This window comes from Burkholderia sp. PvR073 (assembly GCF_054055695.1).
Genome location: NZ_JBSRXO010000009.1, coordinates 282,054 through 328,017 on the forward strand (window position 1 = coordinate 282,054; position 45,964 = coordinate 328,017).

The window sequence follows — 45,964 nt, forward strand, 5'->3', positions numbered from 1 at the left end:
GCCATCGCGGTTTCGTCCAGCGGCGTCTTGCGCTCGAACTCGCCGTTTTGGCGGCCTGCCTGCAGCACGTCCTGCAGCAGTTTCTGCACGCGCGCTTCGTAGTCCTGCACCGACTGCCAGTTCCCGGTGGCGGCCGATGCGGCGATGTCGTAGAGCTTGCGGTCGCGGAAAAACAGCCGCAGGCTCGCTTCGGTAAAGACCTTGAACATCCGCCGCAGCTTTTCGGTGGGCAGTTCGGCCTCGGCGACGGCCGCGCGCACCTCGGTCTCGATCTCGTGCAGGCAGTTCGCGCAGATCATTTCGCCGATCGCCTGTTTCGACTCGAAGAACTTGTAGATATAGGCCTTCGAGAAGCCGATCGCCTTCGCGAGATCGGACACGGTCGTCTTTTCATAGCCGTACCGGCTGAAGTGCTCGGTGGCGGCAACGACGATCTGGTCCCGGACGTCGTGGTCGGCCGGCCCCCGCGCGGGGGCCGGGGAAGAAGCGGGTTTTTTCATGGGCTGCAGCCGACTGGATGGACAACGAGTGACTATTTGGTATTATAGTCACTATCGAATTCTTGCGAAAACCGTCATGCTACCCAAACCCGTCGTTGCTGCGGTTCTTGTTGCCGTTCTGTTGGCGGGTTGCGCCGTCGGTCCCGACTACGTGCGCCCGGACGTCGCGATGCCGCAGCGGTTCCTGGGCCAGGCCGCCGTCGACCAGCGGCACGCGGCCGCCGATGCCGACCTCGCGACGTGGTGGACGGGGTTCGGCGATCCGCAACTGACGCGCTACGTCACGCTGGCCCTGGCGCAGAACCTCGATCTCGCGCAGGCCGCGGCACGCGTCGCACAGGCGCGCGCAGGGCTGAGTGCGGCGAATGCCGCGCTGCTGCCTTCGGGCGAGGTGAGTGGTCAGGCGGCGCGCGTCTACCAGTCGGTCGAAACGCCGTTGGGGCGTGTGCTGAATTCGGCGCCGGGTTTCGACCGTCACGGCAGCGACTATGAGGCCGACTTCAACGCGAGCTGGGAGCTGGACGTGTTCGGCGGGTTGCGCCGCGGCCGCGAAGCGGCGCTCGCCGACTACCAGGCGTCGGAAGCCGGCGCGGTGGCGACGCGCCTTGCCGTCGCCGCGCAAACCGCGGACATCTACATCACGATTCGCGGGTTGCAGGGCCGGCTGAAGGTCGCGCGGCACCAGGTGCAGACCGAGCAGGATCTGCTGTCGACCCTCAATCTGCTGTATGGCAAGGGTCTCGCGGCGGAGCTTCAGGTCAGGCAGGCCGAAGGCGCGCTCGCGCAGGTTCGCGCCACGGTGCCGGTGCTCGAAGCGGCGCTCGACACGGCGATGAATGCGCTCGACGTGATGCTTGGTTCGCAGCCCGGCACGCATCGGGCGGAATTGCTCGACGGCGGCGACGTGCCGGTTGCGCCGCGGATCGCGGCGACGGGAACGCCCGGTGAACTGCTCAGGCGGCGGCCCGACCTGATCGTGGCCGAGCGGCGCGTGGCGGCGGCGAACGCGCGCATCGGTGTGGCCATCGCCGAGTATTACCCGAAGTTCTCGCTGAGCGGGTTGATCGGCAGCGCGACGACGATGGGCGCGGGCAACCTGTTTACCGGCGGCGCCAACCAGGCGGCGGGCGTGCTCGGCCTGCGCTGGCGCCTGTTCGACTTCGGCCGGATCAATGCGCAGATCGCGCAGGCTAAAGGGCAGGATGCCGAAATGCTGGCCGCGTATCGGCTCGCGGCGCTGCACGCGACCGAGGACGTCGAAAACGCGTTCTCGGCGCTCGTCAAGCGCGACGAGCAGGCAGCCGTTCTTGGCGGCGGCGTGGATTCGCTGGGTCGAGCGAGAGCCGCGTCGTTTGCGGCTTACCAGAAAGGCGTCGTCAGCCTGATCGAAGTGCTGCAGGCCGACGAAAGCCTGCTGCGCGCGTCCGACCAACGCGTGCAGGCGCAAACCGAATCCGCATGCGCGGCGGTTGCTGCGTTCAAGGCTCTGGGCGGCGGATGGCAGGCACCGGAATCGGAAGCGGTGGCGGTGCGGTAGCGACTTCGTCGGAATGCGGCCAATGCCCGTCATCGCCAAAAGGGCCGGCTGCGCGACCCGCGTCGAGGATAGCGTCGCGCACGTGGGCTGCACGCGATGAACGCGTCGCGCAATGCGCCGTTCCGGCAGCACCTGAATGCGCGATGCACCGAACGGCGCGATCTGACAGCGCGCGTCATCGAACAATGGCGCGAACGGGCGAACACGACGGCGTGACGGACCCATGACGTGAATCGCACGTCGATGTGAATCGCGGTCGGCGGATCGGTCCGGTCCGGCCGGCGACGGCTCACGGTGAGCGGCCCGCAAGCACGCCATTATCGATGAATCGCCGCCCGCAACCGCGTCACCTCCTGCTCCGACACCGGCGCGGCGCGATTCCCCCATGCACCGCGCACATAGCTGACCACGGCCGCGATTTCGCTGCTCGTCAGCGCGCCGCGCATCGCGGGCATCCGCTGCACGGGGCCGTTCGTGCCGGGCGCCGGCCGCGCGCCTTCGACGACGATCCGGATCGCGCTCGTCGGATCGGCCGCGAGCACGGCCGTATTGCCCGCGAGCGGCGGCCCGTGATCGCGCACGCCGGCGCCGTCCGCGCCGTGACAGCGCGCGCAGAACCCCGCATACATGCCGGCTCCCGGCGCCTGCTGACCACCTTCCGGCCGCGGCCCGGCGGCCGTCAGCCGCGGGACGCCGACGCCCAGCGGGTTCGTCGCGGCAGTCGGTTGCGCGGGCAACGATTTCAGGTACACGGCGATCGCGTGACGATCGTCGTCGCTGAGCAGCGCGGTGCTCTCTTCGACGACCGGCGCCATCGCGCCGAACACCGCGCCGCGCACCGCATGGCCGCTGCGCAGGAAGGCGGCGAGGTCGTCGATCGTCCAGCGGCCGAGGCCGTCCGCGTCCGCGCCGGTCAGGTTCGGCGCGAACCAGTGATCGTTGATGCCGCCGGTCAGGAACGCTGGGCTGTGCTCGTCGTAGCCGCGCTCGTTGTAGGCCGGGCCGCGCGGCGTGTGGCACGCGCCGCAGTGGCCGAGCCCCTGCACGAGATACGCGCCGCGATTCCATTGCGCCGATTGCGACGGTTGCGGCACGAACCGGTCGCGGTTCGCGAATGCGAGGCTCCATAGCCCGAGCGCCCAGCGCTGGTTGAACGGAAACGGCAGCCGCGTGAGCTTTGCCGCGTTCGCGGACGGTGCGACGCCGCGCATGAAATACGCATAGAGCGCGCGCACGTCGACGTCGGTCATGCGCGCGAACGACGGGTAGGGCATCGCCGGATACAGCCGGCTGCCGTCCGCGCGTACACCGCGCCGCAACGCGTCGTCGAACTGCCGCAGCGTGTAGTGGCCGATTCCGTGCGCCGGATCCGGCGTGATGTTCGGCGCATAGATCGGCCCGAACGGCGAATTCACCGGCTGGCCGCCCGCGTAGGGCGTGTGATCGGCCGCGTCGTGGCAGGCCGCGCAGTCGCCGGCAAGCGCGAGGTAGCGGCCGCGCGCGATCGTCGCGGCGTCGGCGTTCGCGGCGGCAGCGGCGACCATCGGGCGTCGGGCCGCCTTGGCGGATGCCGCATCCGATGGTGCGGCAGGCGTTGGGGCCGACGCCGCCGACGACGCCGCGGCAGGCGGCCCGGAAAGCCTGCGATCCTCCTTCACGCGAGCCGACATCGACGCACCGGCATCGGCCGCCGACGCACCAATGCGCACGAAACGCCAGCCCGACGCGGGTTCGGGGGCTTCTGCCGCCGACGCGGCGTCGGCCGTATCGCCGCCGGACACCGGATGGTCGTCCTGCTGCATGTCACATGCGGCGAGCGAGACGCACACGGCGAGTACGGCGCTGACAGCGCGCCCCGGAAAGCGGAACGAAGCGAACGAGATCAGCGCCATGGACTGCACGGCCCCACGAAAGCCGACACGATTCCCGTGAACACGAGACCGATCACGAACCCGAGCGCGGCGAGCATCCCGCAGCGCGCGAGGAATCGCGTGCTGTCGTCGCGCGTCGCGGCCTGAACATTGGCGTCGTGCCTGCGTTGCCATGTGCGCACGAGCCAGGTGGCGAACGCCGCCGCCAGCGCGAATGCGCACGCGGCGATCAGCGCGAGCCACGCGCCCACGTGCGCCCAGCGCGGCACGGCCTGCGCGACGCCGAGCGGATAGCACGCGGTCGACGCGAGCGTCTCGGACGCGAGCATCTGCGCGAACCACAGCGCGGGCGCACCGATCAGGCCGGCCGCGATCGCGAGCAGTGGAGTCCACGAGCGGCGCGCGTCGTTCATCCCGACCTCCTGAGCCAGTACGGCGACACGTACAGCGCGGTGAAGATGAACAGCCACACGATGTCGACGAAGTGCCAGTAGAGCCCGCCGACCGTCAGCGCGACGCGCCGCTCGCCGCTGAAGAAGCCGGCAGCCGTCCAGGCGGCGAGCAGCGCGAGGATCACGAGCCCGGCCACCACGTGCGCGAGGTGTAAGCCGGTGATCGTGAAGTACAGGCTGCCGTACAGGTGTACGGTCGGGCCGTACGGATGGTCGCGCCACTCGTGCAGCTGAACGAGCGCGAACGCGATGCCGAGCACCAACGCGACGGCGAGCGCGGCCACCGCGTGCGGCCGCTTGCCGGTCCGCACCGCGCGCTCGGCGAGCCACACGAACCCGCTGCTCGACAGCAGCACGACCGTGTTGCCGGCCGCGAGGCCGATCTTCGGCATCCCTTCGGGCGGCCACGGCGCGGACGATTGCGACTGCAGGTAGAAGTAGCAGAACAGCAGGTAGCCGAACAGTCCGGCCTCGGTCACGATCAGCGTGATGACGCCCCACCAGCCGCCTGCGCGTTCGCCGCAACTGCCGACCGGCAGCGGTTCGACGCATGCGGCCGGCGCGCCCGTCGGCACCGTGGCCGACGGCGGCTCATCCGGATGCGCGCCGGCCGCGGCCACCGGCGCCTGCGTGTCGTCGCGGGCCGGCAGGTGCGCGCGCTGCCCGAGCGTGCCGCGCGGCCACAGCCAGACGGCGGTCACGATCGCGCAACCGGCGACGGCCACGCAGACGAGCGTCGGCGAGCGCGCCAGCATCGCCGCGAACACCGCCGTGGCGAGCAGCGCCAGCACGAACGGCACGCAGCTGTCCTCCGGCATCTTCAGGATCGCGCTCGGCGTCGCCGCGAGCGGCGTGACCGCGAGCGCCTCGCGGCCGTCGGCGAGCCGGTAGCCGACCTGCGTGCTGGTGCGCTTCGGATCCTCGCGCGTTTCCCACAGCGGATGCCGCGACGCGACGAGCGGCAGCACCGCGAAGTTGTACACGGGCGTCGGCGACGCGACCGACCATTCGAGCCCGGCCGCGCCCCACGGATTCTCGCCGGCACGCGCACCGCGCCGCGCGCTGACGAGCGCGTTGACGACGAACATCACGATGCCGATGCCGAAGATGAACGAGCCGATCGTGGTCAGCAGGTTCGACGTGTCCCAGCCCATCCCGGGCGGATAGGTATAGATGCGGCGCGGCATCCCGAGCAGCCCGGCAACGTGCATCGGGAAGAAGCCGAGGTTGAAGCCGACCAGCACGACCCAGAACGTCAGGCGGCCGAAGCGCTCGTTCATCATCCGCCCGGTGAACTTCGGGAACCAGTACGTGACGCCGCCGAGCACCGGGAACACGTTGATGCCGAGCAGCACGTAATGCAGGTGCGCGACGACGAAATACGTGTCGGTCAACTGCCAGTCGAGGGGCACCGCGGCCGTCATCACGCCGGACACGCCGCCGATCACGAACATCAGCACGAAGCCCGCGAAATACAGGAACGGCGTGCGGAACACCGGGCGGCCGGTCCAGATCGTCGCGAGCCACGCGAACACCGCGACCGCGCTCGGGATCGAGATCAGCATGCTCGCCGCGCCGAAGAACGCGAGCGCGAGCGGCGCGATGCCGGTCGCGAACATGTGGTGGACCCACACCTCGAAGCCGATCAGCATCGTTGCGACCGTCGACACAGCGACCGCCTCGTACGCGACGAGCGGCCGCCGGCAGAAGGTCGGCAGCGCGTCCGACACGATGCCCATCGCTGGCAGCACGACCACGTACACCCACGGATGCGCGAACATCCAGAACAGGTGCTGCCACAGCAGCGGCCGGCCGCCGTTCGCGACGTCGAAGAAGTGCGTGCCGGCATTGCGGTCGAGCCACAGCAGCAGGAACGCGAGGCTCACCGACGGCACCGCGACGAGGTTCGCGACCGATGCGGTCAGCGTGCCCCATACGATGATCGGCAGCCGGTCGATCGACATCCCGTGCGCGCGCATGCGCAGCAGCGTGACGACGAAGTTCGCCGCGCCGCCGGTCGTCGAGATGCCGAGCAGGATCATCCCGAGCGCATAGATATCGATGTTCGCGCCGGCGCTGTAGTCGAGCGACGTGAGCGGCACGTAGTTGAACCAGCCGCCGTCGGGCACCGCGCCCAGCGGAAAGCTCGCATACAGGAACAGCCCGGCGAACAGGAACGCCCAGTACGAGAAGGCATTGAGCCGCGGGAACGCCATGTCGCGTGAGCCGAGCATCAGCGGCCACAGGTAGTTCGCGAAGCCGGACAGCACCGGCAGCGCGTACAGGAAGATCATCGTGACGCCGTGCATCGTGAACAGCGCGTCGTACTGAGCGGGCGTGAGAACCGTCGCGTTCGGCCGCGCGAGCTGGATGCGCATCACGAGCGCCTCGACGCCGCCGAGCAGCAGGAACGCGAAGGCGGTGACGATGTAGCGCAGCCCGATGCGCTTGTGATCGACCGTGCCGAGCCAGCCGCGCCAGCCGGGTTCCGATTCCCACAGCGCGGCGAGCGCGCGTTCGTGCGCGGAGCCCGGCGGCGCGTCGCCGAGGTCGGGCACGCGGCTGAGCGGGGTGGGCGTGTCGCGGGCAACGGCCATCGTCATCCTCCGTTCAGTGCAGCGTCGCGAGATAGGCGGCGAGATCGTCGGCGTCGCGCGGCGCGAGCGCGAACGACGGCATCAGCGTCTGCGGCTTGATCTGCTGCGCGTGCGCGATCCAGCGCAGCAGGTTGTCGGGCGTGTTGTCGAGCGCGCCGGCCGCGAGCAGCCGGCGCGACCCGAGATGCGACAGGTCGGGGCCCGCGTCGCCCGCCGCATCGGTGCCGCGCACCGCGTGGCAGCCCGCGCAGCGCGTGGCGAATACGTGCCGGCCGCGCTGCTCGGCGCCGGCCGCGGGGGCGCTCGCCGGCTGCCGCTGCGCGGCGAGCCACGCGCGAAACGCGTCGGGCGGCTCGGCCACGACCTCGAACGCCATGTGCGCGTGCTGCGCGCCGCAGTATTGCGAACACTGTCCGCGATAGACGCCGGGCCGGTCGGCTTGCAGCCATTGGTGGTTGGTCTGGCCGGGAATCGTCTGCGTTTTACCGGCCAGCTGCGGGACCCAGAATGCATGGATCACGTCCGCGCTTTTCAGTTCGATCGCGACGGGCTCGCCCACCGGGATGTGGATCTCGTTGGCGGTGACGAACGCGGCGCCGCCCGCGTCGTCCGGATAGCGGACGGCCCACCACCAGTCGTGCGCGGTCACGATGATCGTGAGCGCGGGCGGGCGCGGCGGTGCCGCGACCACGCCGAGTACGCGCAGCATGTACACGAGCGCGCCGAACAGCAGCACGATCGAGATCGCGGAGCCGACCGTCACGATCGCCAGCCCGCTGCGCTGGGCACCGCCTGCCGGCGCGCGGCGGCGAAATATCGCGATCAGCAGCAACACCGCGATCGCGATGCACACGAACGTGCACAGCGCGAGCAGCGCCCAGCCGAGCACGAACACCGGCCGTGCGGCCGGGCCCGCCGCATGCGCGACGTACGCGAGCGGCAGCGGTCCTGCGAGTCCGGCGGCGGCTTCACCGAATTCACCGGCCGCACGCGCGGCCGCCGGCGCGACGATGCTTGCGACGGAAGCGATGCACGCGATACGGCGCGCTTGGGCGAACGGCGTAACGAGCAACGCGACTCCTTGCCGGATTCGACGGCATGACGACAAACCGTTCGCGGCGGAGCAATTCCCGTGCGCGCTCCGCGCGTTTGGGCATGGTCCGGGGATTGCGTCGGCACAGTCCGGCGCGTTCCAGCCGGCTTGTAAATTTGGTGACCGTTCACCGTGCGTGCCGGAAACGCGAGGCCCGCACGGTGCGCGGCATGCCGCTTGCTACGCTGATCGTGTTCCGGCACGCAACACCGAGGCAGGCGTCGGCGTGCCGGCCACCCTGGAAAAGTGGGAGGAATCGACCGTGAAGACCGTCGCGATCACCGGTGCGAGCGCCGGCGTCGGCCGCGCGACCGCCCATGCCTTTGCGCGGCTCGGCGCGAACGTCGCGCTGCTGGCACGCGATCCGCGCGCGCTGGACGACACCGCATCCGAAGTGCGCGCGTTCACCGCCGAAGCGCGCCGCACCGGCGCCGAGGCGGGGCTCGGCGCGTCGCGCGCGCTTGCGTTCGCCGCGGTCGTCGCGGTGCTCGCGGCGGGTTTCGTCGCCGCGCGCAAGCTGGACCGGTGAGCGCGATGCGGATCGAGGACTACGCGCTGATCGGCGACGGCCGCAGTGCCGCGCTCGTCGCGCGCGACGGCAGCATCGACTGGCTGTGCTGGCCGGACTTCGACTCGCCGCCATGCTTCGCCGCGCTCGTCGGCACGCCCGACAACGGCCGTTTCCGCATTGCGCCGCGCGAGCCGGATGCACGCGCGACGCGCCGCTATCTGCCCGGCACCGCGATTCTCGAGACGACTTTCGAAACGTCGTCGGGTTGCATCGTGATCCTCGACTGGATGAGCTGGAATACGGCCGATCCGTGCCTGGTCCGCAGCGTGCGCGGCGAGCGCGGCACGGTCGAGTTCGACGTCGATCTCGGCGTGCGCTTCGACTACGGCCACGCGCTGCCGTGGTGTCGCCCGTTCGGCCGGCGCTGGCGAATGATGACGGGCGGCGATGCGATGTGGCTCGATACCGAGATGCAACTCGACGTGCAGGACGACCGGCTCGTCGGCACGCAGCGGATCACGGCGGGCGAGCGCGTGGATTTCGCCATCAGTTACGCGCGCTCATACGACCGGCCGCCGGCCGTGCCTGACGCCTACGCATCGGTGCGCGATACGCAGTCGTTCTGGCGCGGCTGGGTGAAGTGCAACACGGCCGAAGGCCCGTATCGCGACGCGGTCGAGCGCGCGCTGATCACGGTGAAGCTGCTGTCGAGCGTGCGCACCGGCGGCATCGTCGCGGCGCCGACCAGTTCGCTGCCCGAGCGTTTCGGCGGCCAGCGCAACTGGGATTACCGGTTCTGCTGGCTGCGCGACGCGAGTTTCACGCTCCGCGCGCTGGTGCGCTGCGGGTATCGCGAAGAGGCCGCGCGCTGGCGCGACTGGCTGGTGCGAGCGATCGCCGACCATCCGTCGCAATTGCAGGTGCTGTATGCGGCCGACGGCGGCCGGCGCGCGGCGGAATGGACTGCCGCGCATCTGGCCGGCTACGAAGGCGCGCAACCGGTGCGCTTCGGCAACGCGGCGGCCGAGCAGCTGCAGCTCGACGTGTACGGCGAGGTGCTGGGCGCGCTGTACCATGCGCGCCGGCACGGCTTGCCGCCCGACGACGACGCGTGGATGCTCGAGCGGCGGCTGATCGAGCATCTCGCGACGGTCTGGCGCGAACCCGACGAAGGGATCTGGGAAGTGCGCAGCGGCCGGCACCTGTTCACGTCGTCGAAGGTGATGATCTGGGCGGCGGTCGAAAGCGCGTACCGCTCGGCGCGCGCGTTCGGTTATCACGCGCCGCTCGACGTGTGGCGGCGCTGGGCCGATGCGATTCGCGCGGAAGTGCTCGCACGCGGTTATCACGAGAAACTCGGCCGCTTCGTCGAGCGCTACGACGGCGAAGGGCTCGACGTGAGCCTGCTGCTGATTCCGCTGACGGGCATGCTCGACGCGTCCGATCCCCGCGTGGCCGGCACGGTTGCCGCGATCGAGCGGGAATTGCTGGAGGACGGGCTGCCGTTCCGCTATCGGCCGCAGCCTTTCAACGACGGCTGCGAAGGCGACGAAGGCGTGTTCGTCGCGGCCGGTTTCTGGCTCGCGCAGGTCTACCGGATGCAGGGCCGCGACGACGACGCGCGCGCGCTGTTCGAGCGGCTGCTGGGCCTGCGCAACGACGTCGGGCTGCTGGCCGAGGAATACGACGTGAAGGCGCAGCGCATGTGCGGAAATTTCCCGTTCACGCTCGCGCAGGTCGGGTTGATCAACGTGGCGCTCGCGCTGCAGGGCGACGGAAGCGACGACGTCGATATCGGCTGACGCACTGACGCGCTGCCGCGCACGGGACGCGACGGGCGACACCGCGAGCGCGCACGATGGCGGTAGGCGAGCTCGGTCCGCCGCGCGGCGTGCGTCTGCCGTTCAACCTTCGAGGAGTCACGACATGGATCTGTTCACTCGCCGCCCGATGCGCACGTCCCGGCACTGCGCGGCATGCGCGCTGCTGGTCGCGGCCATTGCCGCGCTGCCGGCGTGGGGCCAGTTGCGCCCGCCCACCCCCATGGCCGTGCCCGAAACACCGACTCAAGCGTACAAGCGCGCGGACCACAGGATGATGGAAGCGATGGAAACCGCACCGTACACCGGCGACGCCGATCGCGATTTCGTCGCGCACATGATGCCGCACCACCAGGGCGCGATCGACATGGCGCGGGCCGAGCTGAAATACGGCAAGGACCCGACGCTGCGCAAGCTCGCGAGCCGCATCATCGCCGCGCAGCGCGACGAGATCGCGCTGATGGAGCGCTGGCAGAGGGAGCACGGCGCGGCGCCGTGAGCGCCGGCTAGGGGGCGGTCGCGTGTCACTGGCGGGTTACGTTGCAGCGTCCACGCGGATCGCGCAGGCATGACCGATGATTGGCGCGGCGTTTCCGCTTTCCGGATCTAGACGGCACCTCCAAATCGCAACTAACGGTCAAACGCGTTATCGCCCTCGACTCGGATGCGCACGTATCGCCGTGACACGTGTTGCCTCGACGCGGATCCAAGAACCTGCTCCCACCCACGCCGGCAGCGCGGCAACGGCCGCGACCAGCAGTGCGCATGCCGCGCAGTGCCGGGACGTGCGCATCGGGCGGCGAGTGGGCGGTGGGCGGAACCCTCACGGCGCGATTAGCGCCCCGTCGCGCGCCGCGCACGCGGGCCGTCCTGCGCCGCACCATCCGTCCGTGCCGGCCGGCCGCCGGCCGCGGAATTTTCAAGCGCTTGTCATTTCGCTCGTCAATTCGATCGCGCGGTTGCCGGGCAAGGCGACCAGGATGCCGCCCGGGCGGACGCGCGGCAGCGGCGTACGGACGAGGAACGGCACATGCTGCTCGTGACCACGAAGCCCGGCGGTTCCGGGTATCTCGACTACGGTGCTCCCATGACTTCCAGAACGCGTTCGAACAATCCGTTGTTGAATCTTGCGGTGGCCGTTGCGTGCGGCGCGGCGGCGATGTACTTCTTCGATCCGGCGTCGGGCCGGCGGCGGCGCGCCTACGTGCGCGACAAGGCCGCGGCGAGCCGGCACGGCGTGCTCGACTATGCGAATACGCAGGCGAAGCGTGCGGCCGACCACGCGCGCGGCGCGATCGCGGGCCTGCGCGCCGACTGGCTCGCGGGTGACGCGGACGACGTGGTGGTCGCCGAACGCGTACGCGCCGCGCTGGGTCATCTGGTCGGGCGTGCGCGCGACGTCGACGTGACCGTCGCGCACGGGCATGTGCGCTTGAGCGGGCAGGTGGAGGAAGCGGAACGGCATGCTGTCGTCGACGGCGTGGCCGCGGTGCATGGCGTGAAGACCGTCGAGGACGCGATGGGCGCACACAGCGAATACAAGGCGCCGCCTGGCGGCCCGGTGCACTGACGGCGGCATCGGCCTCGCGCCGGCGGGCGCGGTGAACGAAGCACGACACGAATCCGGCGCATGCGCGGCTGCCGCAACGACGGCTGCGCGGCGCCCCATCCGGAGAACAGCTGATGACCGATCGCCCATCCCCCGGCACGCCGCCTCCCGCACCGGAACCCGACGCGCACCACGCGCTCGAAAGCCTGCTCGGCAGCCTGCACCGGCACGGCTTCCTGCGCTTCGCGAACGAGGTCGTCAGCGCGAATGCGCAGATGGCCGAGACGTTCGTCGGCGCGTTCGACAAGCCCGGCACGCAAATCGGTGTGCAGAACCTTGCGGCGCTCATGATGGCGCTGTCGCGCATTCCGCCCGAGCAGTTCGGCAAGGCCGTGTTCGCGGCCGCCGATGCGATGCATCACATCGGCGCGTGGAAGCCGGCCGAGCATGAACACGTCGCGCCCGGCGTGCGCGGCGCATACCGGCTGCTGCACGACGAAGCGCTGTGGGACGCGCTGACGCCGCTGCTCGAAGGGTTGAAGGTGTTCGCGCAAGGCCTCGCGCGCGAACCGCACGATCCGGCGGGTCCGTCGGTCAGCGAGCGGCCGACCGACGCGTGACGGCGGCGCGTTCGCGCGGCGCGCTGTTCATGTGAGTCCGTTCCCTGTCGGAACAGGCACGGATACGCCCGCGTCGCGCATCAGACATGCGCCGGTCGACGCGGCGCGCGCAATAGCTGCATCGGCCGCATCGGCTCCATCGGCCGCACTGCGGCGGCCGGCGCGGGGCATCGCGATTACCGGCCCGCGCGCGAAAACAGCAGCGAATCGGCGTCGTTGAAGCGGATCCGTACCGGATCGGCATACCCGGCCTTCTCCGCGACGCGGATCGACGCGACGTTGGTCGGCGCGATCAGGCATACGCTGCGTTCGAACCGGTTCTGCGCATCGAGCCAACCGAGCGCATGCGACAGCGCTTCGGTTGCGTAACCTTTGCCGTGCGCCCAGCTCGCGAGCGCCCAACCGGCTTCCGGCACGCCGCGAATCGACGGCTCGACCGCGCGGTGAAAGTCGGCGAAGCCGAGATCGCCGACGTAGCGGCCCGATGCCTTCTCGCGAATCGCCCAGTAGCCGTAGCCGAGCAGCGGCCACAGTCCGCGATAGGCGAGCAGCCGCATCCACGAGTCGCGCGGCGCGGACGGCTCGCCGTTGAAGATGTGCGCGACGACGGTCGGCTCGGCCCACATCGCGGCGAGCGCGTCGAAGTCGCCGAGCGGATGGCCTTCGAGTATCAGGCGGGGAGTGTCGAGAACCGGCGGAGACATGACGGGCGGCAGGGCGCTGAATGTCATTCGGGCATTCCATGTGGAAGGGGCAGGGAAGGCGGGGCCGTGCGCCGCGCCAGGGTCCCGTACGATACCGCGGAAACCGCGGTGCGGCTGCCCATCCCTGCCTGCTTCGGGGAATGCGATCGCATCGAGCGGAGGCCGTCGCCGACGTCCGCGGCTGGCGGCACGGTCAGGTCGCACGACGAGATCGCGGCCTGACCGTGGCGCAGGGCGCTCGACGAATGCGAGTCGATCACCGGCAGCGTGTTGCGAAACTCGGGCGCGGCGGGTTGTCGGCGGACGGCGTCACGGAGGACATCGACACGCCCGTGTGCTTCGCATGAAGCGGCATCGCGCCCGCGCCCGCCGTTCCTACTTGCGGCTCTTCAAGAAGCTGCGGCCGTGCGCGGTGATCGACGCACCGGAGCGGCTGTTCGTCGCATGGCTGACGAAGCCCGCGCCGACGAGTTCCTGTTCGACCGACCAGCCGAGCGCCGGCGCATCGCGTCCGTAGCGCACATCGGCGAGGCGCTCGAGCGCCCAGATTGCGGAGGCCGACAGGTTGGGGGTGTTGGACATGACGTTGTCGTTCATCGCTTCCTCGGAGAGTGGTGATTCAGGGTGAACGGCACGAGGCCGTGGGGTCGGGCGACGTGGTGTCAACCCGCCTGCAGCAAAGGCAGCAGCGCGTGGAGCGCCGCTTCCTCGTCGGGACCGGTGGCGAGCACCTGCGCGGACGTGCCGCCATGCATCTGCAGCGCCGCGATGGCCGTCGCGTCCTTCGCGCTGCCGCTGAGCCCGTTGGCGAGCAGCAGGATGTCGCTCTTGAAGCGGTGTGCCGCCGCGACGATCGCGTCGCGCGACGCAATTGCGCGGCCGCGGTTCCATGCGGGGCCGATTTCAACGTAGACGACGGTTGCCACGATGCGGATCAGTCCCGGAGAAGGTCGCTGGAACGGCGCGCAACGGCCGGCCGGCAGGCACGGGACACGGCTTCCCGATGGGGCGCCGGGCATTGCGCGCCCGACACCGGAGCATCATTCATCTCGAACATGTCGACATCCTCAGCGAAACCGCCATCAAGTCCGGCGAATGATCGAAAGTAGACGATTATAATACGACAACTGAATTATGTGTATTGCATTATAATGCCGTGTGCATAACGGCCGGCCCGTCGCTCTGTCGACGGCCCGTCGCTCTGTCGACGGGCCGTTGCGATGCGCGGTCCGGGCCACGCGCTGCGTGCCCGGCATTTTTTTTCGATTGACCCGAACTCCCACCGAATGGAAGCTGCAATGAACGCCGCCCCCGCCTGCCCGCAATGCGCGATGGAAAACACCTACCCGGACGGCACGCTGACCGTGTGCGCGGACTGCGGCCATGAATGGTCGGCCGGTGCCGGCGCCGACGCTGGCGACGAACCCGCGGGCGACGTCGTTAAGGACGCGAACGGCAACGTGCTGTCGGACGGCGATTCGGTCGTGCTGATCAAGGACTTGCGCGTGAAGGGCTCGTCGATCACGTTGAAGATGGGCACCAAGGTCAAGAGCATCCGGCTCGTCGGCGGCGATCACGAAGTCGATTGCAAGACCGACATGGGCGGCTTCATGCTGAAGGCCTGCTACCTGAAGAAGGTCTGACCGCACGCGGTTCGACCGACTCTCCGATTACCCAGGCTGCCGAGCATGAGCGAGGATCGAATTTCCTATGACGCATTCCTGCGGTTTCTGGCGATGCCGTTGAACGACGGCCGTCCGTTCGTGCTCGAGACAAAGCACACGGTCTCGCTGCACTTCGACCACTTCGGCACGCAGAGCTTCATGTCGCTGAAGGATCCGGTCCGGCTCGAACTCGGCTATACGCGCGTGATGATGGGTTTCCTGCTGCTGCAGCCTGCGCCCGCGCGCATCTGCATGATCGGGCTCGGCGGCGGATCGCTGGCGAAGTACTGCTATCGCCACCTGCCCGATACGGCGATCGACGCGGTCGAGATCAACCCGGACGTGATCGCGCTGCGCGACGTGTTCAGGATTCCGCAAGACGACGCACGCTTTGCCGTGATCTGCGCGGATGGCGCGGACTACATCGACAGGCCGGAGGTGCAGGCGGACGTGATCCTGCACGACGCGTTCGTCGCCGACGGCATGCCGGGCCGCTGCACGGGCACCGCCTTTTTCGACGCGTGCCGTGCGCGGCTGAGCGAAACGGGCGTGCTCGCGATCAACTTCATCGACGACGATCCGGCGTTGCCGCGGCATCTCGAGCAATTGCGCGAGGTGTTCGACGATTCGTATGCGCTGCTGCCGTGCGGCGACGACAACAACTTCATCGCGTTCGCGTGGAAGAACGGCAACCCGCTGCCGTCGCTGCGCACCCTGCTCGAACGCGCGCTGGGGTTCGCGTCGGCCGGCGAGCTCAAGCTGTCGCCCACTGCCCGGCGCATGAAGGAAGGGGAGTGCATCGCTCCCGAGCGGCTCGTCTGGCGCGCGCGTGAACATGCACGATGGGAAATCTGCACCTGAGCGCGGCGCGCCGGCTCGTGCGCGTTACTTCATCCGCTTGCCGAGCGCGCTCTTCGTCTTGTACGTGACGCCGTGCTTGTCGAGATACTCGCGGATCAACTGACGCACGACTTGCGACGGCGTGAGATCCTGCTCCGCGCAGAGCATTTCGAACGCTTCTTTCTTGGCGGGATCGATCAGGACGGTCAGGCGGGCGGTTTTCGTTTCCATCGTGCGGCAGGGTGGTCGATATGTTAATCAAATTATAATGCATCCGCTTTCGGCGCCGGGGCCCAATGCGCCGTTGCAGCGTGTGCGTCGGCTCAACGCCGGCGTTCGAGCCACGCAAGCAGGTCGTCGATCAGGGGCATCGCCGCGAGCATCACGAGCAGGCAGGCGAGCGGCACGGTCGCCACGTAGCCGACATGCTTGAAGCCGATCGCGCCGGCGAGCCCGCCGACGAAGAACGACGCGAGCATCGTCGCGTGAATCCTCAGTTTCGAACGGTTGGCGATCACCGCGTGCGCGTCCACGTCGACGGCCGAGCGATTCCAGTAGAACAGCTTGCCGAGCTCGATGCCGAGGTCGGTCACGATGCCGGTCACGTGTGTCGTGCGGATTTCCGCGCCTGACAGCTTCGTGATCGTCGCGTTCTGCAGACCCATGATGAAGCACAGCAGCGTGACCGTGACCGGCACGAAGAACGTTTCCCACAGCGCGAGATGGCTGCCGAGCAGCCCGAACAGGAGCAGCAGCACGGCTTCGACCAGCAACGGCAGCACGAACTGGCTCTGCAGGCCGCGGCGGCGCCCCCAGTTGACGAGGATCGCCGAGCAGCTGGCGCCGATCAGGAACGACGCCAGCGAACTGATGCCGGCCAGCGCGAGCTGGATGTCGCCGAGCGCCGTCTGGTCGGCGATCGCCGACACGATGCCGCTCATGTGCGACGTGTATTGCTTGACCGCCAGGTAGCCGCCGGCGTTGGCCGCGCCCGCGACGAAGGCCAGCGAAAAGCCGAGCTGACGGTTCGCGGTCGCGCTGCGGTGTTTTCCGGTGAGGCTTCGAAAGTACTGCGCTGGCATAGGGTACGCTCAATCGCCCGGATGGCGGGCACGGACAGGACGACCGACACCGGTGCGAGGCGGCCGCGCGGGCCACCGGCAAAGGGGGCCGGGTTGCTCGAATCATCTGCAAGACATGATAATGACATTATCATACTCTGTTAGCTGAATTGGGCTTTAAGTACAATGTCGGCAGGACGCTGCCGGCCGCGGCTTGCCCGGGCGGCTGCCGGTTCCATACGGCCCGCGTGCGCCGTCCATGCGGCGTTGTTTCGCCGCTATTTCCCCGCTACTTCGCCGTTACGTCGATATCCGCCTCATGACCCCGATCAAGTTCGTTCTCCGCTATACGGCGATTCCTTTCGCTGCCATCGTGGCCGTCGTGGTGTGGGCCGTCGTGCCGTCGTCGAAGGAGATCGACGCGCGGCAATATGCGGCGCTGTCGCGCGGATACGCGAGCTTTCCGCTACCGTTTCGACATGAGATCTCGCAAGCGCTGGACCAGGGGCGCATCAGCGACCGGCGTTACCAGACGCTCGTGCGCGATTCGCTGAGCAATGGCGTGGCACTGGACTGGCCGGCGTCGGGTGTGGCCGACGTCGCTGCCGAGCGGCAAAGATTGACTGAACTGCTGAAGGCCGATTCGGGCCTGGAGGAGCATCAACGATGAAGATTGCGCTGGTTTCGGTGGCGTTCGCGCTGATTATCGGAAGCCTGATTTTCGCGCTGTATTTCATGAATCACGACCGCGGCAGGAGCAAGCGGATGGCGTGGTCGCTCGCGGCGCGTGTCGGATTGTCGATCACGCTGTTCCTGTCGCTGCTGATCGCGTACCGGCTCGGGTGGATCGAGCCGACGGGGCTGCCGATCGGCAGGTGAGGCTCGTGCGTGCCGGCCACATCTGACGTGGTTCGGTGCGCTTGAGTTTTGATCGATAATCGAGGCATTGTGATAAGAATACTTATCCTGATGGATCGAAACAAAAACACCTCGGCATCAACGAGCGGCGTCTCAGGCGCGGAGCGCACTCCGTAGCGAATACCGACAATTGGATCGGCGGGAGAACCGCCATACCGTCAACTCGCCGCCCCCGCATCACCTTGCCGGCGCCACGCCCGCGGCGCCATCGCGAACCGTTCGCGGAACGCTCGGCTGAAATGCGACATGTCGTTGAATCCCCAGCGCAACGCGATGTCGGACACACGCAGCACTCCGCATTGCGGATTCGCGAGATCTTCCGCGCACCGTTCGAGCCGCAGGTTCCAGATGTAGCGCATCAGCGAGGTGTTTTCCGCCTCGAACAGCTTGTTGATGTACCGCGACGATATCCCGGTCGCCTGCTCGACCATCGTGGGGTTCAATTCCGGGTCGCGCAGATGTTCGAGCAGGTGCCGTTTCACGCGCGTGAGCGTCAGCGCCTTCATCCGCGACTGCGCGACGTCGTTGCGCTGCAGGCTCCCGAGTGTCATCGCGATCAGCGAGATTGCGGTATCCGACAACTGCAGCATCTCGTCCTCGGACACGTGGCGGATCTGCGACGACATCTGTTCGAGAAACCCGCGCATCACGTAGCCGACGCCTTGCCCGGTCGGCATCGGGCAAGCGGTACGATGCTCCATCCCGACGACGAGCTGGTTGAGCGTCGTGCGCGGAATGCTGACGACGATTTCGCGCCACGACTGGCCGAACTGCAGGTGATGCGGCCTGGTCGCGTCGTACACCGCGAAATCGCCCGGACGCAGTGTGACGATCTTGCCGTCCTGTTCGACCGACTGGCTACCCTCGAGCATCAGTACCGCGAAATACTTGTCCTCGTACTCGCTACGCGCCTGACGAAAGCGCCGGGTCACCGCCTGCTCGCTCGCGTGGATATCCGAGATCCGCAGCTTGTCGCACTTGCGCTGCCGCACCCGGCCAAAGAAATCGTCTTTCTGGACTGCCGCGATCTGCACATCCGCAAACAGGCGCAGGATCATCTCGCGCCAGAATTCGATGCGCTGGCTGACCGAGCCGTCGGTCGCGACCTCGATTGACGAACGCGTCCATTCGAACGGCGCACCGCCTGGCGCGAGGCTAAAGGCCTCGCTACCGGGGAAGGGAGGGATCGAAGGTGTTGTCATGATCGTGCCCCACATGGATGAGCAAACGGCAGCGAGTAGCGTGCCCGTTCAAAAACGCGTTGTCCAACCAGGTCGACAGCTTGCGCCGCGTTGCCCGCCGACGCGACACGGGTGCGCCGACGGGCCCGGCTCATTATGCGAACGTCGCCTGGCGCCAGTCGGACGACTGTTCATACGCATAGGCGCACCGGTAGATCGTTGCCTCGTCGAAGCGACGCCCGACCAGTTGCAGTCCGATCGGTAGATCTTCCGCGATCCCGCAGGGAAGCGACATTGCCGGATGTCCGGATACGTCGAACGGTGCCGTATTCGCGAGCATCTCGAACGCGCGCGTCAGGGATTCGGACATCGCGCAACCGGGCTCCGGCAGTTTCGACGCGCGTATCGGCACGGTCGGCATCAACAAAAGATCATACGATTGCAGGGCCGTGTCGTAATCCGCACGCAGCCGCCGTGCGAGGTTCTGGCACTTCGCGTAATAACGGCCGCGATACCGGCTCGTGAAATATTCTCCGAGCAGCATCGTCACCTTGACGGTATCCGGCAGCTCGTCGGCACGCTCGCGCCAGCCCGCGTGATGATCGATCATGCCAGTCACGTACAGACCGCCCCAGTTGAAGCCGTGGCTGTTGCCCTTCATCATCTGCTGAGTCGCGCCTTCGGCCGCGATCGGCAGCCAGATCGCCATTCCGGCCGCATGCAACGGCACCGATACCTCGTCGACGTTCGCGCCAAGCTGGCGCAACCGGTGCGCGGCGACGAGCGCCGCCTCATCGACGACCGCCTCCGCATTCGCGAGTCCAAACCCTTCGCGCAGGATTCCGATCCGCAGGCCGGCTATGCCGTCCCGGATCGAACCGAGATAGTCGGCGCGCGGCGGCAGCGCCCGCTGGCGCGGATCAAGCCCGTCGTCACCGGCGATCACGTCGAGCAACAGCGCGTTGTCGAGCACGTTGCTCGTCATCGGCCCGAGGTGGTCGACGGTCGCCTCGATTGGCATTGCGCCGGTATACGGGACCAGGCCGTGCGTCGGCTTCATTCCGTAGACACCACAATACGCGGACGGAATCCGCACCGAGCCGCCCTGGTCGCTGCCGAGCGCCATGTCGACTTCGCCGCTCGCGATCAGCGCACCGCTGCCGGACGACGAACCGCCGGCCGAATGTCCGGCCTTGCGCGGATTAAGCACGGGCCCGGACGCGCTCGTATGCGAGCCGCCGGAAAAGCAGTAGTACTCGCAGGTCGACTTGCCGGCAATCGTCGCGCCGGCGTCGAGCATCCGCGTGACGACAGTCGCGTCGACGTCGGGCACGTAACCCTCGAACGTGCTCGCGCCGTTGCGCATCGGCACGCCGCCGACGCAGATGTTGTCTTTCACGGCCACGGTCTTGCCGCGCAGCTTGCCGTCGGCGGCGCCGTGGATCGTGCTCTTGCGCGCCCACGCGCCATAACGGTTCTCGTCGCCTTCCGGGCGGTAGCCGGGCGTGCGCGGATACGCGATGGCCGGCAGATAGTCGGGCAGCGCGTCGATCGCGTCGTACGCGTCGAAATTCGCCTGCAGCGCGTCGTCGAAATCGGCGAGCTGCCGGGCATCGACATGAAAGCCGAAGCCGGCTGCGATGTCGGAAAGTTGTTCGCGGGTCGGGCGTTTGATGGTCATCGACATTCTCCAGTTCGGTAAGGCGGCGCCGCTTGAACTGCGCGTCGCCGGCACGATTCAGCGGGCGACGGCGTCGCGCATCATCCCGGTTTTAGGATGGCAGTTCACGTATTCGTAGACCTGATGTTTCGCGTCGAATACGGACACCTCGTGATACAGCCGCAGCTTCGAAAGCCCGGTGACGACGCGGAAGAACGTGACGAAGATCCGAAGATGCGTCGGATGCGACTCTGCCCATCGCTCGAGGCGGTCGAGCGAGCGCCAGTGGCCGATGTTGTAGCTCTCGTCGAGCAGATTGCCGTCGAGATCGATCGACCGCACGTAGCGGTTGCTATAGCAGCCGACGTCGACGCCGTTGTCGCGCAGGAATTCCATCCCGCTGCGAAGCGTCGGCTCGATCTCGTCGAGATACAGTCGGCGTTCGTCGTCTTCGGCCGCACGCCAGTCCTGCCCGGAACGGATCAGCGCGATGTTGTCGTGCGCGAGCACGACCACGCGGCCGCCGCGTGCCGGATCACCCGCGACGATCCGTAATTCGCCGTCCGCATTCATCCAGTCGGTTTGCGAGAGCGGGAACCGGTCGCGCATCGATCCCCAGTAACCATGTTCCTCGATCTCGCCACTGACGCCGTCCATGATCGCCCCGACACCGGGAAAATCGTCCGTGAACGCGTACAGCGTCTCGAACTGTTCCGCGCGCGGCGCGACGATCTCGCGGAAGTAGCCGATGCCGTCCGCCAGTCGCGCGTCGGAGGCCCACCATTCAGCGACCGCCGGCGAGACGATCCAGCGCGCGTATGCGTCAGGGTCGCGCCAATAGCCGACGGCGATCAGATTCTCGTAGCCCTGGTTGTCGGTGTGCTGCGTCAGATCATGATTGCCCGGACCGTCCGGTGCATCGAAATCGGCGACGATCCGGCGCAGCGCGGCCAGTGCGGCGGAGCGCTGGTCGGCGCCGCGATACTGCACGCCGAAATAACCCATCACGACCTGGCTCAGGTCTTCGGACGCACGCGCGACGTACATCGGGAACGGCGGCTGGTAATCGTCGGCGACACGGCGTGACAGCGTGCGCGGGCAGACCAGGTGTTTATCGATTGCGGATTCCATGCATGGCCTCATTGGAAAGGGAGTCGGGTGTCGACGAATCAACCGTCGGTAAAGTGAATCGATATGCGCCGGAAGCTGAATCCGGCGCCGGCTCATCGTCAGAAAATGTGTGCGTAACGCAGGCCGACGAGCAGGCTGTTCTTCGGCCCGTTGCGCACGCTCAGGTCGGTGCCGAGCTGGATCTGTACCTGGTCGGCCTTCGTCACGAACTTCGACGCCGTCAGCCGCATCCGCGTCGTGCGCAGCGCGTCATGCCCGTCGACACCGTCGACGCTCGTTTCGCCGCCCCAAAATTGCGTGATCCCGACGCCGAGCGAGGTGCCTGGATCAGGCATGTAGCGAACCATCGCCTGCGCGCTGTAGCTCATCCGCTGATGCAGCGTCGCACCGCTTGCGCCGTACGACGTGTTGTTGCCGTACCAGATCGCGTCGCCGACGAGATCGAGCGCCCACTGCGCCGAGAAATGCTTCACGTACGCGGCCTGGAAGTCGAGCGACCAGCGGTTCGCGCCGAGATTCAGGCCGCGGTTCTGGTCGTAGCTTCCGGTCGGCGCATACAGGTAGACGGTCGCGGCGATCACGTCCTTCGCTTCGTTCAGGCGGAATTTCAGCGGCGCGGTCAGAATCACGTCGCCGACACCGGTCGTGCTGCCGAGCGCGCTCGCATTGCCGAAGCCGCTCACGTGGCCGAACGGCAGCAGCACCTGCGGATCGATCGTCAGCCGGTCGGTAAGCTGGAATACGTGCAGCAGGCGCGCGATGCCGATGTTCGACTGCAGGTCGAAATCCGGCGTCTTGCTGCCGTTCGCGTAGTACGCGTTCGTCGCCGAATAGTTGTAATACAGCACGCCGATCGTCGCGCCGGCCGGGTACTGCTCGTAGTCGCCCGGATCGACCTCGACCGCGCCCGCGTAATGCGACGCGACTACCAGCAGCGATGCGCCGATCCAGTGCGCGATTCGCTTCAGTTTCATTCTGTTGACGTTGTCCATCATGCCCCTTGCCTGGATGCGCAGATACCATCGCGTCCGATGTGCGACGAACGCGCGCCGTTGCCGGACGCCGGAGTCGTGGTGTGCTGCACGCTGTTATCCCTCGGCGCATCGGGTGCGCCGACGATTCGCGACATCGAACGGCCGTCGCTTGAGGGTGAGAATAGGGAGGCAAAATCCGCGATTCTGTTTTCCGGCGGAACAAGAAATTGGCTGGGGCGGGCCTCTGCCGCCGATGCCATGCAGTCGCAACAAAGGCAGGTGTCGGATCCGTCTCAGCACAGTTTCCGATCCGTGCCGGCAAAGAACCGCGCTTTTTCTCTTCTTACCCTAGTCGTCGAGCGTGACCGATACGACGTGTCCGCGCCCCGCCAGGGAAGCAGCGGCGTGGCGGCGGTCAACCCGAACCCCCACGAGGAGCCCCACGATGAGCGCGAACCACTCTGCAGAAACAGCATCGACGCCCGGCGAACGCGCCTGGGCGCTGTTTCGCGTGATGAAAGAGAAAAACCTGATCCCGGATGGCTATATCGAAGGCCTGACGGAACTGATGTCGACGGCCTGGGACCCGGCCAACGGCGCGCGGATCGTCGCCCGCGCGTGGGCCGATCCGGGGTTTCGCGAGCTGCTGTTGGAGGACGGTACCGCCGCGTGTGCGCAGTTCGGCTACACCGGCCCGCAGGGCGAATACATCGTCGCGCTTGAAGATACGCCGACGCTGAAGAACGTGATCGTCTGCAGCCTGTGCTCGTGCACGAACTGGCCGGTGCTTGGGCTGCCGCCCGAGTGGTACAAGGGTTTCGAATACCGTGCGCGGCTCGTCCGCGAGGGGCGTACGGTGCTGCGCGAACTCGGTACCGACTTGCCCGACGACGTCGTCGTGAAGGTCTGGGACACGACGGCCGAAAGCCGCTACCTGGTGCTGCCCGTGCGGCCCGTCGGCACCGAGCACATGACCGAGGAACAACTGCGAACGCTTGTCACGAAGGACGTGCTGATCGGCGTCGCGCTACCGCGCGCGAGCTGATCCGCGGCGCATTCCCTTATCGACCTTCATTTCGGAGATCACAAATGGACGGCTTTCACGACCTCGGCGGATTCCAGGGCTTCGGCCGGGTGCCGCACACGATCAACAGCCTCGGCTACAAGCCGGTCTTCAAGGAAGACTGGGAACATCTCGCATACAGCTTGATGTTCGTCGGTGTCGATCAATTGAAAAAGTTCAGCGTCGACGAAGTGCGTCACGCGGTCGAACGGATCGACGTGCGCCAGCATGTCGGCACGCGCTACTACGAGCGCTACGTGATCGCGACCGCGACGCTGCTCGTCGAAACCTGCGTGCTGACGCAGGACGAACTCGACCGCGCGCTCGGTTCGCACTTCCGGCTCGCGAACCCGGCGCACTCCGTCGGCCGGGCGGCGCCTGTCGGCCCGATGCGGTTCGAGGTCGGCGATCGCGTCGTCGTGCGCGACGAATACGTGAGCGGACACATCCGGGCACCGGGCTACGTGCGAGGAAAGGCAGGCGTCGTGCTGCACCGGACGACCGAATCGTGGCCGTTCCCGGACGCGATCGGCCACGGCGACACCGGCGCCGCGCATCAGCCGACCTATCACGTCGAATTCCGCGTGAGGGATCTGTGGGGTGACGCCGCCGACGACGGTTATGTCGTGGCCGATCTGTTCGAAGGCTACCTGGATCGCGCGCCGGAGACGCGCGCATGAATGCGTTGGCGAATCAACCCGCGCTGGCCGGCCCGCCGGCGCGGATTCCGGTGACGGTCCTGTCCGGCTTCCTCGGCGCCGGGAAGACGACGCTGCTGAATTACATCCTGCGCAATCGCGCCGGCCTGAAGGTGGCCGTGATCGTCAACGACATGAGCGACGTGAACGTCGACGCCGACGATGTGCGACGCAACGTCGAGCTGCATCGCGGCGTGGACGAGCTGGTCGAGATGAGCAACGGCTGCATCTGTTGCACGCTGCGCGCCGATCTGCTCGATCAGGTCAGCACGCTCGCGCGACAGCAGCGCTTCGATTACCTGCTGATCGAGTCGACTGGAATCTCGGAGCCTATGCCGGTCGCGGAGACGTTCGCGTTCCTCGATCGCGACGGCTTCAGCCTCAGCGAACTCGCGCGGCTCGATACGCTCGTCACGGTAGTCAACGGCGAGACGTTCGAGGACATGATCACGTCGCAAGAACTGGCCTCGAACGGAAGTGAAACCGGGCAGCCACGCCAGCTGTCGGACCTGCTGATCGAACAGGTCGAGTATGCGAACGTCGTCCTCGTCAGCCGATTCGATCGGATCGGCGATGCGGGTTTCGACAGGCTGCGCGCGGTGCTCGCGTCGTTGAATCCATCCGCGCGGATTCTGCCGATGCGTGACGGTGAAATCGATCCGTCGGACGTGCTCGATACCCGGCGCTTTGATTTGCCGGCGCTCGTCGAATCCCCGGGATGGATGCGCCACATGCAGGTCGACGAACGACCGTCGGAATCCGACACGTACGGAATCGGATCGTGGGTCTATCGCGAACGTGCGCCGTTTCATCCGGCGCGCCTGCTCGCATGGCTGCGGCGGCCGTGGACCAACGGTCGGCTACTTCGCTGCAAAGGCTATGCGTGGGCTGCGCACCGCCATGCGGAGATCGGCATGCTCGTGCAGACGGGGGGGCGGTTCCAGTGGGGCTATGTCGGCCGCTGGTGGCGATTCGTGCCGCAGTCGGACTGGCCACGCGACGACTATCGCCGCGCCGGCGTGCTGGAAAAATGGGTGGAGCCGGTCGGCGATTGCCGGCAGGAAATCGTGTTCATCGGGCAGTCAATCGATCACGGACGGTTGCGCCGCGAACTCGACGCGTGCCTGCTGACGGTGGAAGAAATCGAGGCGGGACCGGAATCGTGGGCGGAGTTTCAGCAAGCCGACGCGTTCGACGCGCTCGCGGCGATCGAACATCCTCCGCTGCGCTGACGGGAGTCGGCGCCTTCGCGGTGCGCCGCCGAGCGGGTGTTCCGGCGCGGGCGGCGGAGCGCAGTGCCCGTCGGCGCAGTTTTCCACCCATCCCGGTTCAATCGCGCTTCGGCCGAAGCGCGCGCCCCATCTCCGCGATCGGCATCGCGACGATCGAATTCAGCAATCGCATCTCCCCCGCGTCCGGCCGCGCGATCTCCCGCACTTCGTCGAGCGTCTGCGCGACGTGGCGATCGAGCGGCTCGAGAAAGCGCTGCAGCTCGCTGGCCGCCGCCTTGTCCCTGAGCCCGAGCGCCTGGCCGAATGCGATCAAGGCATCCACATCGATATCGGCAAACCGCGTCGCGTTGCCGAGCGGCATCGTCAGTTCGCAGTGCGGCCAATGATCGCCGCGATAGTCGGGCCGGTGCGTCGGCGTGTGATACACGACCGTGCTTACGATGTCGTAGAACGGCGCGAGCCGGTAGCCGCGCGCGTCGACGAAGAACGACAGGTTCTTCAGATGCGCGTCGGCATTGCCGACCACCACGTTGAACACGGTCCAGCGGAACACCGACAGGCGCGCCAGCGCGCGCGTGCTGGTGCGGTCGATCGCGCGGGCGAGCTCCTGCGCATTCGCCCGCTGGTACTTGAAGCCGCGGTCGTAGTTGAGCAGCTGCATCGCGTCGATCGTATGCACGCGCCCGGCCGGCGCCGACGCGACGTCGCGGTCGAAGCGGTCGATCACGTAGCACGCGGACGGCGCGCGCAGGAAGTGCACGTCGGGCACGTCGAGCCCCATCTTCCTCGCGAGCTTCATGCAGAAGAATTCGTTGATCGCCGAGTGCGGGTAGCCGGCCGCGCGCATGTCCGGCTTGAGCAGGTGCATCGACGGCTCGCTGCCGACCGGCTCGTACAGCGTGTAGTCGGGCGCGTCGCCGCGCAGCACCAGCAGTAGCTTCTGCTGCGCGCCGGCCGCAGACATGCGTTTGGGCGCGGTGGCCGTCAGCGCGCGCTCGGGCATCGCCTGGATCCGGCGCTCGAGTTCGTCGAGCGCCAGCGGTTGCAGGCTGCCGGGCGCTTCCCGCTCGCCGTCGGCGAGCAGCGTCAACGCGCCGGCCGATTCGCGCCCGAAGTACGCGAGCAGGCCCCACGCGTCGGCGGCATCGACCTTCGCCTCGCGGGCGAGCGACGTGCGCATGCCTTCCTCGGGCAGCAGGTTGTCGAAGAACCACTGGACGGGGCGATCGGTCGACGTGTCGGTGAAGGTGTCCGCGCGCAGCGCGAACGCCGGCGACAGCGGGTACGCGGCCGCGGCCGCGAGCCATTGCGGGTCGTACGCGAACGACCAGACACCTTTGTCGTCGGTCAGCGTGCCCATGCGCACGCCGTTGGCGGAGGCGATCAGCGTTCTAGCCGCCATGGCTGCTCCTGCGGCGTTGCGCGGCCTTCAGCGCGGTGGCTTCCGAAATCTCGACCGACGACTCGGCGTACAGGCGCACGCCGAGTTCGCCGAGCAGCAGCATGACCTTGCCGATTTGCGCGGTCGGCTTCCCGGCTTCCACCTGGCTGATGAATTTCGGCGACAGCCCGGTCGCGTTCGCGAGTTCGTCGCGCGTGAACCCCTGCTGGAGCCGCGTCGCGCGGATGAGGTGGGCGAGCGCGCCGATCGTGTCGACGGACTGGGACTCCGACATGACGTTCTCCGTGCTTCGTATCTGATCGGGAACAGTATTGCACAACTCGCCGGCCCGGGCATCATTTCGTATCCGTTCAGGAACGAAGATGCGTTTACGGCAATCGGCACGTCATTTCGTACCCGATCGGGAACGGCGCGGCGTTCAATCGTCGCGTGAGGCTATGTTCGTATCCGATCGGATACGCAGAGAATGTGATTCGGCGTCGCGCACCGCACGCGCGAATGGGTCCGAACCTTGCGCCCCGCCAGCGTCGTCCGCGGTCGTATCGCGACGCATCTCGCATGACGATGTGCATGGAGGCGCGCATGGAGCCGATGCCGGTCGTACTTCACTGGAACGAGGTCCTCGTCAGGATCGCGCTGGCGCTCGTCGCGGGCGGGCTGGTCGGCCTCGATCGCAGCGAATCCGGCAAGACGGCCGGGCTGCGCACGACGATCCTCGTCTGCCTCGCCGCGTGCCTGTCGATGCTGCAGGTGAATGCGCTGCTGCTGCAGGCCGGCAAGCCGGACGGCGCGTTTGCGACGATCGACCCGATGCGGCTGCCGCTCGGCATCCTGACCGGCATGGGTTTCATCGGCGGCGGCGCCATCCTGCATCGCGACGGTCTCGTATCCGGCGTGACCACGGCAGCGACGCTGTGGTTCGTCACGGTCATCGGACTGTGCATCGGCGGCGGCCAGCTGTCGCTCGGCGCGCTCGGGCTGGTGCTCGCACTCCTGGTCGTGTGGCCACTGCGGCTGGTCGAGCAGCGTCTGCGCAGCGTCAGGACTGCGCGGGTCACGGTCGAATACGAACTCGGCTCGACGGCGCGCGATCGGCTGACGAGCGGGCTGCACGCCGCGGGATTCACGTGCCGCACGCGCGGCTTTCACGAAACGGTCGCGCGTGCGCTGCGCGAGGAGGAACTGCTCGTGCAGTGGCGCGAACCGACCAACACCGATGTGATGCTGCCGCAATTGATCCGGACGCTGGAGTCGGCCGGCCTGACATCGGTCCGCTGTTCATCGGAGAACTGAGCCGCGCGCCGCCGCCCGATCGTCGACGGGGCCGTGTCCCGCACCCGTGCCGCGTTCAGCGTCCGGCTTCCGCGCCAGTACCAGTACCAGTACCCGTCGCCGTCCCCGTGCCGCCGTGCGCATCGCCGCTCGTTCGGGGCAGGCTGATCGCGAGATGTAGCGCGGCCGGATCGACCGGCTTCACGAAATGCTGCAGGAACCCGGTGGCGAGACAGCGTTCGCGATCCGCGTTGCGGCCATAACCGGTCAGCGCGAGGAAGACGCACGTCGTGACTTCGTTGATCGCTTTCAGCCGTCGCAGCAACTCGTAGCCGTCCATCACCGGCAGCCCGATATCGAGGATCGCGACGTCGGGACGGTACGCGCGGTAGGCGGCCAGCGCGGTCACCGGGTCGTGCACGACGGCGACTTCGTGGCCGGCGTCGCGCAGCCACTGCGCGAGCGTCGACGCGGCATCCTCGTTGTCGTCGACCAGCATCACGCGCCGGCCGGTGGTGCCCGGCGCCATCTCGCGGATGCCCGGCGGCGGCTGCGGCGCGACCACCGCCACGGCTTTCGGCCGGTATTCGGGCAGCGCGATCGTAAACGTGCTGCCGCAGCCGGGGCCGGCGCTGTCCGCGCGCACCGTGCCGCCATGCAGGTTCACGAGGCTGCGCACGAGCGCGAGGCCGATGCCCAGCCCGCCGTGCGCCTGCTTGGTTTCGCCGTCGAGCCGGTAGAACGGCTCGAAGATGCTGTCGAGGCGGTCGGGCGGAATGCCGGCGCCGTTGTCGCAGACCTCGATGATCGCGGCACCGTCCGCGCCGTGCGTGGCGCGCACGGTGATGTCGCCGCCCGGCATCGTGTATTTCGCCGCGTTGGTCAGCAGGTTCGCGACCACCTGCGACAGCCGTACCGGGTCGCCGTGGCAGCGCGCGTCGGGATCGGCGTCGACATGCAGGCGGTGACGGCGCTGCTCGAGCAGCGGGCTGGCGACCTCGACCGCGCGGTCGACGATGTCCGCGAGCCGCAAGGCTTCCTTCTTCAGCGTGATCTTGCCGCGCGTGATGCGCGACACGTCGAGCAAGTCGTCGATCAGCCGGACCATGTGATCGAGCTGCCGCTGGATGATCGCGATCTCGTTCGGCGTCGCCTGGCCGTCGCGGTTGCGGATCAGCTCGAGCGCGAGCGAGATCGGCGTCAGCGGATTGCGCAGCTCGTGGCCGAGCACCGCGAGAAACTGGTCCTTCGCCTGGTTCGCGTCGCGCAGTTCGCCCAGCAGCCGATCGCGCTCGGCGTTCGCGGCGACGAGCTTCTCGCGGGCGGCGACGTGCTCGGTCACCTCGACCGCGCTGACGATCACGCCGAGCCCGTCCGCGAGCGGCTGCGGATTGAAATGCAGCCGGTACACGCGGGCGCCGCCGTCCGGTTCGGGGCGGTCGTGGTGCTCGCCGATCGTCGTCGAGCAGCCTTGCTCGCGGGCGGTTTCAAGCGCCTGCACGATCGCGGGGGTATCGCCGCCGGGCAGCACCGACGTCAGCGGCTGGTCGACGATGTCGGTCCGGCCGCACAGCTCGGAGAAGCGGTGATTCGCGAGCACGATCCGGTGCGCCGGGCCCGACAGCAGCGCGATCGGCAACGGCGCATGCATCAGGACGCCGTTGCGTTGCTGTTCGGCGTCCTCGCGGCGGCGGATCTCGTCGCTCAGCGCACGCGAGCGTTGCTGCGACAGCGCCAGCGTCAGGTGCAGCTCGTTTTCGTCGTTGCGCAGCGACGCGGCGGGCAGGATGCGGCGGTGCAGCGAGCACACGTGGCGAAACATCTCCGACTGCTCGGCGCTCGGAAACGCGTCATGCGAATAGCCGCAATAAAGCGAGAAGCGGTACCGCGCGATCAGTTCGTCCCATAACGCTTCGAGTCGCAGGGCCCCGACGTACCGGTCCTGCGCGCACAGCAGCGAGACCATTTCTCCGAACGCATGCACGGGCCGGCCCGCGCGGATCGCGGCTTCGACGATCGTGCCGATCGAGCGGCGAAAGCGCGCCGGGTCGGGCAGGTCGCCGTCCATGAAGCTGTCGAGCAGCGCCTGCGCGCTCGACATGAAGAGCCGGTCGCGGGCCGCGTCGCCGATTGCCGTGCCGAGCGCATCCAGGTGTTCGTGCACCGCGGCGAGCCGGTCGGCCCGCGCGATCACGATCGCGCTGCCGCCGTCGCGTAGCGCATCGGCCGCGAACGACGCGACCTCCGACACGAGCTGCTCGTCGGATTCGTAGAACTGGACGAAATGATCGGCCCGCATCAGGGCCGATTCCAGCAGGGGAGAGTCAGGTGTCATAGCTCACGACCAGGCGATGCCGGTTGCGGCCGGCGTCCCACCGCCGTCGCCGTTGCCATATTCGGGCGGATGTGAGCAAGCTGCGTGCCGCGTATCCAACACAGGCCCGGCGGCCTTGCGGCACGGGCCAGGGTGCCCGCAGATGGTGCCGGACGATGCCGCTTTTGTAAATTCTGCAGAAACGACGCGTGCAAGATCGCATCGGCGCAACGGCGGTCGGACCGAGGTGCGCGATTCGGGCGGCAGTCCCGCAGCCCCGCCGCCCGAGCAGCGATCCTTATCGCCGCAGCAGATAAACGTATCGGAATCGCTTCGTTGACGCCATCCGGCACGCGCTCGTAGATTCGCATTTTTACCGAATCAGGGGCTGTATCGTGACGATTCCCGCCATCCGCACCGCATCGACGTCCGCCGGCCATCGGGCCGCGTTGCCGCCGGACGCCGGCACGCAGCGATTCGACATCGTCCCGTTCGATGCGCCGCTCGGCGCCGAAGTCGTCGGCATCGACCTGTCGCAACCGCTCGGCGCCGCCGATTTCGCGCGCGTCCATCGCGCGCATCTCGACCATCACGTGCTGGTGTTTCGCGACCAGCGCATCACGCCGGACGAACATGTCGCGTTCAGCCGCCGCTTCGGCCCGCTGCAGATCCATGTGCTGCACCAGTTCGCGCTGGCCGGGCATCCGGAAGTGCTGATCGTGTCGAACATCGTCGAAAACGGCAGGCCGATCGGGCTCGGCGATGCCGGCCATTTCTGGCACTCCGACCTGTCGTACAAGGAAAAACCGAGCCTCGGCTCGCTGCTGCATGCGCAGGAGTTGCCGGCCGAGGGCGGCGACACGCTGTTCGCGAACATGCATCTCGCGTGGGATACGCTGCCGGCGCACCTGCGTCGCGCGGTCGAAGGACGGCGTGCCGAGCATACGTATCTGGCGCGCTATGCCGAGTTGCAGGCGCGCAGCCCGTGGCGGCCGAACCTGTCGGCCGAGCAGATCGCGCAAGTCGAGGCGGTGGTGCATCCGGTCGTGCGCACGCATCCGGAAACAGGCCGCAAGGCGTTGTTCGTCAGCGAGCATTTCACGACGCGCATCGTCGATCTGCCCGAAGACGAAAGCCGCGCGCTGCTCGACGAACTGTTCGCGCATAGCGTGCGTGCCGAGCATCTGCACCGGCACCACTGGCGCGCGCACGACCTCGTGTTCTGGGACAACCGCTCGCTGATGCATCTCGCGGCCGGCACGCCCGACCATCTGCGCCGCAAGCTGTACCGCACGACGATCGAAGGCGACGCACCGTTCTGAGCGTCGCGCGTCGTCGTCCCGCTGTCCCCATCCTGACTGGAGTTCCGATGTCGTTTCCGCTTTCGCCGGCACTGCGCCGCACGACCCTGTCCGCGCGCCGCGCGCTGGCCGCCACGCTCACCGCCGCGCTGGCATGCGCCGCCGTCGGCACGCCGCAAGCCGCGCACGCGGAAGGCCAAATCCGCATCGCCGAGCAGTTCGGTGTGGTCTACCTGATGCTGAACGTCGCGCGCGACCAGCAACTGATCGAGAAGGAAGGGCGCAAGGCCGGCATCGACATCAAGGTCGACTGGGTGCGGCTGTCGGGCGGGGCGGCTGTGAACGACGCGCTGCTGTCGGGCGCGGTCGATATCGCCGGCGCGGGCGTCGGGCCGCTCCTGACCGTGTGGGATCGCACGCGCGGCCGGCAGAACGTGAAGGGCGTCGCGTCGCTCGGCAATTTTCCGTATTACCTCGTCAGCAGCAACCCGAACGTGAAGACGATCGCCGACCTGGGCGCGAAGGACCGCATCGCGGTGCCGGCCGTCGGCGTGTCGGTGCAGTCGCGCGTGCTGCAGTACGCGGCCGCGAAGCAGTGGGGCGACAAGCAGTTCGACAAGCTCGATTCGCTGACCCAGGCGATCCCGCATCCCGATGCGACGGCCGCGATCCTCGCGAACAGCAACGTGATCACCGGCCACTTCGGCAATCCGCCGTTCCAGGAGCAGGAACTCGCGGGCAATCCGAACGCGCACATCGTGCTGAATTCCTACGACGTGCTCGGCGGCCCGAGTTCCGCGACGGTGCTGTACGCGACCGGCAAATTCCGCGACGACAACCCGAAGACGTACCGCGCCTTCGTCGCCGCGCTCGCCGACGCGGCCCGCCAGATCGCCGCCGATCCCGAGCGCGCGGCTGACACCTATATCCGCGTGAACGGGTCGAAGATCGATCGCGGATTGCTGCTGAAGATCCTGCGCAATCCCCAGGTGCAGTTCAAGACGGCCCCGCAGAACACGCTGAAGCTCGCGCAGTTCATGTATCGCACCGGCGCGATCCGCAACGAGCCGAAGTCGTGGCGCGACTACTTCTTCGACGATCCGGCGACGGCCGGCGGCAGTTGAGCGATGGCGTTGCGACGTCGCGATCGACGCTTATGCGTCGACGCGGTTTCGATATGCGCAATCGTTGGTTGGGTCGCGCGCCGCGCCGCCGTATGTTGATGCTTTCCCGCCAAGAGTTTCGATCGTGAACGCCACTTCTCCCCGAATCGGCTTGCCGCCGTATGCGGCGCGCGGCGCGGCCGCGCCGGCCGCCCATCCCGCCACCGACGCACGCGCCGCAAGCCGGCCCGCGCCGCAGGCCGCACCGGCACGCGCGCACAGCGAGCGCCTGCTGGCGATCGATCGCGTGAGCCTCGAATACCGGAGCGGTGCGCGGATCGTCCGCGCGACCCATCAGGTCAGCTTCGACGTATACGGCAGCGACCGTTTCGTGCTGCTGGGCCCGTCGGGGTGCGGCAAGTCCACGTTGCTGAAGGCGATCGCCGGCTTCATCGAGCCCGTGTCGGGTTCGATCGCGCTCGATGGCCGGCCCGTGCACGGGCCGGGACCCGATCGCATCGTCGTGTTCCAGGAGTTCGATCAGTTGCCGCCGTGGAAGACGGTCGTCGAGAACGTCGCGTTTCCGTTGCGCGCGGCCGCGAAGCTGTCGCGCGCCGAAGCACGCGAGCGTGCGCTGCACTATCTCGACAAGGTTGGGCTCGGCGCGTTCGCCGATGCGTATCCGCATACGCTGTCCGGCGGGATGAAGCAGCGCGTTGCGATCGCGCGGGCGCTGGCGATGCAGCCGCGCGTGCTGCTGATGGACGAACCGTTCGCGGCGCTCGACGCGCTCACGCGCCGCAAGATGCAGGAAGAACTGCTGCGCCTGTGGGACGAATTCCGCTTCACGTTGCTGTTCGTCACGCATTCGATCGAGGAGGCGCTCGTCATTGGCAACCGGATCCTGCTGCTGTCGCCGCATCCGGGCCGCGTGCGCGCGGAGCTCAACAGCCACGACTATTCGCTCGACAGCGTCGGCAGCGGCGATTTCCGCGACAGCGTCGCGCGGATTCATCATCTGCTGTTCGACCCCGACGTGGCGAAGGGAACGCATCCCGCATCGACCACGGAGGCCACGGCATCATGAGCACGATCGATCCGGCGCTGCCGCCGCTGCCGCCCGTTCGCGCCGAATACATGCGCACGCTCGACACGCCGCCCGACGCCGAACGTGCGGCACCCGCGCCGCTGGTGCGCCGCATCGTCGGGGCGAGCGCGTTTCGGCGCGTCGTCGTCGCGCTCGTGCTGATCGCCGTGTGGGAAATCATCGCGCGCATCGTCGCGAACGATCTGCTCGTGCCGACCGTCGGCGCGACGCTGGCCGCGTTCGTGCAAGGCATCGTGTCGGGCGAACTGCTCGTGAAGACGGGTATCTCGATGTCGGTGCTGCTGCGCGGCTATGCGCTCGGCGTGGTGTTCGCGTTCGTGCTGACGTCGCTCGCGGTGTCCACGCGCATCGGCCGTGACGTGCTGACGATGCTCACGGCGATGTTCAATCCGCTGCCGTCGATCGCGTTGCTGCCGATCGCGCTGCTGTGGTTCGGGCTCGGCACCGGCAGCCTGCTGTTCGTGCTCGTGCACGCGGTGCTGTGGCCGCTCGCGCTCAGCATGTACACGGGTTTCGCCGGCGTGCCGGCCACGCTGAAGATGGCCGGGCGCAATTACGGCCTCACCGGCCCGCGGCAGATCGCGCTGATCCTGGTGCCTGCCGCGCTGCCGTCGATCCTGTCGGGGCTGCGCGTCGGCTGGGCATTCGCGTGGCGCACGCTGATCGCGGCGGAACTCGTGTTCGGCGCGAGCGCCGGGCAGGGCGGGCTCGGCTGGTACATCTTCCAGAACCGCAACGAGCTGTACACCGACCGCGTGTTCGCGGGCCTCGCGGCCGTCATCGTGATCGGGCTGCTGGTCGAGCACCTCGTGTTCGATACGCTCGAGCGCGTGACGGTGCGCCGCTGGGGCATCCAGCACTGACCGCGTCGATCGGAACGCGTGCGCACGCGCTCCGATCGCGCAACGCATTCAGTCGAGCGGGACCGTGAGTCGTTCGATCACGGTGGCCGTCTCGGGGCGCACGCCGCGCCACCACGCGAACGCTTCCGCTGCCTGCTCGACCAGCATGCCGACGCCGTCCGCGACGCGGCGCACGCCGGCATTGCGTGCCAGCCGGAGAAAGGGCGTCAGCCGCTCGCCGTAAGCAAGCTCGTACGCAGCCCCGGTCGGACTGAACACGCCCGGCGGGACGGGCGGCAGATCGCCGGCGAGGCTCGCCGACGTGGCGTTGACCACCAGATCGAAACGTCCCATCGTGACGAGATCGGCATAACCGCACGCCGCCAGCGGCCCGCGTCCGGCGACCTGCCCGGCCAGTGCGCGCGCCTTGTCGACGTCGCGATTGGCGATCACCATCTCGGCCGGCCCGGCCGCGAGGAAGGGCAGCAGGGCGCCGCGCGCCGCGCCCCCCGCGCCGAGCATCAGCACGCGTTTGCCGGCCATCGGCAGGCCGAGATTGATCTCGATATCGCGCACGAGCCCGATCCCGTCGAAGTTGTCGGCCAGGATGCGTCCGCCTTCGAACTTGAGCGCATTGGCCGCGCCGGCGAGCGACGCGCGCTCGCTGCGTTCGTCCGACATCGCGAACGCCTGGAGCTTGAACGGGGCGGTGATGTTGATGCCTTTGCCGCCGCCCGCGGCGAATGCCCTCACCACACCGACGAAGGCGCCTTCCGGCTCGAGCGGCCCTTCGATGGCCGAGTAGTGCATGTCCTGCCGCGTCGCTTCCGCGAAGATGCCGTGGATCAGCGGAGATTTCGTGTGTCCGATCGGGTTGCCGATCACCGCGTACTGGTCAGTCATCGTTGGCTCGCTTTTGAATAGAGAACACCATCGGCCTGCATTGCCTCGATTTCAGCGGGTTCGAACCCGAGCGAACGGGCGACGTCGGCGTTGTGCTGCCCGAGATCGGGCGCGACGTCGCGAATCGTCGTATCGCAATCCGAGAACCGAAACGGCAGATTCGGCAGGCGCAGCGTGCCGTAGCGCGGGTGCTCCTGCTCGACGACCATGCCGCGGGCCTGGATCTGCGGATCCGCCATTACCTCGTCGATGCGTTGTACCTTCGCGCACGGCACGTCGATGCGATCGAGCAGGTCGAGCACCGACGCGACGGACTGGGCGGCCACCCACGGCTCGACGACCGACAGGATCTCGACGCGGTGCGCGTTGCGTCCGACACTGTCGTGAAATCGCGTGTCGGCGCCGAAGCCGACTGGCCCGCCATGCGCTTCGATCAGGGCGGCGAAGCGCTTCCATGCGTCGTCGACCTGCGCGGCGATCACGAGATCGCCGTCCGCCGCGCGAAACACGCCGTAGAGCGTCGACGTCGGCATGTCGTGCCCGGTCTGCTCGGGCAGCACGCCTTGCAGCGTGTAGCACTGGACCGCGTATTCGTGCATGGATACCAGCGTGTCGTACAGCGCCATGTCGATGTGCTGCCCGCGGCCGCTCTTCACGCGACCCAACAGCGCGGCGTTGATGGCCGCGACCGCGTGAATGCCGGTGTACATGTCGCCGAGCGATATTCGCAGCAGCGGCGGCCGCTCGCCCGGCGTGCCGACCATCTGCATGATGCCGCTCTTGGCCTCGGCGATCAGCCCGAAGCCCGCGCGATGCGCATCGGGACCGGTATGTCCGTAGGCCGAAATCGAGCAATAGACGAGTGCCGGATTGCGGGCCGACAACTCCGCATAACCCAGCCCCAGCTTGTCCAGCGCGCCTGGCCGGTAGTTTTCGATGAACACGTCCGCGGAGTCGCACAGCCGCTGCATGAATGCCTTGCCGCGCGCGTCCTTCATGTTCACGCTGACGCCGCGCTTGCCCATGTTGAGCTGCAGGAAATAGCCGCTTTGCTGGTCGTCGAGTACCGTCGCGTGCTGGCGGCCGGCGTCGCCGGTGCCGGGGCGTTCGACCTTGATCACTTCGGCGCCGAGCGCCGCGAGGCAGCGTCCGACATAGGGGCCGGCCAGGAAATGGCTGTAGTCGACGACGCGAATACCTTCGAGAGGGCGGGCCTGCATCAGAACGCTCCCGGCCGGCGCGGCACCATCAGCCGATGCTCGCCGCGCTGGACGACCTGGCCGTCCTGGTTGATCAGTTCCGACGGCAGCACGACGATGCCCCAGCCCGGGCGGCTCTTGCTCGCCCGCATCGAGCCGACGTGGAACGTCACGTGCAGCACGTCGTTCACCTTGATCGGCAGCAGGAAGTCCCAGGTCCAGCCGAGCGACATGCCCGGCAGGAAACGGTAGTCGCTCTGCGTCTTGAGGCCGTCGGCGATCGACAGCCCGAACAGGCCGTGCGCGACGAGGCAGCCGAAGTGGCTCGCGTTCGCGTACGCCTCGTCGACGTGCACCGGCGTGTGGTCGCCGGTGAGGTCGGCGTAAGCGAGGATGCGCGCTTGGGTGACCGTGTAGCTCGGACTCGTGCACGCGTCGCCCTCGCGGGCATCGTCCCAGTATTTTTCGACGATCATCATGGTCATGCCTCCGTCCGAGGGTTGATCGCCAGCGCCTGCGCGACGCTGGAGGCCGGCGTTGCCTGAATGAGCTCGACGACCAGGCCGTCCGGCAAGCGCAGCCAGTTCCGCCCCTGCGGCATGTCGGTCACGCCGTACGCTTGCGCCGCGGCCAGCGCGGCTTCCAGGTCCTCGCACATCACGCCCAGATGACCGAGCCGGCCCTCCGGGCCGTCCCAGCCCGGGGCATGGATGAACTGCAGGCCGCCGAGCGTCCAGTACTGCCGCGGCGCGTCGACGGTGCCGTCCACCTCGCGCATCGTCATGCCGAGCACGTCCTCGAAGAAGCGGATGTGCCAATGGATGTCCTTCACCCAGATGGCGACGTGTTCCAGATAAGCTTTCGTGGCGCTCATGCGACCACCTCCTTCGCTTGGCGATCGGTCATCGCGCGCTCGATTCCCTTGATGCACGCAACCAGCGTCGTGTTGACCGGAGTCGGCACGCCGTATCGCTGTCCCCAGCGCACGACCGATCCGTTGATGAAGTCGATTTCGGTCATCGCCCCTCTCTCCAGGCTCTGCAGCATCGATGTCTTGAACGTGGCGGACAGGCCCTCCGCGGCCAGCGTCCATGCCTGCTCGGGGTCCGTCATCGACAGCCTGACGCCGGCCGCTTGCGCGACCCCGATCGCTTCGGCGACGGCCGCGAGCGACGTGGACTTCAGCAGCGGCTCGCCGTAGAGCTGCCCGTAGGTCAGGCCGGTGATGCCGGTGAGCGCGCCCGTGGCGACGTTGACGAGCAGCTTGTCCCACATCGTGCCGACGATGTTGTCGCTGACGGTCGTTGCGAGGCCCGCGGCGTTGAATGCATCGGCGATCGCCTGGAGGCGGGGCGTGATGCGTCCGTCGAGTTCGCCGATGAAGGTGAGCTTGCCTGCGACGCCCGATTCGATGTGCGCGTCGCCGCGCCGCACGCCGCCGACGTAGGTTTTGCCCGCGAGCACGCGCTCGCGGCCGACGACGTCTGCGAGGATGTCCTCGTGCCCGAGGCCGTTCTGCAGCGACAGCACGAGCGTATCGGGCCCGATCAGCCCCTGCGCGCCGCGCATGGCCGCGTCGGTGTGGAATGACTTGACCAGCACGATCACCAGATCCGCTACGCCGACGTCGTCCGCCTGCGTCGTCGCACGGACGCGGACGCGCCGGGATCCGCTCGTATCGTCGACCTGGAGGCCGTCGCGGCACATCGCGCCGACGTGCGACGGCGAGCGGGCGATCAGCCAGGTCTCGTGGCCGCCTTCGGTCAGGGCGGCGCCAATCGCGCAGCCCAGCGCGCCGGCGCCCAGCATTGCAATCTTCATGGGTTTCTCCGATGTCATGCAGGGTTGACGTATCGCTGCACGATAGAAGTTGCCCGTCATGCTGACAATGCAATGACTACAATGGCGTTATTGCGATGGACAATAATGCGATGATTCCGACCGATCTTCCCGATCTGAAGCTGCTGCAGCTTTTCGATCTGCTGTACGACGCGCGCAGCGTCACCCGTGTGGCCGAGCAACTCGGACAAAGCCAGCCGACCGTCAGCATCTGGCTCGGGCGCTTGCGGGAACACCTTCACGATCCGCTGTTCATTCGAACGCCCGGCGGCATGGCGCCGACGCCGCAGGCCGACGCGCTCATCGGCCCGTGCCGGGAAATCCTCGAATCGTTGCGGCGCTTCGCGGCCTGGGAGATCGCGTTCGACCCGGCGACTGCCCAGCGCCGGTTTCGCATCTGCATGACCGATGCGAGCCATGTCACGCTGCTGCCGCGGCTTCTCGCACACGTTCGTGCGCAGGCGCCGGGCGTCCGGCTGGAGGCGGCGAGGATCGACGGCAACACGGAACGGGCGCTCGAGTCGGGCGAAGCCGATCTCGCGATCGGCTATGTGCCGTGGCTCGGCGGTGGCATCTACCAGCAGAAACTGTACGACCAGGACTGGGTGTGCCTGGCCAATCGCCATCACCCGAGGATTCGCGGTCGCCTCGGCGTGAAACAGTATCGGTCGGAGGGCCATGTGGCCATTACGGCTGGAACGGGCGCGCAGCTTCTCGATCAGGCGCTGATGCGGGAGCGTATCGAACGTCAGGTCGTGCTGGGGCTGCCGGGGTTTCTGGGTTTGGGCGCGATCATCCAGAGCACGGACCTGATCACGACGCTGCCGCGCCATATCGGCGAGACGCTGGCTCAGGCCAATGACCTGACGGTGCATGCCTGTCCGATCGAGGTCGAGGGCTTCGCGGTCCGACAGCACTGGCACTCGCGATATCACCACGAAGCAGGCAATCGCTGGCTGCGCGGCGTCGTGGTTCAGTTGTTCGCGAACGCGCGTTGAGGGGGGGGACGCGCCCCGGTTGCCATCGGTCGTGGTGCCGGGTGGCGTGGTCGCAAACGTCGGCGTTCGTGGCGTCAAACCTCGAGTCGCTGCGGGATCGCAACATCTCGATTACGACGCGGCTCGCCGATGCGGTCGGCACGACGATGCTGCTGAAGACCGCGCGTGACGGGATCCGGCGCGAGGGTCTGCTTCCCGTCACGCGCATTCGGCGATTCGCCGGCATTGCCTCCCGTCACGACGAAAGCACCGCGGATTCCTGCTCGCCACCGGTTGCGACCTCGTCCAGATCGACGCATTGCTCGTAAGCGGGCACCTCGCACGGCCACTGCAGGCGCTCCGTAATACGCCGCCGCAACGCATCTGCGGCAGCCGGTTCGCCATGCGTGATGAAGGTGCGGATGGGGGCGCACTGCATCGTGCCGAGCCACGTGAGGATCTCTTCATAGTCGGCATGGGCCGAGAGCGCCGTGATCGACTCGACCTGCGCACGCACACGGACGTACTCGCCGTGAATCTTCAGCGTTGGCTCGTGCGCGGCCAACGCCGCGCCGCGCGTGCCGGCGGCCTGGTAGCCGACCAGCGCGATCGTATTGCGCGCATCGGGCGCATAGCGGCTCAGGTGATGCAGCACGCGTCCTCCTGTCGCCATCCCGCTGCCGGCAATGATGACCATCGGGCCATGTTGTTCGGCGATCGCCTTCGACTGGTCGATCGAGCGGACCATCGTCGCCGCGTGGCCCAGCGTATTCGCCTCGGAAACGGTCAGGCGATGTTCGAGGATATGGTGGCGATAGATCTCCGTCACGTCCGTCGCCATCGGGCTGTCGAGGAAGACCGGGACGCGCGCCATGCGCCCGGACGCCTTCAGCCGCGCGATGTAGTGCAGGATTTCCTGCGCGCGGCCGACGGTGAAGCAGGGCATCACGACAACGCCACCGCGTGCGAAGGTCTTGTCGAACATGGCGGCCAGCTCGTTCTCGGGATCCGACGCGGGGTGCAGCCGGTCGCCGTACGTCGATTCGACGACGACGTAGTCCGCATGGGCGGGCGGCCGCGGCGGCTGCATGATCGGATCGTGATACCGGCCGAGATCGCCGGAGAAGGCGAGCACCTTGTGATCCCAGTGCATCACGACGCTCGCCGCGCCAAGGATGTGCCCGGCCGGCAGCAGACGGAACGCCAGGTCGCCGCCCAGCGCGGTGCATTCGTCGTACGCAACGGGCTTCAGCAGGCGCAGCGCGCGCTGCGCGTCGTCCAGCGTGTAAAGCGGCTGCGCCGGATGATGCTTCGAATAACCGTGCCGGTTCGCGAAGTCGGCTTCCTCTTCCTGCAGCCGCGCGCTGTCGCGCAGCATGATCTCGCAGAGTTCGGCCGTGGCCGCCGTGCAGTACACCGGGCCGCGATAACCTTCGCGCACCAGCACCGGAAGATAGCCGGAGTGATCGAGATGCGCGTGGGTGAGCACGGCCGCGTCCAGCGTGTCGGGCGCGACCGGCAGGGGCCGCCAGTTGCGCAGCCGCAGGTTCTTCGTACCCTGGAACAGGCCGCAATCGACCAGCACGCGCCGGCTGCCGTGCTCGATCAGGTACTTCGACCCGGTCACGGTTTCGGTCGCGCCGAGAAAAGTCAGTTTCATGGATCGCCTCATCGGAGTCGACGGGACAGTAATTCGATTACAGCCCGAACGTGCGAGAAACGGTTGACCGAAGTCAGGAATTGGGGGATTTGCCGCTGGCGCCGTTGCGCTCGGCGGCCTGACCGGCGGCTTGGGCTGGCACGGTGGGGAGGGCAGATGCGGATTCATCTCAGCGCCCTTCGCAGGCTCGATGACCGCCTTGTTGAACGCCAGCATCAGGGCCTGTGCTAGTTCGAAGGCTGCAAAGAACAAGCGCGGCATCAACGAAGAGACGTTCATGCGACAGAACCCCGGAAAGTCTTCGTCGAGCTGTCCGTCTATTACGTCCTCCTTTTAAATTCCCATCCGTGCACCCATGCCCGGGCGGACCGCGAACCCGTTGCCATCAGCCTTTCCCTGCGTTTCTGAAAGGAAATCGTGGGTTATCGGTAACTACGATAATTTCTATCGCAGATACGTCTCTACTCGCAAAACCGGCCCTCGACTACCGTAGCCGTCACGTTACTACCGAGGCCATTCATGTCCAAACTCAATATCAAACGACTGGGCCCATGCCTGCTCGCCATTGCGATCGACGCGATGGGGTTCGGGCTCGTGTACCCGATCATGGCGGCGATCTTCTCCGACCCCCAATCCGGCATCATCGGGGCCGATACGAGTCCGCAACTCCGCAATTTCTACCTGGGGCTCGGGTACGGCGTCTATCCGTTCTGCATGTTCTTCGGCTCCTCGCTGATGGGTGAGCTGTCCGACGGCTACGGCCGGCGGAAGATCATGCTGCTGTGCGTGTTCGGCCTGGCGCTCAGCTACTTCCTGATGGCGGTCGGCGCGCTGCTGCCGAGTATCGTGCTGTTGCTGATCGGACGCGGCCTGAGCGGCCTGATGGCCGGTTGCCAGGGGATCGCGCAGGCCGCGATCACGGACATGAGCACGCCGGAAACCAAGGCGTACAACATGAGCATCATGTCGATCGCGTTCAGCGCGGGCGTCATCGTCGGCCCCGTGCTCGGCGGCGTCACGTCGGATCGCACGATCGCACCGTTCTTCAACTACGGCACGCCGTTCCTGCTGGTCGCCGCGCTGTCGGTCGTCTGCGGGCTCTGGACGTTCTGGTCATATCGCAACGCGGTCGCGCCGACCGGCAACACGCGTGTGGACCTGCTGATGCCGCTGCGGATCATCTACCAGGCCGGCACGCACCGCCGCATCGCGTTCCTGTCGATCGTGTTCTTCCTGATGCAGGTCGGCTACGGGCTGTATCTGCAGACGATCATGCTGGTGCTGCAGGCGAAATTCCATTACACCAGCTCGCAGCTCGGTCTGTTCAGCGGCCTGATCGGCATGTCCTTCGTGTTTGGGCTGATGGTGATCGTGCGGCTGATGCTGAAAATCTGGAGCGTGGTCGACATCGCGAAGACGGGCCTGCTGATCGCGGGCATCGGACAAGTGCTGTCGGCGCTGTTTCCGCACGAAAACACGCTCTGGGTGCTTGGCATGGTGGTCGGCTGCTTCGACATGGTTGCATACACCACCATGTACACCGCGTATTCGGACGCGGTGACCGAGGATCGCCAGGGCTGGGCGCTCGGCGTCGCCGGCTCCGTGATGGCGATCGCCTGGGTCGTGACGGGCTTCCTCACGAACCTGTTGCCCGTGCTCGGCGAGCTCGGCCTGCTGATGGTCGGCGGCCTGAGTTTCGTCCTCAGCTTCGTGATGATGCTGGCGTATGGCCGAAAGTGGTCCGTGCCGATCGTGTCCGTCGGCTCGCGCGCCTACGACTGATGTGTCTTCTCCCGGGGCGCGCATCGGTGTCGCGATGCGGCCCGGGCGCGACCTTCGCAGGCTTGGACGGCCTGTCCGGGTCATCGGCGCCGCGCTGCTTGCTGGCGCTGTGCGCTACATGTCGAGCGCGCCGTCCGCAGCCCGCGCCATCACCTTTGGCAGATACTCCTCGATGATCTTCATGACGACCTGTGTCTTCGAAGGGACGGGCCGCGTGACCGGCAGCAGCGCATGCAGGTCGAATCCCGGTACCGTGTAATCCGGGAGCAGCCTGACGAGCCGGCCGGATTCCAGGGCGTCGATGCAGAGGGGTTCCTGAAGGACGCCGATACCCGCGCCGTTCAGCAGTAGCTCGTAGACCGGCCGCCAGTGGCTGGTGCTGATGACGACGTTGATCGGCGTCGGCCGCACCGATTTCGACGGGCTCATCAGGCGGAGCTGGCCGTCGTTGAAGCGCCCCGTGACGCGAATGAATGGGTGCCCGACGATGTCGGTCGGTTCCTCTGGCAGCCCATGCTTTTCGATATAAAGCGGCGACGCGATCAGGACGCGTCGTACGTAACCCAATCGACGCGCGACGAAATTGCCATCGCTGATCTGGCCGAGCCGCAATGAAATATCGACGCCCTCGGTGACGGGGTCGGTGATTTCGTCATTCAGGACGAGATCGATATGGAGCTGCGGATTATGTTCGCGGATTACCTCGAGGATTTCCGGCAGCACGACTTCGCCGAACCCATGCGGGGCGGCAATGCGAATGCGCCCACGCACGATGTTGTTGCCGAGCGTGACGACGGCCCGCGCCTCGTCGGCCGCGTCGAGCACGATCTTGCTTCGTTGATAGAACAGAATGCCTTCATCGGTGCACGACACCGCACGCGTGTTCCGGAGCAGCAATTTGACGCCGAGAAACCGTTCGAGTCGATCCACGCGGTCGCTAACGGTAGGTTGGCCCAGGCCGAGATCTTTCGCGGCCCTCGATAAATTGCCACGCTCGACAACCCGCACGAATATCCGCATGGCCGCCAGCAAATCCATAGTCCCTCGATAATCGGAAGAATTTAGTTATTCTGGAAGACGATAAAACAGGTTCGCCCGTTGTTTTCCGGCCGGTGGTGTTGAGATGTCGCAACCAGCGGACGCGTGAACACTATCGTCGAAAGGAATGCCACCCATCGCCGCCGCCGCGACCCGCGTCACCAGGATCGGTCATTGACGATTACCTCAGCGCGGCACGTGGATGCGCTGCTTGATATGCTTGAGATTGGCCACGATAGTGAAGGTCATGATGACCAACATGGACCATGAACTCCATTTTCCCACGTGCACGGCCGACCATGCTCCGATCTGGTTCGGATAGCGCCATACGCCCGCAAAGGTGCTGATGTTTTCGGCCAGCCAGATAAAACCGCCAATGAGCACGAAGGCCAGCAGTAACGGCATCTGGTAGTTTCGATCCAGTGGACGAAACACCACCGTGGTCCGAGCATACAGGCCCAGAGCGCAGGCTGCCAGATACCAGCGGTAGTCGCCAATATAGTGGTGGGTAAAAAAATTGACATAGATAAGCGCTGCGATCAGCGCCGCCATCCAGTGCGGGGGATGATGACGTATGTGCAGATCGAATAGCCGCCAGGCCTGGATGATGTAGCTGCCCACGGCGGCATACATAAAGCCGGAGAACAAGGGCACGCCCCATAGTTTTGTGTAGGCAGGGTCGGGATAAGCCCAGGACTGGATGCTGCCCGAGGTTTTGAACACCTCCAGCGCAAAACCCACGCAATGAAACAGCGAGATGACCTTGAGTTCGTCCAGCGTCTCCAGGTGCGTGCAAACCATGGCCACCTGAATAAGCAGTGCAGCGATTAGTAGTACATCATAACGCGGCACGCCCCAGAGCCCGGCGCGCGGCGTGGCGAACACCGCCAGGAAGAACAAACCGGCGAACAGACAACTACGCGCTTCCTTCAGGCCGAAGAAGAAAAACTCCCGAACAAAGCGCCTGAATCCATCCAGCCTGCCGGGTAACGGCGGCGCCATGAGCCAGTCATCCAAGGCGTTCAGACGAGGGCGGGATGCGCGCGGCGGGCATTGAATCGAGTTGGAACGGGGCATAGATGGGGGAAAGGCACTGAAGACAGGTTGAGTGTGAGCTGTTCATCGATGCCCACAAAGTACCTAGCATTAAATTCGCTCTGGATAACGAGGTAGCCAGTATGATAGTCGCTCCACGCTTTCCAATCCGGCTATCCCGGCCTCGTGCCCGCTAACGCCTCAGAAACTACCCACCGTTGAGGCGCTTTCCTGGTACAAGAACTCCGCTTTCCAAGCTTCGTGTCTATCGTTGACGTGACCGATCATTCGCGTCCTTCACCGGAGAATATGGTATTCGTCATCGAATGGTCCGATGACGGTAGCGGTGAACCTCGACACCGCTGACGTCATGGATCGGCAAAACTAATTACATTTTACATAATAAGTATTATCGATGTTAAATCGTGTAATGGCTAGATTGAAATGTCCGCTTTTGGCTACATAGAAATGTCCGCTTTCGTGCCGCGTAAGCTGAACGGCCGCCGGGTGTCC

44 protein-coding genes and 3 pseudogenes (1 of these 47 running past the window's edge) are annotated in these 45,964 nt (G+C 66.9%); 21 read left to right on the top strand and 26 right to left on the bottom strand.

Annotated elements, in window-relative coordinates; translation table 11 throughout:
* Positions 1-500, bottom strand: partial view of a TetR/AcrR family transcriptional regulator gene (locus ACVK00_RS25390; RefSeq protein WP_166723862.1) — the 5' portion only. It extends 118 nt beyond the left edge of the window; the window shows 500 of its 618 coding nt (coding positions 1-500); the start codon lies at positions 498-500; the stop codon falls past the left edge of the window.
* 76 nt (positions 501-576) lie between these two features.
* Between ACVK00_RS25390 and ACVK00_RS25395 the strand changes: the two genes are divergently transcribed.
* Positions 577-2,037: a TolC family protein gene (locus ACVK00_RS25395; RefSeq protein ID WP_354123322.1), complete on the top strand. Its 1,461-nt coding sequence runs from the start codon at positions 577-579 to the stop codon at positions 2,035-2,037.
* 317 nt (positions 2,038-2,354) lie between these two features.
* On the opposite strand, the gene ACVK00_RS25400 is transcribed toward ACVK00_RS25395, so the two are convergent.
* From ACVK00_RS25400 to coxB, 4 genes are read right to left on the bottom strand one after another with little or no spacing between them, the layout of a single operon-like run.
* Complete coding sequence (locus tag ACVK00_RS25400) at positions 2,355-3,929, bottom strand: c-type cytochrome (RefSeq protein ID WP_354123323.1); 1,575 nt, start codon at positions 3,927-3,929, stop codon at positions 2,355-2,357.
* Entirely contained in the window at positions 3,920-4,321 is a 402-nt protein-coding gene (locus ACVK00_RS25405; RefSeq protein WP_284895941.1) for a cytochrome C oxidase subunit I, read from the bottom strand. The genes ACVK00_RS25400 and ACVK00_RS25405 overlap by 10 nt, the downstream gene beginning before the upstream one ends.
* Positions 4,318-6,957: a cytochrome c oxidase subunit I gene (ctaD, locus tag ACVK00_RS25410; protein WP_284895939.1), complete on the bottom strand. Its 2,640-nt coding sequence runs from the start codon at positions 6,955-6,957 to the stop codon at positions 4,318-4,320. Before ctaD ends, ACVK00_RS25405 begins: the two co-directional genes overlap by 4 nt.
* A 13-nt stretch (positions 6,958-6,970) precedes the next feature.
* Positions 6,971-8,029 carry a cytochrome c oxidase subunit II gene (gene coxB / locus ACVK00_RS25415; RefSeq protein ID WP_284895937.1) on the bottom strand — a complete coding sequence of 353 codons (1,059 nt, stop codon included), beginning with the start codon at positions 8,027-8,029 and terminating at the stop codon, positions 6,971-6,973.
* A 283-nt stretch (positions 8,030-8,312) separates the two neighbouring features.
* Here coxB and ACVK00_RS25420 point away from each other — a divergent pair.
* The 5 genes and pseudogenes from ACVK00_RS25420 to ACVK00_RS25440 all read left to right on the top strand — a co-directional run.
* A pseudogene (locus tag ACVK00_RS25420) lies at positions 8,313-8,468 on the top strand (SDR family NAD(P)-dependent oxidoreductase); the annotation flags it as partial.
* Positions 8,469-8,584: 116 nt separating this feature from the next.
* A complete protein-coding gene (locus ACVK00_RS25425) occupies positions 8,585-10,363 on the top strand; it encodes a glycoside hydrolase family 15 protein (RefSeq protein WP_284895935.1) in 1,779 nt (592 codons plus the stop codon).
* A gap of 124 nt (positions 10,364-10,487) precedes the next feature.
* Positions 10,488-10,880, top strand: a complete 393-nt coding sequence (gene copM / locus ACVK00_RS25430; protein ID WP_284895934.1) for a CopM family metallochaperone — start codon at positions 10,488-10,490, stop codon at positions 10,878-10,880.
* 588 nt (positions 10,881-11,468) lie between these two features.
* The gene (locus ACVK00_RS25435) at positions 11,469-11,951 is read left to right on the top strand and encodes a BON domain-containing protein (RefSeq protein ID WP_350227444.1); all 483 of its coding nucleotides are present in this window, start codon (positions 11,469-11,471) and stop codon (positions 11,949-11,951) included.
* Positions 11,952-12,064: 113 nt separating this feature from the next.
* On the top strand, positions 12,065-12,550 hold the full coding sequence (locus ACVK00_RS25440; protein ID WP_284895930.1) for a DUF1641 domain-containing protein: 486 nt from the start codon (positions 12,065-12,067) through the stop codon (positions 12,548-12,550).
* Between the two features lie 176 nt (positions 12,551-12,726).
* Here the strand turns inward: ACVK00_RS25440 and ACVK00_RS25445 are convergent, their stop codons facing one another.
* From ACVK00_RS25445 to ACVK00_RS25455, 3 genes are all read right to left on the bottom strand, one after another.
* Positions 12,727-13,281: a GNAT family N-acetyltransferase gene (locus ACVK00_RS25445; RefSeq protein ID WP_354123324.1), complete on the bottom strand. Its 555-nt coding sequence runs from the start codon at positions 13,279-13,281 to the stop codon at positions 12,727-12,729.
* 348 nt (positions 13,282-13,629) lie between these two features.
* Complete coding sequence (locus ACVK00_RS25450; RefSeq protein WP_228910789.1) at positions 13,630-13,851, bottom strand: hypothetical protein; 222 nt, start codon at positions 13,849-13,851, stop codon at positions 13,630-13,632.
* Between the two features lie 65 nt (positions 13,852-13,916).
* On the bottom strand, positions 13,917-14,180 hold the full coding sequence (locus ACVK00_RS25455; RefSeq protein WP_228910790.1) for an HPr family phosphocarrier protein: 264 nt from the start codon (positions 14,178-14,180) through the stop codon (positions 13,917-13,919).
* A gap of 372 nt (positions 14,181-14,552) precedes the next feature.
* Between ACVK00_RS25455 and ACVK00_RS25460 the strand changes: the two genes are divergently transcribed.
* On the top strand, positions 14,553-14,897 hold the full coding sequence (locus ACVK00_RS25460) for a zinc ribbon domain-containing protein YjdM (protein WP_006752903.1): 345 nt from the start codon (positions 14,553-14,555) through the stop codon (positions 14,895-14,897).
* 45 nt (positions 14,898-14,942) lie between these two features.
* Complete coding sequence (locus tag ACVK00_RS25465; RefSeq protein WP_354123325.1) at positions 14,943-15,779, top strand: spermine/spermidine synthase domain-containing protein; 837 nt, start codon at positions 14,943-14,945, stop codon at positions 15,777-15,779.
* A gap of 24 nt (positions 15,780-15,803) precedes the next feature.
* Here ACVK00_RS25465 and ACVK00_RS25470 read toward each other — a convergent pair whose 3' ends face one another.
* Both ACVK00_RS25470 and ACVK00_RS25475 read right to left on the bottom strand, forming a co-directional pair.
* Positions 15,804-15,989 (bottom strand): ribbon-helix-helix protein, CopG family, encoded by a 186-nt coding sequence (locus ACVK00_RS25470; RefSeq protein WP_006752901.1) that lies wholly within the window; start codon positions 15,987-15,989, stop codon positions 15,804-15,806.
* A 92-nt stretch (positions 15,990-16,081) separates the two neighbouring features.
* Positions 16,082-16,840, bottom strand: coding sequence for a YoaK family protein (locus ACVK00_RS25475; RefSeq protein ID WP_284895921.1), 759 nt, complete (start codon positions 16,838-16,840; stop codon positions 16,082-16,084).
* Positions 16,841-17,138: 298 nt separating this feature from the next.
* Between ACVK00_RS25475 and ACVK00_RS25480 the strand changes: the two genes are divergently transcribed.
* Together ACVK00_RS25480 and ACVK00_RS25485 are read left to right on the top strand one after the other, a co-directional pair.
* Positions 17,139-17,489, top strand: a complete 351-nt coding sequence (locus ACVK00_RS25480) for a hypothetical protein (protein WP_228910794.1) — start codon at positions 17,139-17,141, stop codon at positions 17,487-17,489.
* Positions 17,486-17,698 (top strand): twin transmembrane helix small protein, encoded by a 213-nt coding sequence (locus ACVK00_RS25485; protein ID WP_006752898.1) that lies wholly within the window; start codon positions 17,486-17,488, stop codon positions 17,696-17,698. The genes ACVK00_RS25480 and ACVK00_RS25485 overlap by 4 nt, the downstream gene beginning before the upstream one ends.
* Positions 17,699-17,895: 197 nt before the next feature.
* Here ACVK00_RS25485 and ACVK00_RS25490 read toward each other — a convergent pair whose 3' ends face one another.
* The 4 genes from ACVK00_RS25490 to ACVK00_RS25505 all read right to left on the bottom strand — a co-directional run bounded on the left by ACVK00_RS25490 (position 17,896) and on the right by ACVK00_RS25505 (position 22,704).
* A complete protein-coding gene (locus tag ACVK00_RS25490) occupies positions 17,896-18,939 on the bottom strand; it encodes an AraC-like ligand-binding domain-containing protein (protein ID WP_284895914.1) in 1,044 nt (347 codons plus the stop codon).
* A gap of 133 nt (positions 18,940-19,072) precedes the next feature.
* Positions 19,073-20,599 carry an amidase gene (locus ACVK00_RS25495; RefSeq protein ID WP_354123326.1) on the bottom strand — a complete coding sequence of 509 codons (1,527 nt, stop codon included), beginning with the start codon at positions 20,597-20,599 and terminating at the stop codon, positions 19,073-19,075.
* A 57-nt stretch (positions 20,600-20,656) separates the two neighbouring features.
* Positions 20,657-21,709, bottom strand: coding sequence for an aliphatic aldoxime dehydratase (gene oxdA, locus ACVK00_RS25500; RefSeq protein ID WP_284895910.1), 1,053 nt, complete (start codon positions 21,707-21,709; stop codon positions 20,657-20,659).
* 98 nt (positions 21,710-21,807) lie between these two features.
* A complete protein-coding gene (locus ACVK00_RS25505) occupies positions 21,808-22,704 on the bottom strand; it encodes a transporter (RefSeq protein ID WP_350227443.1) in 897 nt (298 codons plus the stop codon).
* Between the two features lie 424 nt (positions 22,705-23,128).
* Between ACVK00_RS25505 and nthA the strand changes: the two genes are divergently transcribed.
* Genes nthA through ACVK00_RS25520 form a run of 3 tightly spaced genes read left to right on the top strand, consistent with a single transcriptional unit; the run spans position 23,129 to position 25,676 of the window.
* Positions 23,129-23,728: a nitrile hydratase subunit alpha gene (gene nthA / locus ACVK00_RS25510; RefSeq protein WP_284895907.1), complete on the top strand. Its 600-nt coding sequence runs from the start codon at positions 23,129-23,131 to the stop codon at positions 23,726-23,728.
* Positions 23,729-23,772: 44 nt separating this feature from the next.
* Positions 23,773-24,426 (top strand): nitrile hydratase subunit beta, encoded by a 654-nt coding sequence (nthB, locus tag ACVK00_RS25515; RefSeq protein WP_284895905.1) that lies wholly within the window; start codon positions 23,773-23,775, stop codon positions 24,424-24,426.
* On the top strand, positions 24,423-25,676 hold the full coding sequence (locus ACVK00_RS25520) for a GTP-binding protein (protein ID WP_284895903.1): 1,254 nt from the start codon (positions 24,423-24,425) through the stop codon (positions 25,674-25,676). The genes nthB and ACVK00_RS25520 overlap by 4 nt, the downstream gene beginning before the upstream one ends.
* 97 nt (positions 25,677-25,773) lie before the next feature.
* On the opposite strand, the gene ACVK00_RS25525 is transcribed toward ACVK00_RS25520, so the two are convergent.
* A complete protein-coding gene (locus ACVK00_RS25525) occupies positions 25,774-27,078 on the bottom strand; it encodes a HipA domain-containing protein (protein WP_284895901.1) in 1,305 nt (434 codons plus the stop codon).
* Entirely contained in the window at positions 27,068-27,352 is a 285-nt protein-coding gene (locus ACVK00_RS25530) for a helix-turn-helix domain-containing protein (RefSeq protein WP_006752887.1), read from the bottom strand. Before ACVK00_RS25530 ends, ACVK00_RS25525 begins: the two co-directional genes overlap by 11 nt.
* A gap of 308 nt (positions 27,353-27,660) precedes the next feature.
* On the opposite strand from ACVK00_RS25530, the gene ACVK00_RS25535 reads away from it, so the two are divergent.
* A complete protein-coding gene (locus ACVK00_RS25535) occupies positions 27,661-28,371 on the top strand; it encodes an MgtC/SapB family protein (protein ID WP_229050886.1) in 711 nt (236 codons plus the stop codon).
* A gap of 55 nt (positions 28,372-28,426) precedes the next feature.
* Here the strand turns inward: ACVK00_RS25535 and ACVK00_RS25540 are convergent, their stop codons facing one another.
* Positions 28,427-30,649, bottom strand: a complete 2,223-nt coding sequence (locus ACVK00_RS25540; RefSeq protein ID WP_354123327.1) for a hybrid sensor histidine kinase/response regulator — start codon at positions 30,647-30,649, stop codon at positions 28,427-28,429.
* A gap of 410 nt (positions 30,650-31,059) precedes the next feature.
* Here ACVK00_RS25540 and ACVK00_RS25545 point away from each other — a divergent pair, with 410 nt between their 5' ends.
* From ACVK00_RS25545 to ACVK00_RS25560, 4 genes are all read left to right on the top strand, one after another.
* Positions 31,060-31,986, top strand: a complete 927-nt coding sequence (locus ACVK00_RS25545) for a TauD/TfdA dioxygenase family protein (RefSeq protein WP_284895895.1) — start codon at positions 31,060-31,062, stop codon at positions 31,984-31,986.
* A 47-nt stretch (positions 31,987-32,033) separates the two neighbouring features.
* Positions 32,034-33,089, top strand: a complete 1,056-nt coding sequence (locus ACVK00_RS25550; protein ID WP_284895893.1) for an ABC transporter substrate-binding protein — start codon at positions 32,034-32,036, stop codon at positions 33,087-33,089.
* Between the two features lie 124 nt (positions 33,090-33,213).
* The gene (locus ACVK00_RS25555; protein WP_435521289.1) at positions 33,214-34,155 is read left to right on the top strand and encodes an ATP-binding cassette domain-containing protein; all 942 of its coding nucleotides are present in this window, start codon (positions 33,214-33,216) and stop codon (positions 34,153-34,155) included.
* On the top strand, positions 34,152-35,039 hold the full coding sequence (locus tag ACVK00_RS25560) for an ABC transporter permease (RefSeq protein WP_284895889.1): 888 nt from the start codon (positions 34,152-34,154) through the stop codon (positions 35,037-35,039). Before ACVK00_RS25555 ends, ACVK00_RS25560 begins: the two co-directional genes overlap by 4 nt.
* Before the next feature lie 48 nt (positions 35,040-35,087).
* On the opposite strand, the gene aroE is transcribed toward ACVK00_RS25560, so the two are convergent.
* Genes aroE through ACVK00_RS25585 form a run of 5 tightly spaced genes read right to left on the bottom strand, consistent with a single transcriptional unit; the run spans position 35,088 to position 38,941 of the window.
* Positions 35,088-35,921: a shikimate dehydrogenase gene (gene aroE, locus ACVK00_RS25565; RefSeq protein ID WP_284895887.1), complete on the bottom strand. Its 834-nt coding sequence runs from the start codon at positions 35,919-35,921 to the stop codon at positions 35,088-35,090.
* On the bottom strand, positions 35,918-37,141 hold the full coding sequence (locus ACVK00_RS25570) for a CaiB/BaiF CoA transferase family protein (RefSeq protein ID WP_284895885.1): 1,224 nt from the start codon (positions 37,139-37,141) through the stop codon (positions 35,918-35,920). The genes aroE and ACVK00_RS25570 overlap by 4 nt, the downstream gene beginning before the upstream one ends.
* On the bottom strand, positions 37,141-37,599 hold the full coding sequence (locus tag ACVK00_RS25575) for a MaoC family dehydratase (RefSeq protein ID WP_284895884.1): 459 nt from the start codon (positions 37,597-37,599) through the stop codon (positions 37,141-37,143). The genes ACVK00_RS25570 and ACVK00_RS25575 overlap by 1 nt, the downstream gene beginning before the upstream one ends.
* Positions 37,600-37,601: 2 nt before the next feature.
* Complete coding sequence (locus ACVK00_RS25580) at positions 37,602-37,994, bottom strand: VOC family protein (protein WP_166722660.1); 393 nt, start codon at positions 37,992-37,994, stop codon at positions 37,602-37,604.
* Entirely contained in the window at positions 37,991-38,941 is a 951-nt protein-coding gene (locus ACVK00_RS25585) for a ketopantoate reductase family protein (protein ID WP_354123328.1), read from the bottom strand. The genes ACVK00_RS25580 and ACVK00_RS25585 overlap by 4 nt, the downstream gene beginning before the upstream one ends.
* Positions 38,942-39,036: 95 nt before the next feature.
* Here ACVK00_RS25585 and ACVK00_RS25590 point away from each other — a divergent pair, with 95 nt between their 5' ends.
* Together ACVK00_RS25590 and ACVK00_RS25595 are read left to right on the top strand one after the other, a co-directional pair.
* Positions 39,037-39,957: a LysR family transcriptional regulator gene (locus ACVK00_RS25590; RefSeq protein WP_034177017.1), complete on the top strand. Its 921-nt coding sequence runs from the start codon at positions 39,037-39,039 to the stop codon at positions 39,955-39,957.
* A gap of 25 nt (positions 39,958-39,982) precedes the next feature.
* Positions 39,983-40,130, top strand: a pseudogene (locus ACVK00_RS25595) (alcohol dehydrogenase); the annotation flags it as partial.
* A 62-nt stretch (positions 40,131-40,192) separates the two neighbouring features.
* Here ACVK00_RS25595 and ACVK00_RS25600 read toward each other — a convergent pair.
* Complete coding sequence (locus ACVK00_RS25600; RefSeq protein ID WP_284895881.1) at positions 40,193-41,596, bottom strand: MBL fold metallo-hydrolase RNA specificity domain-containing protein; 1,404 nt, start codon at positions 41,594-41,596, stop codon at positions 40,193-40,195.
* Between the two features lie 85 nt (positions 41,597-41,681).
* A pseudogene (locus ACVK00_RS25605) lies at positions 41,682-41,821 on the bottom strand (IS256 family transposase); the annotation flags it as partial.
* A 294-nt stretch (positions 41,822-42,115) separates the two neighbouring features.
* On the opposite strand from ACVK00_RS25605, the gene ACVK00_RS25610 reads away from it, so the two are divergent.
* On the top strand, positions 42,116-43,378 hold the full coding sequence (locus tag ACVK00_RS25610) for an MFS transporter (protein ID WP_284895879.1): 1,263 nt from the start codon (positions 42,116-42,118) through the stop codon (positions 43,376-43,378).
* A gap of 114 nt (positions 43,379-43,492) precedes the next feature.
* Here ACVK00_RS25610 and ACVK00_RS25615 read toward each other — a convergent pair whose 3' ends face one another.
* Positions 43,493-44,416, bottom strand: a complete 924-nt coding sequence (locus ACVK00_RS25615; RefSeq protein ID WP_354123329.1) for a LysR family transcriptional regulator — start codon at positions 44,414-44,416, stop codon at positions 43,493-43,495.
* A gap of 186 nt (positions 44,417-44,602) precedes the next feature.
* Positions 44,603-45,418, bottom strand: coding sequence for a DUF817 domain-containing protein (locus ACVK00_RS25620; RefSeq protein WP_354123406.1), 816 nt, complete (start codon positions 45,416-45,418; stop codon positions 44,603-44,605).
* Between the last annotated feature and the right edge of the window lie 546 nt (positions 45,419-45,964).

Bases quoted from the DNA above. Each gene is read 5' to 3' on its own strand.
- ACVK00_RS25395 (WP_354123322.1), top strand. From the start codon at position 577: ATGCTACCCAAACCCGTCGTTGCTGCGGTTCTTGTTGCCGTTCTGTTG.
- ACVK00_RS25400 (WP_354123323.1), bottom strand. From the start codon at position 3,929: ATGGCGCTGATCTCGTTCGCTTCGTTCCGCTTTCCGGGGCGCGCTGTC.
- ACVK00_RS25405 (WP_284895941.1), bottom strand. From the start codon at position 4,321: ATGAACGACGCGCGCCGCTCGTGGACTCCACTGCTCGCGATCGCGGCC.
- ctaD (WP_284895939.1), bottom strand. From the start codon at position 6,957: ATGGCCGTTGCCCGCGACACGCCCACCCCGCTCAGCCGCGTGCCCGAC.
- ACVK00_RS25425 (WP_284895935.1), top strand. From the start codon at position 8,585: ATGCGGATCGAGGACTACGCGCTGATCGGCGACGGCCGCAGTGCCGCG.
- copM (WP_284895934.1), top strand. From the start codon at position 10,488: ATGGATCTGTTCACTCGCCGCCCGATGCGCACGTCCCGGCACTGCGCG.
- ACVK00_RS25435 (WP_350227444.1), top strand. From the start codon at position 11,469: ATGACTTCCAGAACGCGTTCGAACAATCCGTTGTTGAATCTTGCGGTG.
- ACVK00_RS25440 (WP_284895930.1), top strand. From the start codon at position 12,065: ATGACCGATCGCCCATCCCCCGGCACGCCGCCTCCCGCACCGGAACCC.
- ACVK00_RS25445 (WP_354123324.1), bottom strand. From the start codon at position 13,281: ATGACATTCAGCGCCCTGCCGCCCGTCATGTCTCCGCCGGTTCTCGAC.
- ACVK00_RS25450 (WP_228910789.1), bottom strand. From the start codon at position 13,851: ATGAACGACAACGTCATGTCCAACACCCCCAACCTGTCGGCCTCCGCA.
- ACVK00_RS25460 (WP_006752903.1), top strand. From the start codon at position 14,553: ATGAACGCCGCCCCCGCCTGCCCGCAATGCGCGATGGAAAACACCTAC.
- ACVK00_RS25465 (WP_354123325.1), top strand. From the start codon at position 14,943: ATGAGCGAGGATCGAATTTCCTATGACGCATTCCTGCGGTTTCTGGCG.
- ACVK00_RS25470 (WP_006752901.1), bottom strand. From the start codon at position 15,989: ATGGAAACGAAAACCGCCCGCCTGACCGTCCTGATCGATCCCGCCAAG.
- ACVK00_RS25475 (WP_284895921.1), bottom strand. From the start codon at position 16,840: ATGCCAGCGCAGTACTTTCGAAGCCTCACCGGAAAACACCGCAGCGCG.
- ACVK00_RS25480 (WP_228910794.1), top strand. From the start codon at position 17,139: ATGACCCCGATCAAGTTCGTTCTCCGCTATACGGCGATTCCTTTCGCT.
- ACVK00_RS25485 (WP_006752898.1), top strand. From the start codon at position 17,486: ATGAAGATTGCGCTGGTTTCGGTGGCGTTCGCGCTGATTATCGGAAGC.
- ACVK00_RS25490 (WP_284895914.1), bottom strand. From the start codon at position 18,939: ATGACAACACCTTCGATCCCTCCCTTCCCCGGTAGCGAGGCCTTTAGC.
- ACVK00_RS25495 (WP_354123326.1), bottom strand. From the start codon at position 20,599: ATGACCATCAAACGCCCGACCCGCGAACAACTTTCCGACATCGCAGCC.
- oxdA (WP_284895910.1), bottom strand. From the start codon at position 21,709: ATGGAATCCGCAATCGATAAACACCTGGTCTGCCCGCGCACGCTGTCA.
- ACVK00_RS25505 (WP_350227443.1), bottom strand. From the start codon at position 22,704: ATGATGGACAACGTCAACAGAATGAAACTGAAGCGAATCGCGCACTGG.
- nthA (WP_284895907.1), top strand. From the start codon at position 23,129: ATGAGCGCGAACCACTCTGCAGAAACAGCATCGACGCCCGGCGAACGC.
- nthB (WP_284895905.1), top strand. From the start codon at position 23,773: ATGGACGGCTTTCACGACCTCGGCGGATTCCAGGGCTTCGGCCGGGTG.
- ACVK00_RS25520 (WP_284895903.1), top strand. From the start codon at position 24,423: ATGAATGCGTTGGCGAATCAACCCGCGCTGGCCGGCCCGCCGGCGCGG.
- ACVK00_RS25525 (WP_284895901.1), bottom strand. From the start codon at position 27,078: ATGGCGGCTAGAACGCTGATCGCCTCCGCCAACGGCGTGCGCATGGGC.
- ACVK00_RS25530 (WP_006752887.1), bottom strand. From the start codon at position 27,352: ATGTCGGAGTCCCAGTCCGTCGACACGATCGGCGCGCTCGCCCACCTC.
- ACVK00_RS25535 (WP_229050886.1), top strand. From the start codon at position 27,661: ATGGAGCCGATGCCGGTCGTACTTCACTGGAACGAGGTCCTCGTCAGG.
- ACVK00_RS25540 (WP_354123327.1), bottom strand. From the start codon at position 30,649: ATGCGGGCCGATCATTTCGTCCAGTTCTACGAATCCGACGAGCAGCTC.
- ACVK00_RS25550 (WP_284895893.1), top strand. From the start codon at position 32,034: ATGTCGTTTCCGCTTTCGCCGGCACTGCGCCGCACGACCCTGTCCGCG.
- ACVK00_RS25560 (WP_284895889.1), top strand. From the start codon at position 34,152: ATGAGCACGATCGATCCGGCGCTGCCGCCGCTGCCGCCCGTTCGCGCC.
- aroE (WP_284895887.1), bottom strand. From the start codon at position 35,921: ATGACTGACCAGTACGCGGTGATCGGCAACCCGATCGGACACACGAAA.
- ACVK00_RS25570 (WP_284895885.1), bottom strand. From the start codon at position 37,141: ATGCAGGCCCGCCCTCTCGAAGGTATTCGCGTCGTCGACTACAGCCAT.
- ACVK00_RS25575 (WP_284895884.1), bottom strand. From the start codon at position 37,599: ATGATGATCGTCGAAAAATACTGGGACGATGCCCGCGAGGGCGACGCG.
- ACVK00_RS25580 (WP_166722660.1), bottom strand. From the start codon at position 37,994: ATGAGCGCCACGAAAGCTTATCTGGAACACGTCGCCATCTGGGTGAAG.
- ACVK00_RS25585 (WP_354123328.1), bottom strand. From the start codon at position 38,941: ATGAAGATTGCAATGCTGGGCGCCGGCGCGCTGGGCTGCGCGATTGGC.
- ACVK00_RS25590 (WP_034177017.1), top strand. From the start codon at position 39,037: ATGGACAATAATGCGATGATTCCGACCGATCTTCCCGATCTGAAGCTG.
- ACVK00_RS25600 (WP_284895881.1), bottom strand. From the start codon at position 41,596: ATGAAACTGACTTTTCTCGGCGCGACCGAAACCGTGACCGGGTCGAAG.
- ACVK00_RS25610 (WP_284895879.1), top strand. From the start codon at position 42,116: ATGTCCAAACTCAATATCAAACGACTGGGCCCATGCCTGCTCGCCATT.
- ACVK00_RS25615 (WP_354123329.1), bottom strand. From the start codon at position 44,416: ATGGATTTGCTGGCGGCCATGCGGATATTCGTGCGGGTTGTCGAGCGT.
- ACVK00_RS25620 (WP_354123406.1), bottom strand. From the start codon at position 45,418: ATGGCGCCGCCGTTACCCGGCAGGCTGGATGGATTCAGGCGCTTTGTT.